Genomic DNA, 57468 nt, shown 5'->3' with positions numbered 1-57468 from the left:
CTAAACAAACCTTGTTTTGCATACAATACATATCTATGACATGTCATGGAAATGCTTCGAGCGGCGAAAAGGTGCCTCTGGGGCGTTTCCCACTGAGAGAGGAGTGAAAATGACCTTCAGGAACGTTCTAGTCGCGTATAACGGTGGACCAGGCTCTCGGTCTGCGCGCAAATTTGACATGGCCAATGCCAATGCAGGGACCGCTGTTGTCGCTTTGGACGGCGGGCGCCGCGCCGCACGTGCTGTCTTCGACGCGATGCCAATCCTGAAGCGCAGCAAGCGGGTGATTTTTGCTACGATTGATGAAGCGCGAACCCGTGGAAGGGCGACGACTGGCGCGGACAATTTGGAAGCGGTTTTCGGTCGCTATGGCCTTAATATAGAGCACCGCATTGTTCAACCTGCCGTTTCGACAGCAGCAAGCTTGCTTCAACTTTGCCAGGAAGTGCATGCCGCGCCGTTGGTCATGGGCGCTTATGTATACTCACTCTGGTCCGAAGATCTGATGGGTGGGGTAACGCATAAGTTGGCACAGACACTGAATGTCGCGATCCTAATGTCACACTAAACAGGTTCATTATGCCCAAGAAAATCCTATTCATCATGTGCGACCAGCTTCGTTACGATTACCTAGGTTGTACAGGACACCCCCACATCCGCACCCCCAACATTGATGCACTGGCGGCGCGCGGTGTTCGATTTGACCGGACCTATGTGCAATCCCCAATTTGCGGGCCAAGCCGCATGAGCTTCTATACTGGGCGCTATACCCGCTCGCACGGGGCGCTCTGGAACGAGCATCCTTTGCGCGTCGGTGAGATGACGATCAGCGATCATCTGCGCCCGTTGGGGGTTCGCACTGTGCTTTGCGGCAAAACTCATATGACGGCGGATGCCGAGGGGATGAAGCGGCTTGGTATTGATGCATCGAAAGGGATCGGTGCGCTGGTGGCCGAATGCGGTTTTGAAATTTGGGATCGCAACGACGGTGTTGTTCCCGATGGAGCGAAGAAGCAGCCTTCACATTACAACAAACACCTGAAGGAATTGGGTTATGGCGGCCCCAACCCCTGGCACCAATGGGCCAATTCGGGGCGTGGAGACGATGGTGAGATCCTGTCGGGTTGGCTGTTGAAACACGCCTCCGAACCGGCCGCGGTAGCGGAAGAGGACTCCGAGACTCCGTATACCACCACTCGGGCGATCGAATTTATGGAGCAGGCAAAGGAGGACAGCTGGTGCTTGCATCTGTCCTATATCAAACCCCATTGGCCCTATGTCGTCCCCGCTCCCTATCATGACATGTACGGCAAGGACGACATCATCCCTGTCAATCGGAGCGACGCAGAAAGGGAAGACCCTCACCCGCTGCTTGCAGGCTATTATAGCCACCGCTACAGCCAAGCCTTCTGCCGCGACGACGTGCGTGAGGCTGTTATTCCGGCTTATATGGGCCTCATTACCCAAATCGACGACCAGATCGGACGTATCGTCAAATACCTGGAGGACAGCGGTCAGGCGGACGAAACACTGATCGTTTTCACATCGGATCATGGCGACTATCTGGGCGATCACTGGCTGGGCGAGAAAGAACTGTTCCACGATGCCTCGGCACGCGTCCCGCTAATCGTGGTCGATCCGAGCTCGGCGGCAGATAGTACACGCGGGCAGGTCAACACCGGCCTTACCGAAGCCATCGACCTTGTTCCGACCTTCGTGGACTTCATGGGCGGAAAAGTACCCGACCATATTCTCGAAGGGTACTCGCTGCTTCCCGCGCTGCATGGCCACAACCACAAGATCCGCGAATTCGCGGTTTCGGAGTACGACTATTCCGCGCGCCCGCATCTACGTCACCTCAGCCCCAACGCAAAAAGCTGCATGTTGACAATGGTATTCGACGGACGGTGGAAATTGGTCTGTGTCGAAGGGCACCGCCCGATGCTCTACGATCTCGACACCGACCCACAGGAGCTGACCGATCTCGGCGACTCTCCGGATCATGCCGACCAGATCTCGCGCATGCGGGACATGTTGTTCGACTGGTCCAGACGCCAGCACAACCGCATCACGATCTCGGATCAGACCATCGATGAAAAGCTCTGCCGGGAAGAAGCCCTAGACGGCGTCTATCTGGGGTTCTGGGATGAGAAGGAACTGGAGGACTGGAAAGTCAGAAATGGCGGCACATAAAGTGGGCAAGCAGTCAGGAGCAAAGCAGGCACTAAGGGAACTCGGCTCCCAGCTGACCCCGATCCGCCCTTGGTTCGGGCAGATCACAAAGGGAACGCTCAGGGCCGATGCAGCAGCGGGATTAACCAATGCGGCTATTGTGCTGCCGCAAGGGGTCGCCTTTGCCATCATCGCAGGTCTGCCGCCGGAGTACGGCCTGTTTACCGCTATGGTGGTAACCGTCGTCGCCGGGTTCTGGGGCTCATCCATGATCATGGTGTCCGGCCCAACCACAGCGATATCAGCAGTGCTTTTCGCAACACTTTCCGAGGTCGCCTCGCCAGGTACAGCCCTGTTCACCAGCCTGGCAATCACACTAACCCTGATGGTCGGCGCACTGCAATTTGCGGCCGGACTGCTGAGGCTGGGCGGGTTGATTTCCTTCATCTCCCATTCCGTTCTCACCGGCTTCACCGCCGCCGCCGCTTTGCTGATCGCAGCCTCGCAGCTTGGCGGCGTCCTGGGGGTTGAAACCGAACGCGGCGGCGGCGTTCTGGAACGGCTATACCGGGTTTGGCAACAAGCCGAACACACCAACTGGACGGCGGTCACCATCTCGGCGACCACACTGGCGGCGCTGTTGATCACGCTGCGTTTCAACAAGCGCCTGCCCGCTTATATCATCGCTCTGGCGGTTGGATCGGTGGTTGGTTTTCTGGTGGGCGCGCCGGAACGAGGTGTAGCGATGTTCGATCCCTTGTCATCGGTCCTGCCCTCGTTTCAAGCACCGCAATTGGACCTGGGAGTCTTGCGCGACCTGCTGCCGAGTGCCTCCGCCCTCGCCTTTGTTGGATTGCTCGAAGCCATTTCCATCGGGAAAGGGTTCGCCATGCGCCGGAGTGAAGACTACAGTTCGAACCAAGAGATCATCGGCCAGGGTTTGGGCAACATGGTCGGCTCTTTTTTTCAATCCTATGCGGGGTCTGGATCGTTCACCAGATCCGGGCTGAACGCGGATAGCGGCGCTAAGACACCCCTCTCTGCCATCTTCGCAGCTGGTTTTCTAGCTGTTCTACTGTTCTTAGTGGCCCCCTTCGTTCATCTCGTTCCGGTACCCGCGATGGCGGCGCTAATAATATACGTAGCCTGGCGGTTAATCGATTTCGTCGAAATCCACCACATCTTTCGTGACAGCCGCAGTGAAACATTCATTCTGAGCGCCACCTTTGCCACCGGTATTCTGACTGAGCTAGATTTCGCCATCCTCGTAGGTGTTCTGGTCTCGTTCTCAGTGTTTCTGCGAAACAGCTCTAATCCAATCGTATCGGTGGGCGCCCCAGCGACTGTTGAAGGTAGACGAGTGTTTATGAATGCACATGCCTATGAACTGGACCAATGCCCGCAGATCGTGGCCACACGGCTTGATGGGCCACTGTTTTTTGCCTCGGTAGAGCATGTGGATGCGGAGTTACAACGACTGGAACCCTTGAACGGTCAGCACCGAACCCGTCTGATCAATCTGGTTGGTGTCGGCAAGATTGACCTATCCGGCGCGGCCTTTCTACTGAAAGAAATCCGAAAGTCCCGAGCACAAGGCAAAGACACATTCATTCTTGTTGCCAATCCGCAAGTCATTCGGATTCTGGACCGGTTTCATGTACTCGAAGAGCTTGGCGAGCAGAACCTGTTTCCTCACAAAGGCGAAGCAATTGCAGCTGCAGTACGCAACGCCGACGACGCAATCTGCGCCACTTGTCAATCGAGGGTTTTCAAGGAATGCGCTGGCAAGGCTGCAGCTGTTGATCAGATGTTGGTCAAACTGGAATGAGTTGTCATTGTAATTAGCCGCAACAGCAGAGCAAGCACCTGCTCATGATACTGAAATGTCAAAAGACAAAGGTCAGAAAATACGCTGAGTGCAACGGATTAGGCGAATCTATCCCGTAACAGCCCTCTCAGAGCGCCTTTTTCCAATCCCACAGAGCACGCCCTGCGCGCAGGTGTAAATCGGGGCTATATGGGCAAACTCGAAAACGCCAAGTATGCAGTCTCGGTCGATATCCTCGAGAAGATAGCAAAAGCGCTTTCGGTGGACCCGTCCGAGCTGGTGGCTCCGCGTCACTGATCCTCTCAACTTATTTCAAATCCAACCTTCAGATAGTTCGTTGAACCATTCACGGGAGTTAAGCCGATGTCCTCTCTTCGCCCCAAAGCACAACCTATATCAGTTCAACGGACCAGCACGGCGATTTTGCAAGCTACGTGATTAAGTATGCCGTTTAGGACTGGGCGGCCGGTGAAGAAGACACCGTCCTTCCAAGTCAAGAAGGTCTTCACTTCGCATGGCGAGCGGAATTCGATACTTCCTGCACCGAAGATGAACGTGCTCTTCGGTCGCTCGTTTGCCATTTGTTTCCTCCGTTTCCCCAAACAGAGCGGAGGACCACTTCTATGGGGGAAGATCAGGCTTAAATGGCTGTCGGTCTCGGCGAATATCTTGAAGACAAAGACATGCATCGCGTTCGTGGTGCGCCACGTCACCCCAAAATCCAGGGCAAGATCGAAAGATGGCATCGGACCATAAAGAACCGGGTTCTCCTGGAAAACTACGCCCTGCCCGCCGATCTGGAACGCCAGATCGGCGCATTGGTCAATCACTATAACAACCGCAATTATCACTAGAGCTGTGACCGCCTGGCGCCCGCCCACGTCTATCACGATCGAGGCCCAGAGATCCAGAAACAGGCAATCAGAAAACGCCGGTTGCAGCACCACGCCGCTGCCGCATAAATATAGATCGAACCAGAGTCTCCGTTACGAAGCAGAAAACCGTCTGACGAGCGACGTCTAGAAAACTTGAGTGAAGGCGTCCCCATGGCCACAAATACGAAGCTACACCCTCGCAATCAACACACAGAAGGCTATGACTTCGCGCGCCTAGAGGCACAAACACCTGAGCTAAAGGCCTTCACGATCAGCAATCCAAGCGGTCAAGCGACGATCGACTTTCGAGACGTCGACGCCGTCCGAATGTTGAACCGCGCATTGCTAGAGGCACATTACGATATTGATTTTTGGGATATTCCCGCAGGTTACTTATGCCCTCCCATTCCAGGTCGGGTCGACTATATCCATTATCTCGCGGATTTGCTTGCTGGCAGCAACAAGCGAGAAATCCCGCGCGGCCCTCAAATCAAGGCGCTGGACATCGGCACCGGTGCAAGTTTGGTCTACCCACTCACAGGTCAACATGAATACGGCTGGCACTTCACAGGCGTCGACATCGACGCAGGCGCGCTTAAATCGGCCAAGAAAATTATCGAATTCAACAAGTTACCAATATCAGTTCGGCAACAAAACCAACAAGAAAATGTCTTTCGCGGTGTGATCAAACCCAGGGATCGCTTTCATCTGACCATGTGCAATCCGCCCTTCCATGGCTCAATTGAGAAAGCGAGCAAGGGAACCCAACGCAAATGGGTAAACCTTGGCAAAGGGCGTTCAACCAAGCTCAACTTTGGCGGTCAAAACGCCGAGCTTTGGTGCCCCGGCGGCGAGATTAAGTTCATTGCACGCATGATTGAGCAGAGCTTAGAATTCTCAAATCAGTGCTTATGGTTTACCTCGCTAGTGTCGAAAAAAGACAATCTGCAACCTCTTTCGCGGATTTTAAAACGCGCCAGGGCAGTTGACTATAAAGTTGTCGACATGGCGCAGGGGCAAAAAACAAGTCGTTTCATTGCTTGGACTTACATGAACAGAAAACAACAATCCTCGTTTTTTAGAAGAGACTGATCCCTGAAGGCTTTGGCGCTGCAGCGTAGATTTCGATGGGACGGCATGACAATCGTTACGCCCCCCTATGATGTCCGATCAGGGCTGTGAGCCACGATCTTTTCGAAGGTCACGGATCGGAATTCCAGGCTGCCTAAAACGGCAGCTCGACGCCGAAATTGCTCTCTAAAACTGCTTCGAAGGGTCGGTAGACTAGCGTGTTCGTATGGCTTGCGAATACAGCAAATCGGATTGTTTGCGTTTGGACGGGCCAGGCAACAATGCCGCTTCATGGCACTTTTGCAATGTCCCCTCCCCGCCAAGCACACCAAGATCTTCCAGATATTGCGGCAACCGTCCCGACAGGATCAGGCTCTGCCGCAGGGGCAGGTCCGACTTCTGATTACGAGCCACCCCATAGACCACCGTTGTGCAATTGGCTGTAATCGTGTTGCAAAATTGCGGCTTGCGTTCAAGATCCTGAGCCAGGCCCACATAGGACATGAACATGGCGCGGCGCTGGTCTGCGGTTAAATTGACAGGTAACATGCGCACTTCTTCACCGCAATAATCAGTGCGAAGCTTGACGGTATCTCGTTCGGTCGCAGCAATCAGCACCAGCTCTAACTGCCGGAAGAAGCCTCCAATTTCGCTAAACCTTTCTCCTTCTTCGCGGCGAATTTCTACAGAGAACACCACCCTTTTGCCATCGGCGAACCCAAAACTTACCAACAGATGCGCAATGTAGGGATTGCCCCAGACCGAGGTCAGCATGTCGACGCTTTCCAGCTGTTCCAAGTCGTAATCCTGCGTAATCCAGCGTTCGGTGGCCGTGATAGTGTTTTGCCAATCAAAATCACGCACATTGGCAATTTCACGGTCATATTACGCGATCGCTGTCTTGCAAACCCTGCGCTCCGCCTTAAGTGCAGCAATGGCCGAGGCAGCCTCCATCGCCAGGTCTTCACGGTCTTTTTGCAAGGCGTCCAGCGCGCGAACTTCCAGATCCGCAAGTTGCTTTTCAACTTTAGCCGCTGATTGTCTCTCCCGTTTGGCATGGGCCATAACAATGGCCTCTGCCCGTTTCGATTGCGCCAGACCCTATGCGGCATCGCGCATTTTCTGTTGCAGGATTGGCTGAGCGTTGGCGTCAATGATGGCCTGCGCCATGTCGTGACTGCGTCCGCGGATCAATGTGGTCGTTATCTTGAACATGCAGGTGCTTGCCGCGCGCTATGTTGATTTCGCCCGTAACAATCGACTGTTATGGATTTCGCTATTTGAACACCGCCCAACAGAGGCGCAAAGCATCCCCGACTGGCACCGACAGGAACATGCCGTTTTGATCATGGGGATCATGGCTCCGCTGAAACGACTGCGCCCAGATCTGGACGAACCCGGCCTCGCCCTTAAGGCACGCACGACATTTGCCGCCGTGCATGGTGTTGTCCTCCTTGCGCTTCAAGGGCGGTTCGTCGGGGTGCCAATGGCGTCTCTTCATCAAGAGGTCAGTGCCCTCGTCGCCGCTATGACCCGCGGCGCCCATTTGGCAGACGAGGAACAACCTCCGAAGCTTGACTGACGCATCAATGAAGCCTCCAAACTTGCCAAACACGTGAATTGGCCGAGAGGTGTAAATGCTGCAACCTCTCCAATGACCGCAACGAGCCCATCCCAATCATTCTATACAAGCTGTAGCGAGACTGAGAGGGACAAGGATCACGCCACAGACAAAGCCATCATAAGACCGCTCAACACCTTGGAGTGCTAGAACGGCGATCACGGCTGATAGGATGCCTCAAACCAATCTCAACACGCTTAAAAAGATTTACTGAGGACTTGTGAACAGAGCGAACAGTGTTTGTTGGTCAGGAATACCGGTAATTTCGATCTCGCGCGCGCTTTGAAATCCCTCAAGCGCTTTTCGACTCTGCTCATCATAAACACCGTCAACCTTACCAGGGTTATAGCCCAATGAGGTGAGCCTTTGTTCGATCTGCGCTATCGTTTCTGTATAGAGCACCAGCGCAGATGATCCATTGCTCAGCCCAGTCGCGTTCGATTTTGTGGTGAGCCGCAGTGGCAAGAGATCACGCATCAAATCATTGAACACATTCATAAACTTCTCATTTCCGTCGCGGTTGCGGCAGAGTTCACGCGACAGCCCTAAAAGCGTCTGAGGTGTTTGCCAGGGCGCCGCATCGAACGTGTCATCAAAATGCTGGTTCATGCCCGTCAGATACCCGTCTATCCAACCTGCATACAGTGCCAGATCGTTGGTTTTGTTATCCCAGGAATGCAAGAGCGCACTACAGGTCTGCAACCCCGCTCCCTTAATTGCGAATTGGCCGTTCGAATCCGCAGCATATGCCGGGCAGGCCAAACAAAGAACCAGCACCCATCGCAGCCAGAGCATCTAATTTCCATCCACTAAAAATGAGGAAAAGGCGGCCTTAGCAAGCCGCCTGATCAAGAGGTTTTTTCGTTACTTCGTAGATTTCCGCCGACGCATGAGGCCGAACCCACCAAGCGCACCAACAAGCAACAGACCCGTTGCAGGCAATGGAACCTGAGAGGGAACACCACCGCCAACATCCAGGGTGATCGGCGTGATCGATACCGATCCATCGCTCACTGCAGACACAAAGCTCACCCCAAGAGGAAATGCCAGAGCATTCGCGGGGTCCAGGCCAAGATCCGGGTCAATTCCCAAGAGTTTGAACGTTGTCGGCGTCTCGCCGAACAAGCTCTGAAAATCAAGGGTCGCACCCGCAGCAAGTAGATGCTGAACTCCGCCGACTTCAACGATATATCCATCGAGATCAGCAACAGTAGCAAGCGATGGTGCGGTGATGCTCGCAAATTGATCCGTTCCGGCATCATAGGTGAACCCAACAGATACAGGTGGGTCAATCCATACGGTTTCCCCGGCAGGCACTTCAGGCAATGCAATCACAAATTCACCCGTTTCCGGATCCGGCGGGTTGGACGGCAAAACCGGATTAAATTCTGTTGTACCAGTGCCAGTGGTGGGCGTTCCGCCAGTATCACCTGGGTTACCCTGCGCGATAAAGCTGCTGAGATAAATCGTTGTGTCCAGGCTGGTATCGCCGGAATCACCAACAATGATCTGGAACTGATTTACCTCGCCTGGGTTCACCGGAACGTCGAAACGCAGCACGGGGTTGCCGTTTGGCGCCAATACCGCGTTCAGTTCAGTTCCTGTTATCGACGCGTCAAAATCTGGATGGTTCACGTTCAGCGGCAAGTTCGGTCCGCCGTCGGCTGGCTGTACGCCCGCGACATTGGTTCCATTCACAAAAAGCCCAAACCCGTCGACGAATTCGCTGCCTACAAATCGAGGGAATTCTTCCGACCCGAACGTACCGAAAAAGCTGACCTGTGAAACATCCGCATCAACATTGAATGAAATATCGAGCAAGGCCACATCGAAATGAAAGGGTTGCCCTGAAATCGGCCCGAGCAACGCTTGCTCTTCTGGAGTGGCTCCGTTGAATGCTTCGTCAACTTCTCCGCCAAATCCAAATTCGTCAAATTCGGTTGTAAATGCGGTCTCAGTATTCGGCCCGTCAGCATAGTCGCTGACATGACCGCTTGACAACACGATGCCGCTGTTGGGCAAGCCGTATGTGCCACTTTCATTTGTAAACGTTCCCGTTTGACCAAATGCACCATCAAGCGTTGCATCAGTAATCTGCAAACCGGGTAAGTTTAAGAACAGAGTATTCGCAAGCCCTGTTGCATCCGAAGTTGGTGAAATAGAAATCGCATGCGCAGGAGCAGAAAGAACGCTACCCAACAAAATCGCCGTTAGAGATAGTTTTTTCAACTGACACTCTCCCAAAATTATCCAATAAACTATGACGTGTGTTTGTTAAAATTTTATCCAATTTGCACCTACTCCAACTCGGGCTTTTTTTCAACGGATTTTGTCGAAATTAACCCTGTCAAATGACCGCATCGGAAAAAATCACTGTGCCACCGGCAATGCGCCTCCACAACCCTGCGGACATGCTCACGTAAGCAACGGTGGAAAACTCAAGGTTGCTTTTGCTCGCATAGTCAGCCGTAGCGGAACACCGGTATCCAGCGCGATTGTGCTTAAAGGCGTTTGGTCTTTTATCGCCCACAGCTGACATTGATCGGCCCCATTCGTGTAGCCCATCTCGTTTTTTGACTAGCAGGGCCATCAACTATGGTGAACTCTCTCAACCAAAACCAATACTCTGCAATCAAAGATTGAAAAATAGAAATTCAAGCTGTTCCACCGCGGCACCGATTGTCGGGATGATCCATGAATAAGAGGCTGGCATGCCAACGGCGTCAAAGTTTGATCTGTGGGGAATGTGTATTCAAACACTAAAAGCGGATTCATTGCGCAAACAATGTGTGAAACTCACCGCAAAACCCAGCGTGATGTGCCCCCCTGCCGCAGCTCTCTCTATGTAGGTCGGATCTTTAGCTGAAACAATTCGCCCGCCACCGACCTACGCACGGCTGTCCATAGCAACAGCACCGCGCATTTGCGCGCCGTCCCGCCCTGGCGGCACCCCAAACATGCGGCTGTACTCCCGGCTGAACTGCGACGGGCTTTCATAGCCAATGGCGAACCCAACCTGCGCCACATCCACCCCATCTGCCAGCAGCATACGCCGCGCCGCCTGCAGGCGCAGGCTCTTTTGAAACTGCACCGGTGTCATTGCCGTTGCCGCCTTAAACTGCCGATGAAACGTTGCCGGGCTCATCCCAGCAAGCCTCGCCAGATGCGGCACGCTCAAAGTCTGGGTGAAATTCTCCCGCACCCAGGCAATTGATTTGCCAATACGCGCAACGCGACTGTCGGCAAGGCCAATCTGGCGCAAGGCCCCCGCCTGCCCCCCATTCAAAAGCTGCCAGGTGATTTCACGCTGCACCATCGGCGCAAGCACCGGGATATCATGGGGGCGATGGGCCAGGTTCAACAGTCGCTCCAGCGGGTCAATCAGATCCGCAGACAGCGGCTGCACTGCAAGCGCCTCGGGACAGCTTTCCCCATTCTGACCCGTAATGGGATGATCCAGCAGCAGCTCGGCGACCACCGCCGGGTCGATATTGACCACCAAGGCCACATAAGGCTCTGCCGCGGACGCCGTGATAATCTCTGCCCGCACCGGCACATCCAATGAGGCAATCAGGCACTTCCCCGCATCATAGTGATAGCTGCGCTGCCCCACCCGACTGATCTTTGCCCCCTGCAGCACAATGCAAAGCGACGGCTGATAGACCCCGTGAATGGGCCCCATCGGCTGCTCGGATACCGCAAGAATAACGCCCGGAAGCGGGGTCTCGCGCCCATGCGCCTGCCACAGGTCCAATGCGCGGGTGGTCAATGTTTCAAGATGCGGTTTTGCCATGATCCCACCTTAGCCAGCAGGCGATCGCTTGCCAGCGCAATTCCACCCCTTTGAGAGGATCGTGCAAGCTTTCGCGAGGATCAGCGTGGCGCGCGACCACAATCCACCCGCATATCTACCACAGCTCAGGCTGCACCAGCTTGGACATTTCAGCAAAGGATATACATCATGCGATACAATCGCCTTGGTCACAGCGGTCTTTTTGTTTCTGAACTTTGCTTCGGCACTATGACGTTTGGCGGATCTGACGACATGTGGGGACAGATCGGCAAACTCCAGCAAGATGACGCAGACGGGCTGCTCAAAACAGCGCTCGATGCGGGTATCAACTTTATTGATACCGCCAATATTTACGCCACCGGTAAAAGCGAAGAGATCCTGGGACAGTCGCTCAAAAACCTTGGCGTCGCCCGCGAAGACGTGGTGATCGCCACCAAAGTGGTCGGCCCGATGGGCGAAGGCCCCAACGCACGCGGCGCATCCCGCGGACATATTATGGATCAGGCCAAAGCAAGCCTGAAACGTCTGCAACTGGATCATATTGACCTCTATCAGATCCACGGCTTTGACGCGGCCACACCAATTGTCGAAACCCTCGAGGCATTGGATACATTGGTGCGACAGGGCCACGTGCGGTATCTGGGCCTGTCCAACTGGGCCGCCTGGCAGGTGGTCAAAGCGGTGGGGATCACCGAGGCACGACGCCTGGCCCCCATTTCATCGCTGCAGGCCTATTACAGTGTGGGCGGGCGCGATCTGGAACGCGACGTGGTGCCAATGTTGCAGTCAGAACAAATTGGCCTGATGGTCTGGAGCCCGCTTGCCGGTGGCTTTCTCTCCGGCAAATTCGACCGCGACGGCAAAACCACAGAAGGCCGCCGCCTGACCTTCGACTTCCCCCCGATTGACAAAGACCGCGCCTATGACGCCATCGACGTGATGCGCAGCATCGCCGCTCAAAAAGACTGCTCGGTTGCGCAGGTCGCGCTGGCCTGGCTGCTGCACCAAAACGTTGTCACCAGCGTCATCATTGGCGCCAAACGTCAGGAGCAGCTGGTTGAAAACATTGGATCTACCAAGATCAGCCTAACCGCAGAAGAGCTTTCAGCGCTTGATAAGGTGACGCAGTTGCCTGCGGAATATCCGGGCTGGATGCTAAAACGGCAGGGCGAATACCGCGCCCATATGGCACAGCCGGAATAACCACCTGTGCGGGCTGCTTTGGCGGCCCGCAACCCTAGCCGAAAATAGACAGGTTCAGATCCTGCTTATCCCCCAACCAGAACGTATTGTCGGTGTGATCTTTCAGATGATCGCCGCTCGTTGCGTGGCAGAACACCGTCAATTCACCGCGATTGCTGATCAGCCAGGGCAGCAGCTTGCCAAACTGCTCGACATTACAGTCAAGCTGGCACGAGGGTGCCGGATGCGGGCCAATGGCCTGCGGATGCATATGGCCCAGATCCACGCCAAACCGCGCAGCCGCCTCTTCACACAGCTGACGCGCAGCCTCATATGAGCTTTCATCAAAATAGACATGGGCGTGAAAGCCGGTAATCTCGGCTGTTGTCATTGTGGTCTCTCCTTTTGGGGTCATTTTATGGGGCACGGTCATCTGCTGCTGATCGGCCAGAATACGCAGCCTTGGTGCATGCCGCCTGCGATACAAAAACCGCGCCCATGCCGCAAAGACTGGCGTCAAAATTCCAGCATCAATCTCGATCTGCTCCTCAATCCGGCAGCCAGCACCATCAGGCACAACACGCAGCGCGTGACGCCAGGATTTCACCCCTGCCCCAACCTCATGCGATTGAAACGTCATCGCCGCCGGATCAAGGCTGACAACGCGCATCTCATAGGGTTGATAGGGCAGTTTTCCAAACACCGAGACCTCTACACAAAGGTGCTGACCCTGAAAAATTGTCCCGGACGGGAGATTGCGAAACTTTAACACCCCGCCAGTCACGGTTTTCAGATGATCCAGATCCGTTGCCACAGCCCAGACCGCAGGCGCGGGATAAGGATAATCATGGGACAAGGTTACAGAGGCCGTCATGCAAACACCCCGAAAAACATGGTGAAATCCTGTTGTTGAGAGCCGCACCCGGGCGCGGCCCACTCTGTTTATCCGGTTTCCGACCTGTGCTGATCCAACAATCGCGTGAACCGCAAAGGTCCGGTTTTACTGGCGCAATGCTTCCAGGTCGATTTCCACGTCGATTTTGGGGCCAAGGCCAAAGGCGACCAATTTATCCATGCCAAAGTCGGTTCCATCAATCGTTGCAGAGGCCGAAAACCCGGTTTTGACGGTGGAACTGTCCCAGGGCAGCGGCATTTCATTGTTCCACTGCACATCCAGCGCGACCTCTTTGCTGACACCAATCATGGTCAGATCGCCGTAGACAAGCGCGGTGCGCTCGCCGGTCTGTTCGATCCGGGTGCTGTTAAAGGTGATCTCTGGAAATGCCGCCACATTCAGGAAGTTCTCCCCACCCATATCACGATCACGCACCTCGGAATTGGTGTCGAGGCTGTCTGACGCAATGCTCACAGAGACCGAGCTTTTGGTAACATCGTCCTTGTCAAAGCTGATCTCACCCGAGACCGCGCGAAACAACCCGCGGGCATTGGCCCAACCAGCGTGGCTGATGCTGAAGGTCACCCAGGTGTGATCCTCATGCACGGTATAGCGATCTGCGGCCTGAACCATTGGCGCAAGCGCCATCACAAAAGCAGCAGCAACAGCAGAACGGGAAAAAAGAGACATATTTGATCCTTTCCTAAAACAAGCGTTTTTACGTCCAGAAACATTTCTGCCCCTGAACGATATGGGTCACTGCACAAGGATGTATCACTGATGATTTTGTTGATTAATGTGACTGTTATTTAATTACTATCGCCACTACGTTTATAATTATGGATCGACTAGAACTAATGAAAACCTTTCTGAAGGTCGCGGACACCGGCTCTTTCACCGCCGCGGCTGACCGGTTGGATATGACCCCGCAACTGGCCAGCAAATACATCCGCGCCCTCGAAGAGGAGCTTGGCGCGCAGCTGTTTCACCGTTCGACCCGACGTGTCACCCTGTCTGAAACCGGCACCGCCTTTTATGCCCGCTGTCAGCGTCTTGTTCTGGATTATGAAGAACTCAGAGCCGATGTGCGGCAGGATCGTTGCGCGCCGCGCGGAGAGCTGCGCATCACCGCACCCCATTGTTTTGGCGAAAAATATCTGATCGACGCGCTTGCGGATTTCTCAGAGCTTTACCCAGGCATTCACGCAACGCTTGAACTCACCGATCGATATGTCGACCTGCTCGAAGAGGGGCTAGATCTGGCCATTCGGGTTGGCAGCCTTGCGGATTCCTCATTGATCGCGCGCAAACTCGGGGTGACCTCAGTGGTGCTTTGCGCAAGCCCCGATTACCTGGCGCAGGCACCGGATCTCACAGCTCCCGAAGATCTGAAACAGCAGGCCTGCATCGTGGATACAAACTTCAAGCTGCGCAACAAATGGACCTTCCAGGTTGATGGCTCCCCAAAAACCTTTGAAGTCGACAGTCGCATCAAGATCAACAACGCCAGCGGCGCGCGCGCGCTGGCCTTAAAAGGGCGCGGTATCATTTTGACGCCCCGCTACATGGTCGACGATGACATTGCGGCTGGTAGGTTGGTTGCGGTGCTAAAAGACCATCTGATCACAGAGCTGGCCATACACGCGGTCTACCCGTCGACGCGTCACCTCACCGCGCGGGTGCGCCGCTTCATTGATTTTGTCGCAGATCGGGTTTCAGGCCAGGTCACCGGCCTGCGCTGATCACCACCTCACCGCAAAAACGCAGCCCTAAACCGCCAAATCATAGCCAAACAGCTGCCCGAACTGCGGGTTTTTGTCTTTGATCCCGGCCAGGCGCAGCATGTGCCACGCAAGCGCCAGATTGCTGGAAATCACCGGCTTTCCGATCTTGGCTTCGGCCTGCGCAATCACATCAAGACAGCGCAAATTCGTGCAGGACACAAAGACCGCATCACAGGCATCCTGCTCAGCCACAGCCACAATCGCCTGCAGGATCGACGCTTCGCTGATCCGCGCGACCACCCTGTCATTGCCCTCTTCAAAGGATCCAAACCCGGCGATCTCAAACCCGGCATCTTCTAGCCTTTGCCTCATTTTCATCGATACTTCAGGCACATATGGCGTAACAAACCCAAACCGTTTGATCCCCATCGCCCGCCCCGCAGCGATCACCGCCGCCAGCGGATCTGTGACCTGCGCGCTGGGGCACAGCGTCTGAACCGCCGCCGCCACACGTTGTGAGCCAATCACTGTTGATGCCGACGTGCAGCCAAAACCAATGGCATCAAACTGCAAGGCTGGCGGCAACAACCGGGCCGAGGCAGGCAGATCCTGCTCCATCCGCAACAGCGTCTCCGGGCGAATTTCCGGCACCATCGCAATACGGCTGTGATACAGCGCAACCCCAGCGCACCGGATGATCCGGCAAAACTCAGCTTCCAGCGTCTCATCGGTTTCCAGCACAATAACACCAAGATTGGCCCGCGTGCCGATCCCCGCGTCGGTTTCAAATGAAAGCTTCATCTTCCCCCTCCTGATCACCGCCCTTCAGAGTACTGGCAGCTCCGCCGCCGCACGCTGGCTCAACAGTTGCGCCCCTTCTGCGCGCACCACGATGTTTTCTTCATGCACCATAATGCGCCCGTCGCCATAGCTCAGCGAAGGCTCAAGCGTCAGAACCATATTCTCGCAAATCACCGTCTCGTCCCAGGCGCAGTGCGACGGCCATTCCGTCAGCTGCATTCCCAGCCCATGGCCAAGCCGCCCCACATCTCCACCCTGATCATCCAGTTCCGCGATCACGGATTGCATCGCCTGAAACAGATCGCTGCAACGCGCACCCGGACGCGCGGCTTCAATCCCCGCTTCTGTTGAGCGCCACAACACGTCATAGGCCCGCCGCGACGCATCATCGGCCTGACCAATGGCCCAGTTGCGATCAAAATCACAGAAATACCCATCCCAGCTCGCGCCCGTGTCCATCATCAAAATATCACCACGCGCCAAGGGCCTGCGCGAGGGCGGCGAGATCACATCGTGATAGCCCCCCTGATCCGCGCTCCCAACCAGATAGGGCACATCATCCGCCCCCTGCGTGAGCGCCGCACAGCGAAACGCGCGAAACACCTCTTCCAGCGGCTGCCCCTCAGAGGCGAACTCGGGCACCTGGGCAAAACTGCGCGACCCAATAGCGCAGATATGGGCAAGCTTTGCGATCTCGGCCTCAGATTTCACCATGCGCAAGGCGCGGATAATCTCAGTGCAATCAACCACTTTGATCCCCGAAAGCCCGGCCATCAGCCGTTCATAATCCCCCAGCGGCATCCGCAGATGGGTCTCATGACCTTTCATCAGACCAATCACAGCCCCGCGCGCCTCATACTCTGACAGCAGCTCGCGCAGCAGGCTGATGCCGTCGTCTTTGGGATCCGGCGCGCTCCAAGTTCGGATATCGCTGATCCAGCTACGCCGCATCAGATCCGCACCAATTTCGGGAATAATGGCGATGGGTTTGCCCTCAGCCGGAACAAACAGAAACCACGGCCGCGTCGGGCTTTGCCAGAACAGCGTGTGATAGCCGCTGAAATAGCGCACCTCAGGCTCGGTGGTCAGCAACATGCCTGCAAGACCAGCCGCTGCCATTTTCTCCTGCGCGGCGGCAGTGCGGCGGGCAAATTCTTCTACCTCAAAGCCACGTGTGGGAAGGGTCATGCCTCCTGCTCCTTCTGCTGCGGCAGCCGATCCTGCACCAACCTCACCCAGAACTCTGCGCCAATCGGCAACAAGGCATCGTTGAAATCATAATCCGAGGCATGCAGCGGACGGCCGTGCGCGCCGCTTTCGCCATTGCCAAGCAGCAAAAAACACCCCGGCACCGCAGCCGCGAAATGCGCAAAATCTTCCGAAAAACTCATCGGCGCGCGGTCGCGCAGCAGCGTGCAGCCCTCGGCGATCTCGGCGGCCCGATACACCGCCTCAGCAGGGGTTTGTGCATTGATGGTTTCCACAAACTGGGTGTCAAAATCCACGCTGGCAGAAATACCATGCGCCGCAGCAATGCCCGCAACGATCTGGCGCATAAACTGTTCAATACTCACGCGATCTTCGGGGGAGCGGGCGCGAAAATCACCTTTCAGCGTGACATTGCCCGGCAATACATTGCGCTGCCCGTCCGACAGGAATTCTGTCACCGAAACCACCGCACCCGACGCCGGAGCAAGCTTGCGCGCCACAACAGTCTGCAGCGCCAGCACAATCTCTGCGCCCACCGTGATCGCATCCACACCCGCCTGCGGCATCGAGGCATGACCACCCCGGCCCTTCACAGTGATCTCAAACAGGGTTTCGCTGTTGCAGATAATACCCGCGCGGGTCGAAACCTGCCCTAACGGCGCCCCCGGCAAATTGTGGATGGCGTAGATTTCTTCAACCGGGAACCGCTGCAACACCCCTTCGTCGAGCATCGCCTGCGCGCCCAGACCGTGTTCTTCGTTTGGCTGAAACAGCAACACTACGGTGCCATCAAACCCTTGTTCCTGCGCCAGACGCTCGGCCGCGCCCAGCAACATTGTGGTGTGGCCATCATGGCCGCAGGCATGCATCACCCCTGCATTCAGCGACACATAGTCATGCTCAGAGGTTTCACTGATCGGCAGCGCATCCATATCCGCGCGCAGGGCAATCGCCCGATTGCCGCTGCCACAGCGCAGCACACCAACCACACCGGCCCCTTGGTGCACCTCGATCCCAAGCGCGCGCAGCCGATCCGCAACACAGGCTTTGGTCCGCTCCTCCTGAAACCCCAATTCAGGATTTCGGTGAAGATCGTGACGCAGCTCGGTCAGTCGTGTGGCTAGGTCGTTCATGTTATATTCCGCTGTTGATTTTCTTCATTGTTACAAAGAGACGATGCGCGATTTGCATCAATTATCCTGGCATCTGGCAGAATTTCTTGCACCAAAGCGCCATTTTGAGATCATTTCACTCAGCGCCAGCCAGACCGCCGTGCCGATTCACGCAGCGCCCGGTGCCTGCCTCAGATCGGCAGCGACAGGCCAACCTTGGTGCGATCCATCACCACCGAGGTGCGAAATCGGCGCACATTGGAGTTTTCAAAAAACAAACGATGCGTCAGCGCTTCAAAATCCGCCATATCCTGCGCGGCACAGACCAGAATGAAATCCGCTTCGCCGGTCACATAATAACATTGCTGCACTTGTGGTTCGCTGCGTACCCGTTTGCGAAACAGGTCCAGTTGCTGCAGCGTTTCTCGATCCAGTTCAACAGATACCACAAAAGTCATCTTATAGTCGAACTTACTGGCATCAAGCAGCGCCACTTCCCTTAGGATCAGCCCGCTTTCCCGCAGCCGTTTCAGCCGCCTTTGCACCGAGGGAACTGACAGGCTGCAGGCCTGTGCCAGCTGTTCCAGCCCGATTCGACAATCCTGCTGCAGCGTTCTCAGGATTGTAAGATCCGTATCATCAAGTTCGACACCCATGAAAAATCCTCGCGCTCATAGTGGTTCATGCGAAATTTAATTACGAGATTAAAGCGTATAATGAAAATAACACACAGTCGAATTGGCAAATACTTTTAGCTCAAACACAAGCGGATGGACCCGATATGACCAGCACCAACTCTCTTGGCTTCGCTCCCGACTTTGCCCGCGCGCTCGAATTTTTTCAGACGCAAGACAACTACGATGTGTCTCCGCTCACAACGATCGATGGCCCGCAGGGCATCAGCGTCTTTGCCAAGGATGAAACCCAGCGCATGGGGCTTGGCGCGTTCAAGGCCCTTGGCGCACCCTATGCGGTGGCTCGCCTGCTGGATCAGGCCTGGCAGGAAAAAACCGGCGAACAGCTGACGCCCGCGCGCTTGCAAGACGCCGATATCCGCGACTTTGCCGCGCAACATACCTTTGTCTGCGCCAGCGCGGGCAACCACGGCATTGGCGTGGCAGCGGGCGCACGCGCCATGGGGGCCTCGGCCCGTATTCACCTAGCCAAAACCGTGCCCGAAGACTTTACCACCCGCCTTGAGACACTCGGGGCTCAAGTGGTGCGCTCGGGCGATGTCTACGATGAAAGCGTCGCCGCCGCGATTGCCGATGCGGACAACAGCGGCGCGATCCTGCTCGCCGATGGCACCTGGCCCGGCTACACCGACATCCCCAAATGGGTGATGGAAGGCTACTGCGTCATCGCCGAAGAAATGCGCCAGTCCTTTGAAGCCACGGGCATCTGGCCTACCCATGTCTATTTGCAGGCGGGTGTTGGCGGGCTCGCCGCTGCCATGGCCCATATGATCCGACACAATTGGGCCGAACAGCCCGAACTGATCGTTGTTGAACCCAAAGCCGCCGCCTGTCTGAAATCCAGCCATCTCGCAGGGGAACCCACCCGCGGCGACGGGCCAGATTCCGAGATGGGCCGCCTTGACTGCAAAGAGCCCTCAATCGTTGCCTGGAACGTGCTGGAGCGCTGCAATGTGACCTATGAAACACTCACCGAAGCCGAAGGCAAAGCCGCCGCAGAGGCGGTTACGGCATTGGGCCTCGCCACCACCCCCTCGGGCGCAGCGGGCTACGCCGCCCTGTGCAAAAGCGCCGCCGCACACAGCAACCCGCAACACATGCGGCCTCTTGTGATCATCTCAGAAGGGCTGGGCTGATCACCCAGCCACCAGCTGTGGCGCACCTGCGATATTAGCGTTCAGCAAATGCGAAAAAACAGGGATACCTGCAACGTTCGCGCACGGCCTTGGTCGGCATGCGCGAACACATTTGCCACGATCCAAAGAGATAAGGCCAAGGGCAAAACTCTATTCAGCCAAGGGATCAATGGCCCTTGCAATGCCAATTCAATACGCTATCTAAACTGCTCAGTTCACATTGCCTAAAAAGGCTTTACCGCTTCGTGACCGACAGTAAGATCAACTCCAAGTGCCGCACATAATTATTGCCTGCGCGGGGCACCCTTTGATCACTGCTCGATTGACAAAGCCCAGGACAGCACCCGCGGAATTGGAGCTCGAAAATGACATTCAAACACCTGCTTTTGCCACTGCTGTGCAGCCTCGCGCTGACACCCGGCGCGCTCAGCGCCCAGTCAAACTCCCAGTCCAACAACCCGCCCAGCACCGATATTCTGAAACCGGTCAAGCTGATGAAAATTCAAAGCGGCCCTCAACAGGTAGAACGACGCTTCTTTGGTCAGGTGGCTGCAAAAGAAACTGTGGATCTCGCCTTTCAGGTCGCCGGTCAGGTGTTCAAAATGCCCGTAGCCGAGGGAGAGACCATTCCCCAAGGCACCATGATTGCCCAGTTGGACCTGGAACGTTTCGAGCTCCAGCTGGAGCAGGCGCAACTGCGCAAAGAACAGGCCGATCGCACCAAGGCGCGCAATGAACGTTTGTCCGGCACCGTCAGCCAGGTGATCATCGAAGACACCGAAACCGAGGCAAAGCTTGCAGATGTCTCCCTGCGCAACGCCCGCACCGATCTGCGCCACGCCACCCTGCTTGCCCCCTTTGATGCGCTGATCGCGCGGCGCGAAGTTGCGCTTTATACAACTGTGGCGGCTGGTGCCCCGATCGCACGCATCCACGACATGTCCGAGCTGCACATCGAAATCAATGTGCCCGAAGTGCTGTTTCAGAACTCCAACGAAAGCGACACACTCACGCTCAACGCGCAGTTCCCCGGCTCTGACATCCGCTACCCCGTTGAAATCCTGGAATATGCTGCCGAAGCCTCAGCCGTGGGTCAGACCTTCCGCGTCACTCTCAAGATGAAACCACCCAGCGACCGTCAGATCCTGCCCGGTGCCTCCACCACGGTAAACGTTGTGGTAAAAACCGGCGAAGAGCGCATCACCCTGCCCACCACCGCCATTGTGCCTGACGCCAGCGGCAACCCCGGTGTGCTGGTGTTCAACGCCGAAGGCGACACCGATCAAGGCAGCCTGCGCTGGAGCGCGGTGACAATTGAACCCAGCCAGTTTGGCGAAATCTACGTGACAAGCGGCCTTGAAGGCGGGCAGGAAATTGTGGCCACCGGCGGCGGCGCGCTTGCAGACGGCGCGCAGGTGCGCCGTTTCACCGGCTTTGCAAACTGAGGTCTGAGCGATGGATATTGCACGCACCTCAATCGACCGGCCACTGTATACTTGGCTGATCATGCTCATTGCCCTTCTGGGTGGGATCTGGGGCTTCATGTCGCTGGGTCGGCTGGAAGACCCGGCCTTTACCATCAAAGAAGTGGTTGTTTTCACCCCCTACCCCGGCGCCAGCGCCGAACAGGTCGCGCTTGAGGTTTCAGAACCGCTGGAATCCGCGATCCAGAAGATGGAGGAAGTGAAAGAGATCACCTCCACCAACCGCCCCGGCATGTCCCGCATCGGTGTGGAATTCAAAGACACCTACGCAGGCGATGAGCTGCCACAGATCTGGACCAGCCTGCGCGCCGAAGTGCGCGATGCTGCCCGCGCCCTGCCCGAAGGCGCGGGCCAGCCGCAGGTCAACGACCGTTTTGGCGATGTTTATGGGATCTTTTACGCGGTGACGACGCCCGGGTTCTCAGACGCGGAAATCTACGAGCTCTCCACCTATCTGCGGCGCGAACTGCTCACGGTGGACGGGGTCGCCGATGTGGAAATCGCAGGCATCCGCGACGAGGCGATCTATGTTGAACCCCGCATGTCAATTGCAACCAACCTGGGCATCTCGTCCCAGGCAATTGCCAATGCAATCTCCACCTCGAACTCAGTAACACCTGCGGGTGATTTTGAACCGGGCGATGCCAAGATCCGCATCACCACACCCGAAGGCAGCGATTCCGTGTCGGAAATTGCAGGCCTCACCGTGGGCTCGCAGGGCGAAACCATCAAAATCACCGATATCGCCCATGTCTGGCGCGGCCGCACGGATGATCCCTCGCTGCTTATTCGCCACAATGGCACCGAAGCCTTTACCATCGGGATTTCAGGCATTGCGGATGAAAACATCGTTGATGTGGGCAACCGGGTCGACGCCAAACTTGCCGCGCTCGACAGCGTGCTGCCCTACGGCGTTGAGCTGCAGCCAATCTACCAGCAACATGTGGTGGTGGATGAATCCTCAAATGCCTTCCTGGTAAACCTCGCCATGTCGGTCTCTATTGTAGTGGTGGTACTGGCGCTCTTTATGGGCTGGCGCGCCGCTGTTGTTGTGGGCACCACGCTGCTCCTTACCGTTGTCGGCACGCTTTTGTTCATGGCGCTGTTTTCCATTGAAATGGAACGGATCTCGCTGGGCGCGCTGATCATCGCCATGGGGATGCTGGTTGATAACGCCATTGTGGTTGCCGAAGGCATGCAGATCGCCATGCATCGGGGCAAAACCTCGCGCGAGGCCGCCACTGAAGCTTCCGCAAAAAGCCAGATCCCGCTTTTGGGGGCAACCGTCATTGGCATCATGGCCTTTGCTGGTATTGGTCTCAGCCCGGATTCCACCGGTGAATTCCTGTTCTCGCTGTTTGCGGTGATTGCCATGTCGCTGCTGCTCAGCTGGGTACTGGCGCTGACGGCAACGCCGCTGCTGGGGCATTACTTCTTTAAACAGGGCAGTGGCGATGCAGATGACGCCTATGGCTCACTGCTGTTTCGCGCATACGCCAATATCCTGCGCGCAGCGCTCAGATTGCGCTGGCTGGTGGTCGCGGCCCTTGTGGGCGTGACTGCGCTGTCGTTTGTTGGCTTTGGCCAGCTGCGTCAGCAGTTCTTCCCGGATTCAAACACGCCGATCTTCTTCCTGCATTATAAACTGCCGCAGGGAACATCGATTGAAACCACCTCCCGCCATCTGGAGACCTTTGAAAACTGGCTGCAAACCCGCGAAGAAGTGGTGGATGTCTCAGCCTTTGCCGGACGTGGCGCAACCCGCTTCCTGCTGACATACGGAGCCCAGCAGGGCAATCCCAGCTACGGGCATCTGATCATCCGCACTCGCACGCTTGCAGACATCCCTGCGCTGCGCGCCGACTTTGATGCCTTTGGCAAAGCCGCCTACCCCGAAGGTGAGTTTCGCACCGAACGGCTGGTGTTTGGCCCCGGTGGTGGTGCCCAGATCGAGGTCCGTTTTTCAGGCCCCGATCCCAAGGTGCTGCGCGCGCTGGCGGATCAGGCCATGACCGAGCTCGCGGCCTCATCGGACAAGCTGCGCAACCTGCGTCATGACTGGCGCGAACAGGAACTTGTGCTCAAACCGATCTACGCCACCGACCGCGCCCAAACCGCGGGTGTCACCCGCGAAGACATCGCAGGCGCGTTCACCTTTGGCACCACCGGCGTTACCACCGGCCAGTTCCGCGAACGCGAACGCCAGATCCCGATTGTGCTGCGCCAGGCCCCGGAAGAGCCCGACAACCTGATGAATCAGGTGGTCTTCTCCAGCGCCGCAGGGGATTGGGTCCCGGTTGAGCAGATGCTCGACGGCCTGTCTTATGAGGTGGAAAACACCCAGGTTCAGCGCCGCAACCGGGTCTATACGCTGACGGTTGGTGCCGACATCACCCCCGATGTGACCGCCGCAACCGTGTGGAATGCGGTGCATAAAAACGTCGAAGCCATCGAACTGCCCCCCGGCTATCTGATGGAATGGGGCGGTGAGCATGAAAACTCCTCCGACGCCAACGCATCCCTTGGCAAACAGCTGCCGCTGTCGCTTTTGGTGATGGTGTTGATCTCGGTGGTGCTCTTTAACGCGCTGCGCCAGCCGATCATCATCTGGCTGCTGGTCCCGATGAGCGTAAACGGCGTGGTTCTTGCACTGATGGGAACCGGGCTGCCGTTCACCTTTACCGCGCTCTTGGGGCTTCTCAGCCTCTCGGGCATGCTGATCAAAAACGGCATTGTTCTGGTTGAGGAAATCGACATCCAGCGCGGCGAAAGCACGGACGATCTGCGCGATGCCATTGTCACGGCCTCGGTCTCCCGTCTGCGCCCGGTAATGCTGGCAGCGTTGACCACGATCCTTGGCATGGCCCCGCTGATCAGTGATGCGTTCTTTGTGTCGATGGCGGCCACCATCATGGGTGGTCTGGCCTTTGCCACCATCCTCACGATGATTGCAGCGCCGGTGTTTTACATGATCTTCTTTGCCCGCGAAGACCGCAGGCAACGCGCTGCTGCACAAGCTGCATAAAATCAAAAAAGGGCGCCGCAACGGGCGCCCTTTTTACATCAACAGATCTCGCTTTATTGGTAGTTTTTTCTGCGCGACATCTTCCCGATCCCTGGGTTGATGCTGTTGGTGGGATCAACCGATTTATAGAACTCCGCCAGATCCGGCTTGGCTGCATAAAGATGACCCACGTTATGTTCCGACGGGTATTCCGCCCCGCGCTGGTCCATGATCTCAAGCATCATCGCTTTGACCTTTTTGGGGTCTGAACCTTTTTTGACCACATAATCCTGATGCATCACATGGCACATGAAATGGCCATAAAGAATGCTGTGCACCAGATGATCGCTGATCTCAGAGGGCAGGTTTTCAAACCAATCCTCATCATTGCGTCTGAGGGCAATATCCAGCGCCAGAATGTCTTCGACCTCACTGCGATGCACCGCCATATAGCGCGCACCCGCCCCCGCCGCCGCAAACCGGTGCAGCCCCGCCAGTTTTGCTTCGCGCGGAGTGCATTCAAAGAACTCAATCCCACCTGTCGCCTGCATTTCCTTGAGCATGGCACGGGTTTCATCAATGCCGCCGTCATGGGCTTTGATGATCAGATGATGCGGATATTTGGCGCGATAATCGCGCATCTTGGCAGGCAGCATATCGGGCCAGAGCCTGCCGAGGAACTGCATAAACCGATCGGTGAAATTGCCCATAAACGGAACTTTTGCCAGCCGCGCATCCACCGCGCCTTTTAGGGCAAACAGCGCAGGCAGCCGATCAGTGCCAAGCTTGTCGATCAGGATCAGCGTATCCTTGCCGTATTTATCTGCAATATCAAACGCTTCTTCATGCAGATATTCCGCGCTCACCGGCAGGGTTTCAAACTCACCCAGAATGCGGTGACGGATCTTTGTAAGCTCTGTGGTGTCTTTGGTGCCCACATAAAACGTGCCGGTGGATTTATAGTCTTCAAACGTATCCAGGCGCACCGCAAAGACAATCAGCTTGCCGCCACAGCCCGAGACCTCATAGAGACGGTTTTTATCCGCATTATAGCGCGAGGGCGTATCGGCCTTAAAATCACGCACCAGCTCAACATAGTTGCTGTCAGAGGCCTTGCGCTCATCATTGATGATCTCGCCCAGACGCCCCTCTTGCAGGTTGGTCAGGATCTCTTCCGGGCTGTCACCCAGCTCAATGCCAAGGTGGTTCACCAGCTCCAGCTCACCCTCAGCGTTGATCTGACCAAACAGCGCAAGCTCAGTATAGGCCGGGCCACGTTCCACCAGCGAGCCGCCGGAATTGTTGCACACGCCACCCACCACGGTGGATCCAATGCTGGTACTGCCAATCACCGAATGTGGCAGGCGTTTCAATGGTGCCAGCAGTTTTTCCAGCGAAAACAACGTCGCCCCCGGAAAGCTGATCACCTGCGCGCCGTCATTGATCAGCTGCAGCCCATCCAGACGCCGGGTGTTGATCAAAACCACACCGCGATCATAGGTGCCCTTTGGGGTGGATCCTTCGGTAAGGCCCGTGTTGGCCGCCTGCATGATCACGATCTTATCGGCGGCAACGCAGGCTTTCACCACCTGCCATTGCTCCAACAGGGTGCCCGGCTGCACCACCGCCAGCGCATCCCCCTCGCCTGAGCGAAAGCCCAGACGAAACGGGCGGGTTGCGCTTTCATGGGTCAACACATTGCGGCGGCCGACAATCCTTTGAAAGTCCTGGATAAGATCTTGATCAGTCATAGCGCCCTCTTGTTAGCGAAACCGCAGATTTTCTGGTGTCAGCTGGTCGACCCGCTTCACACCCATCAGCTTCATGCCACGCTCAATCTCCGCACGCATCAACCCCAAGGCCCGTTCCACGCCGGGCTGACCTGCCGCCGCCAGCGGATAGAGGTAGAACCGCCCACCGCCCACAGCTTTGGCGCCCAGCGACAGCGCCTTGAGCACATGGGTGCCGCGCTGAATGCCACTGTCCATGATCACATCAATCTCATCGCCCACTTCGTCGACGATCTCTTTCAACTGATCAAACGGCGTGCGCGACCCGTCGAGCTGCCGCCCACCGTGGTTTGACAGCACAATACCGGTGCAACCAATGTCGACGGCGCGGCGCGCATCCTCGGCGGTCATCACACCCTTCAGGCAGAACTGCCCATCCCAGTCGCGCACCATCTCAGCCACATCATCCCAATTCATCGACGGATCCAGCATCTCGCTGAAATAGCCGCCGATGGAACTGGCGCCGCCGCTCATATCCACAAACTCATCCAGCTGCGGCAATGAGAACTTCTCATGGGTCACATAGTTGATGCCCCACATCGGCCGGATGGCAAATTGGATCATACCGCCAAGCGTCAGCTTGAACGGAATGGAAAAGCCGGTGCGCAGATCCCGTTCCCGGTTGCCGCCGGTGATGCTGTCGACCGTCAGCATCATCACATCCACCCCCGCCTCTTTGGCGCGCTGCATCATGGCTTTGTTGAGGCCACGATCCTTGTGGAAATAGAACTGATATACCTGCGGCGTCTTATGTTTCTTGCGCATCTCTTCCAGGCTGACAGTCCCCAAAGAGGACACGCCAAACATGGTGCCGAATTTTTCGGCCGCCGCCCCCACAGCGCGCTCCCCATCATGGTGGAACAGGCGCTGCAATGCAGTGGGCGAACAGTAGATCGGCATATCGAGCTTTTGCCCCATCACCGTCACCGACATATCCACCTCATTCACGCCCTGCAGCACCGATGGCAGCAGATCGCAGCGATCAAAGGAGGCCGTGTTTTCGCGGTAAGTCACCTCATCGTCTGCTGCCCCATCGATATAGTTAAAGATGGGGCCAGGCAGGCGCTTCTGCGCCAGTTTGCGAAAATCCTGGAAATTATGGCAATCGCTCAGTCTCATTGATGGAACTCCAGCTTAATAAGCAACAGATGGCAGCCAGGTCGCCAACGCGGGCCACAGGAACACCATGGCAAGACCGGTCAGCTGCAGGAGCACAAACGGGATGATACCTTTGTAGATATCCATCAGCTTGATTTCCGGCGGGCACACACCTTTGAGATAGAACAGCGCAAATCCAACCGGCGGCGTCAAGAAGCTCGTCTGCAACGTTACGGCAACAAGGATGACAAACCACAGCAGCGACGGCTCATCGATGGCTTCAAAGCCAGGAATATCCAGACCCAGACCATTGATGATCGGACGCATCAGCGGCAGCACGATCAGGGTGATTTCGATCCAATCGAGCACAAAGCCCAGCAGGAACACCAACAGCAGGATGGCAATCACGGTACCATTGGGGCCAAGGCCGGTGCTCTGGATCATGTGTTCGATCAGCTCATCCCCACCCAGTTCACGCAGAACATAGGAAAACACCGTCGCACCCAGGAAGATCGCAAAGATATAGGCCGTGGTGTTAAAGGTGGATTTCAGCACGTTCACCAGTTTGGAGAAACTCAGCTTACGATAGCCAAGCGCCAGCAGGGTTGCCCCCAATGCGCCCACGCCAGAGGCCTCGGTAGGGGTGGTCAGACCGGCAAAGATCGAACCCAGCACCGCCAGGATCAGCGCAAGCGTTGGCAAAACCGCAATCAGCACGTCTTTGACCGCAGCCCAATCCGGCGCTTTTGCCCCTTCTGGCAGCGGGGCCAGATCCTTTTTGACCTGCGCCATCACAAAGATATAGGTCAGATACAGGCCCCCGATCAGAACACCGGGGAAGACAGCCGCCATAAACAGATCACCAACCGACAGCGCCATTTGATCCGCCATGATCACCAGCATGATCGACGGCGGGATCAAAATACCCAGCGTGCCCGAAGCAGAGACCACACCCGCGGCCAGCGAAGGGTTGTATTTCTGCTCCATCATGGTGGGCAGCGACAGCACACCCAGCAACACAACAGACGCGCCAATAATCCCGGTCGAGGCCGCAAGGATAATCCCAATCAGCGTCACTGTGATCGCAAGGCCACCGCGCACGGTGCCAAACAGACGCTGCATCGATGTCATCAGACGTTCGGCCACACCGGATTCATCCAGCATCAGACCCATAAAGATAAACATCGGCAGCGCCACCAGAACCGCATTCGACATGGTGGCATAAACCCGGTTCACCACCGCGCCCAGCGTCAGATAATCAAGCCCGGTAAAGGTGCTTTCCAGCCCGGTCCACAGCATCAGGTCATTGTCAAAAAGATAGGCAAGCCCGCAGTACAGAACCCCGATCCCCGCCAGCGTCCAGGCCACCGGAAAGCCGGTGAACAGCAGCGCGATAAACGACAGGAACATGGCAATAACCAGCTTCTCCTCGGTGGTTTCCACCAGGAAGGTCAGCGCGGTTGCCACCAGCGCAAAGGCAAACAGCGCCCAGAACACCACCCGCAGGTTCTTGCCCACGCGCTCCCCTTCGGCATTGGAAAACAATGCATGCAGGTCATGGATCAATCGGGCCAGCGCAGCCAGACCCAGCAAGACAAAGGAGAACGGAATAACCGCTTTCAGCGCCCAACGTGCAGGCAGGCCGGTGGGGCTGTCGGAACGTTCATTCACCCGCCAGCTTTCATAGAAATAGTCATAGCCCTGATCCACCATCAGATAGATGAACGGAACCAGCAGCGCCAGAATACCAATGATTTCAATCACTCGCTGACTGCGGCGGTTCAGCTGCATATGCAAAAGATCCACCCGCACATGGCTGTCAGTAACCAGCGCAAAGGACACGCCAATCATGGTCACCAGACCATAGAAATGCCACTGCAGCTCGTCGAGCTTGGGATAGTTTTCATTAAACAGATAGCGCATCGCCACCTGGCTCACGATAGCGAGAACCAGCAGAAGGTTTGCCCACATAACCACTTTGCCAACGCCTTTGACAAAGCCGTCAAGTGCAAGGGCTATGGGCTGTCGATCCCGATCTTCATGTTCCTGGATCTGCTCATAGACATCTACGATGTCATCATTTTGCTGTTGTGGTGTGGTCATTGGTTCCTCCGTCGGTGGTCTGCCCGATGATCTTGCCGGTGGTGCGGCGCATGTGCGTTGCATCTTTTGGTGCAAGCTTCAGGCCGGTGGTGGGGCGCATCATCTCCTGCGCAGGCCACGGTCCGCGGTCAATTCGAGTGGAATTCAAGGAATTGCAAAAGGGGGAAGCAAACCCGCTCCCCCCTCAAAGAGCTGTGTTCGTTGCCGCTTACTTGCGCGGCAGGAACGCGTTTTCTTTCCAGATCGCGTAGCCGTCGCGGAACGCGGTCAGATCAGCCAGAACTTCAGCAAAATAAGCGTCATTTGCCGCTTCTTCTGCTGCAACTTCTTCCCAGGTGGTGCGGAAGGTGTTCAGCATGTCTTCGTTCCACTGTTTGATCTCAACACCGTTGTTTTCAACGTTGTCGATCAAAGCCGCGTGCTGGATCGCTTCGCCTTCGGCAAAGCTGTCCGCCATCGACGCCTTACAGGTGGTTTCGATGATCGCTTTGTGCTGATCAGAAGCTTCGTTCCAGACGTCTTTGTTCACAAGCAGTTCAAACACGGTCGCCTGCTGGTGCCAGCCGGGGAAGTAGTTGAATTTTACCAGCTTGTGGAAGCCAAGACGCGCATCAATCGCAGGCATGGAGAACTCGGTTGCGTCGATCGCACCTTTTTCCAGCGCCGGGAAGATTTCACCACCCGGCAGCAGCGAGGTTGCAACGCCCAGTTTCTGCATCACTTTGCCACCCAGGCCAAAGAAGCGCATTTTCAGACCATCAAGATCTTCGGGGGCGTTGATTTCTTCTGCAAACCAGCCAGAGGTTTCCGGCGCGATGATGGCACAGGGCAGAACTTTGACGTTGTAGCCCGCCTGATCATACATGTTCTGGTACAGATCCATGCCGTTGCCGTAATACAGCCACGCCATGTATTCACCCGCTTCCGGGCCAAACGGAACCGCGGAGAACAGCGGCGCAGCCGGGATTTTACCCGCCCAATAGCCAGCGGTGGTGTAGCCCGAGTTGATCTTACCGGAGGATACCGCATCCAGGATCTCAAACGGGGGCACCAGCTTGCCCGGCTCGTACACTTTCATCTTCAGCGTGCCGCCCGACAATGTGGTCAGCTGCTCGGCCACGCGCGGGATCGGCGAGCCCAGACCCGGCAGCGCAGTCGAGAACGCAATCGGGGTTTTCAGCAGCAGTTTGTCAGCAGCTTCCACGGCAGGTGCCGCAAGTACGGTTGTTGCAATGGCAACAGAGGCCAGCGTCTTTTTCATGATGTCTCCTCCAGAAGTTCAGCGCAGGTTTTGAAGCCCATGCCAGTGGTAAATATTCTTTACCTAAGTACTGGTAATTATTATTTACCAATTACGATGGTCAATCATTAATTTTTCAGACGCCGCCAATCGGGAGGTGAAAACGGCCATTTCGGGATGCCATTGCATACAGAAAAGTGCGGGAAATTTTTCCGAACCGTTAGGTTTCAATCGCTTAGGTGAAACCCGCAAATCGGTATTTCTGGGTATACAGCCCTTGCCCTACACCACCACGTGATTATGGTATGCAAAGCCTGTCTTGAACCAAAAAGAAGCCGTCTGATGGACCACACCAGTGAATTGACCAGCCCATTTGAGCCCGTTTTCAACGAATCGATTCCCAATGCGGTGGTGGAACAGATCGAAACCATGATCATTGATGGCATCCTCAAAGAGGGGATGAAACTGCCCTCCGAACGGGAGCTCGCCGAAACAATGAACGTCTCGCGCCCCAAGCTGCGCGAAGCGTTGCAGATGCTCGAAGACCGCGATCTGGTCACCGTGCGCCGGGGCGAAGGCACCTTTATTGCGCCCCTGATCGGCCGCGCCATGTCGCCTGCCCTGCTGGCGCTTTATTCCCGTCACAACCGCGCGTTTTATGATTATCTCGAATATCGCCGCGCCCAGGAAACCTTTGCTGCCCGCCTCGCGGCAGAACGCGCCACCCAATCCGATCGCGACCGGCTGCGTGATATTCTGGCCCGGATGCAAACCGCCTGGGAAGCAGATGATTTTGAGGCCTCGCAGGCCGCCGACATCAATTTCCACGCCGCCATTGTTGATGCCAGCCAGAACACCACCCTGATTCATATGATGGCCTCGATCTACGATCTGACCAAACAGGGGCTGTTTTATAATCGCAAGTTCCTGCGCACCCTCGATGGCACCGGCCGCGCCCTGCTCAGCCAGCACGAAAGCATCGCAGACGCCATTTTCAGAGGCAATTCAGAAGAGGCGGAACAGGCCGCACTGTTCCATCTGGACTATGTGGAGCAATGTTTCCGCAAAGGTCAGGCGCAAGAGCAGCGGGAACGGCTCGCCGCCAAACGGCGCACTTTTGACCTGCGCTAATCGCGCCGCGCAACCAACAGTTAAGATCAGGCGAAATCCGCAGTCGCGCCGAAACCGGTCATAAATCCAAACCGCACCAAACGGCGCTTGGGGCGGATCTGATCCGGGGTACGCAGATGTAAAGGCACCGCCTGCAAGGTCGCGCGGCACCGTTGCGCCATATAGTTTTTACGCGCCAGATCATCGCCCGCCAGCAACAGCAACAGCCGCTCTTCCGAGACACACAGCCACATCGCATCATAGTCTTCATCACAACAAGGCGGCACGCTTGCTTTGAAAAAAGCAAATAGCACCGGCAGCGCCACGGCGATCGGATCGTCGCGCAGCAACTGGCTGAGATTATACTCTGATTGCTCTACTGTTGTGCCAAACCGCCGCCAGTCGCGATAAATCGACACCAGCAGCTGTTCATCCTCGCTCAGATTTTCAAAGCGGATCGCTGTAGTTTTTTGAAATCGAACCATCCCAGTATTTTCCAAGGTATTTATGTCTGCAGAGAGTGGGTGGCGGCTGCGACCTTGTAGGTTCCAACGTGTAAAAGTTTTGCGACAATTTCAAGACACTCTTACAAATAACGACGTTCCGCCCCACTGCTAGGCGCACACTGGGGACTAAGACTACACAGGGGAGAGCGGGATCGGGCGCTGTTCCTCAATCGCTTCCATTGCAAAGAATGAGGTCACCGTCTCCAGCTCAACCCCATCGATCAGCAATTTGTAGCAGCGGTCATAGTCCGCCATATCGCGCGCCACGATCTTCAGCATGTAATCATACTCGCCCCCAATACGGAAAAAATCGATCACATTGGGAATGGTACGCACATGGCGGCGGAACGCGGTCAGCCACTGGGCCGAATGATGCCGCGTTTTCACCATCACAAACACCACCAGATCCGCGCCCAGCTGCGCCCGATCCAGCACCACGGTGCGCCCCTCGATCACCCCAGCCTCTTCCAGCGCCCGCAATCTGCGCCAGCAGGCGTTTTGCGACAGCCCCACCTTATCCGCCAATGCCCGCTGCGACAGGCTGGCATCCTGTTGCAGCGCTTCCAGCAGGTGACAATCTATTTGATCTATCTTCACTGCAATTTCCGATCATATGACACGCAGATGGGATGTATCATGCGTCAAAGAGTAATGAAATCACACCCCTTAGGTGTCAGAATTCCCTCAACACCTTAGGAGATAGCAATGACCCAGACCGCCCTCACCCGTTTTCAGGCCACGCTTGACCGTCCTGATCTGCTGCAGGCCCTGCGTGCGGGCGTCATTGGCGATGGGGTCATGATTGAAACCCCGTTTGGGGAGAAACCGCTGGTCTATGCCGATTATGTCGCCTCGGGCCGCGCCCTGACGCAGATCGAAGATTTCATCCGCAACGACGTGCTGCCCTATTACGCCAACAGCCACACCGAGGCGTCTTTTTGCGGCGCAACCATGACCCGCATGCGCGAAGAGGCCCGCAGCCGTATTGGCGATCTGGTTGGCGCAGATGCGGGTTGTGATGTGGTGTTCACCGGCTCCGGGGCCACCGCCGGGCTGAACCGGCTGGTTGCGCTCTTGGATATCCCGGCGCGGCGCGCACGCGGTGAACAGGTGGTGGTGCTCATCGGCCCTTATGAACATCACTCCAACATTCTGCCCTGGCGTGAGAGCGGCGCGCAGGTGGTGGAAATTCGCGAATGCCCCAAGGGTGGCCCCGATATGGACGACCTTAAAACCCAGCTTGAGGCCGCAAAAAGCGCGGATCTGCTGGTGGGCAGCTTTTCGGCCGCCTCCAATGTCACCGGCATTCTGACCGATAGTGATGCAGTCACCCGCGTGTTGAAACAGGCCGGTGCGCTGGCGATCTGGGATTTTGCCGGCGGTGGTCCCTATGTTGAGATGAACATGCAATCAGGCAGTGACTGCGCCAAAGACGCCATTGTGTTTTCCGCCCATAAATTCCCCGGCGGCCCCGGTGCCTCTGGTGTGATGGTGCTGCGCACAGACATCGCCCAGCGCCAAACCCCCAGCCTGCCCGGCGGCGGCACTGTCAGCTTTGTGTCGCCCTGGCGGCATAAATACAGTGCAAGCCTTTCGACCCGCGAAGAGGCGGGCACCCCCAATGTGGTGGGTGACATTCGCGCAGCCCTTGTGCTGATGGTGAAATCCGCGCTGGGGCAGAACTGGCTGGACACACGGCAGCAAAACCTACGCCAACGCGCGCTCAAACGTTGGCAGGCGCATCCCGCAATTGAACTCCTTGGCAATCCAGAGGCGCCGTCGCTGCCGATCTTTGCCTTCCGCATCCGGGCCAACGATGGCGACTATGTGCATCACCAGCTGTTCACCCGCATGCTCAGCGATTTTTATGGCATTCAGGCCCGTGGCGGCTGTGCCTGTGCGGGCCCCTATGCGCATCGTCTTTTGGGCATTGAAAGACCCCAGTCCGAGGCGCTGTTTGCGGCACTTGAAGCCGGGCAGGAATTGGAAAAACCCGGCTGGGTGCGGCTCAATCTTTCGGCGCTGATGAGCGATGAAAAAATCGACTATATCCTCCAAAGCGTCGAAGGCATCGCCCATCAGGCAGAGCTGCACGCAACCCACTACAAGGCCGACAGCACCACGGCCCGCTTTGCCCCCAAAGCTGCCTGACTTACCGAGCAATCAAGACATGATCGGGCAGGTCATCCCTGTAACGATGACCTGCCCCTTGTGTCCTATCCCACGCCTTTGCGCCGCCTGTTTCAGCGCGCGTCGGCGGTACATACGCTTCCCTCCGCCGCCCCGAGACGCGCCACAACCGCCGCAAAACCCTGCCTTCGCCAGAATCTGCGCAGCACTCGCCCGCATTTAGCCGCTACCACCGCCACCCCACCCCCTTAGCCCTTCCATTGAAACGATAAATCACTGCCACTCCCGGCCAAAGGGCGGATATTTTTACGCCTCACGCTCTGCTCACGGTCGCACTAACATGAATAATTATTCAGATTATTGGAAATTTGTGCCATCGCACATCAGCCAGGCCATTGGCCAAGCCCTCTCATCCGATCTTTATCTGTAAATCGCGCGTCCACCCATGCGGGTCACGTCGCCGTTTGTCATGCTTCGTTCAGGAGGCCAATTTGACACGCATTCATGCCTTTTCCCTGTCAGCCGCGCTGATGGCATCCACCGCCCTCTCTTCCACCTCTGCCAATGCGCAGGAATACATACCCGAAGAGAACGTGATCTCGCTTGCCACCATCATGGTGCGTGCGCTCAACGACGGGGACGCCAATGTCACCACAACTGAGGCCGCCAATACCGCAGGCTCGCGCGTGCCGGTTGATCCGCAGCTGCTGCCCCGCGCGCTGAGCGTTGTGCCGCGCGAGTTCTTTGAAGCCCAGGGCGCGCGCACCCTCAAAGAAACCGTGGCCCCACCCCGGATCTTTATGGCGCAAACCAGCCCGGTGGTCTGATCAACGGTGTCAGCAAACGCCCTTTTGACCGGTGCGGTGCCCGGCCATCTGCCCAACCGTCGTGAAACCGATATTGTACAGCTTGGCATCTATGCCAGCGGCCATGCAGAAATTGGTGACAGCTGGCCGCGCGCAACCTCGCCGACAAGGAATACCTCGGCTATTGCGGCCCATCCTTCCTGTCGCTGGGCGCCTTTGACCCATCCGGCACGCTGGACGCGGCCTCTGGCACATGTGTCTATGGCGCGGGCCGCGAAGTCACCTTTACCGCGCGACGTCGTTTCTAACACCCGCCAATGGGGATCGGCTCCATATATCTGATTACACTGTTGATTTTAGCAGTCTAACTGGTTCCGCCCGCCTGGGCGGAGCCACGTGTGCTACACCACAGCTTTGGCACCACCTTGATCGAGGGCACCCCAAAACGGGTAGTCTCGCTGTCGTTTGTGGGCCATGATTTCCTGCTGTCGCTGGGGGTTGTGCCCATTGCGCTGCGCTATTGGTACGGCGGCCACGAACATGGCGTTTTCCCCTGGGGCGAACAGCTGCTGGGTGATGCGGAACCGGTGGTGCGCTGGCAATTCTTGGCCCCGGTGGCGAAACTGTGTTGCAGCAGCAAGAGCTGATCCTATGTGGGGATGAAACCGCCTATCCGGCAATGATGCGGATGCTCAAGGCGCTGCCTGACGGGGCGCGGGTTCAGGTGCTCGCCCACAGCACAACCGGCGCGCGCGACTACCCGTTTGATCTGCCCGAAGGGGTCGCATTCAGCTGGATTGGCGATGAATTTGTTGCACAGGCAGCGGCGCTGTTTGACGCAACCCCCGGCACCTATATCTGGGCCGCGACGGAAAACGAGCAGATCCGCACCCTGCGCGCACATCTTAACGGGCGCGAAAAAGGTCACAGCACCCTCACCGCATATTGGCATAGATCTGCCACAACCGGCTGAATTAGCATTATAAAACATCGCCCTTAGGGATAGAAACCCCTGAGGGAAACATGAATTTTACATGCCAGAGCGTTCTCAGATGAAAAAGCCCCAGCTGTCCCCCCGCCCCAGGCGCAACAGCAGCGCTCTCGGTTAAAGGTGGAAAAAATCCTTGAGGTGACGCGCGCCATGTTGGCAGCGGGCCCGGCGCATCAGATCACCACAATCCACATCGCAGAGCGGGCCGTGATCAGCATTGGCTCGCTTTATCGGTTTTTTCCCAACAAGGAAGCGATTTTCTATGAGCTGTTTCGGCTGTGGCTGGAGCAGACGCTGGAAACCTTGGACAGCGTGCAGGAAAACCTGTCTGAGGATGCCACCCAGCAAGATTGCGTTGAGGCGTTTTTGACCGCGCTCACCCAGCCGGGGCTCAATTCGTTGCAGAACTGGAAGCTGCGGCTGGCGATGGGCACCACGCCCGAGCTGGTAGAGCTGGAAGAAAAGCATCTGCGCGAGGTGTTGGTGCGGGTCAATGCGCTGCAGCAGCGTTTTGGCACCCCACCACCGCCGGATATGGCACCCGAGGTGATGGTGATGCAAAATGAGATCACGGTGCGCTGCCTGTACACCATGGCCTATCTGGAGCAGTCCCCCAACCGCGACCACATGTTCCAGCTTGCCAAAAAACTGCTGCTGTTGATCTATGATTTCCCACGTTGGGACGGGCTAGAGCCGCATTAGCGCCATTTGATCGAACATCCGATGCTGGGGTATTGCGCTGCCGGGCCTGTGCCGGTTTTGGCAATCTGGCGCATGGCATCGACCAATTCACGATTGCGCTGCCCCGCACCCATGCGGCCCGCATCATCCAGACGGCCGCGATAGTGCAGATGGCCCTCAGCGTTAAAGCCAAAGAAATCCGGGGTGCAGACCGCGCCATAGTTGCGCGCAACGCTTTGATCTTCGTCGACCAGATAGGGAAAGCCAAAGCCGTAGAAATCAGCAAAGCGTTTCATATTCTCGGGGCTGTCGGCGGGCACGCTGTGGTAGTCATTCGACATCACGGCAAGCACTTTGATGCCCTCGCCGCGCAGGGTATCTGCGTCTTCGGCCAGCCGCGCCGCAATCGCCTGCACATAGGGGCAATGGTTGCAGATAAAGGCGATGAGCAAGGGCGATTTGCCCAGCATATCCGCCAGACGGTAGCGGCTGCCATCGGGATCGGGCAGCGTGAAATCCGCCGCTTGCCAGCCGATTTCACCGGGGGGTGTTTGCAACAACATGACAGGATCCTCCTGTGTCAAAACGGGCAGTGCCCCCTGCCCGGAAGGTGGATCTTCGCACCAAAGTACGAAGATCCAGAGTGTACCATATCCCGGCTGGGATCAGTCTTTGTTCCAGACGTTTGGTTCAAAGGCCGCATCCAGCGGCGTGTGCGCCAGATGGTTGGTGTAGTTTGACAGCACTTTCAGGCTGGTGCCGACGAGGATTTCCAACAGGTTCTGCTTGGTAAAGCCCGCTTCAAGGAAGGCCGAGATCTGCGCATCCGTTGGATAGCCGCGGGTTTCATTGATCACGATGGAAAACTGACGCAGCGCTTCCAGACGGGCATCCGCAATTGGGGTGCCTGCGCGCAGAGCTTCGATCACATCATCGGCCACGCCGCCCATCTGCGAAAGGGTTGTGTGCGCCGCCATGCAATAGGTGCAGCCGTTAAGCCGGTTGTTGGTCATCAGCACGATCTGGCGCTCGGTCTCGGTGAAGCTGGTGGTGTTGAAGATTTTCGACAGGGTCAGATAGCCTTCGAGCAGCGCCGGAGCTTCGGACATATTGCGATAGAGGTTGGGCAGGAAACCGTAGGCCTTTTCGGAATCCGTCAGCATCTGTTTCGAGGCTTCGGGGGCAGATTCAATCGTGTGCAGTTCAAATACAGACATGGTGTGGGTCCATCTGGTGAGGTCAAAAATATGGGTGACCTGGGTGCAGTTCTCATTTGTACCGATCGGTCAAAAATGCAGATAGGTATGATGAACCGATCAGTCAACATTGGCGTCGAAGAAATTATAACGATCGGTCAAAAACAATATCAAACGCCCATAAAAGGGAGATACCCCCGGCAAATAAATACACTATTTATTATTAAATATTAGGACCTTAATCCCGAACCAGCCGCTGTGCCTGATGGCGGATCGCCTGCAGTTTTTTTTCGCTATACATGCCGCGCGCCATCACCTGCAGGCCAGTTTCCAACGCCATGAGCGCGCTTGCGGCCTCGTCCACGTCAAAGGTGTCACTCAGACGGCCCTGGGATTTGGCGGCAGTGAGTTTTTCAGCAAAGAAACCTTCATATTCCGCAAGCCCCCGGCGGGTCATATCCTGCACCTCAGCGCTGTGGAGTTGCAGATCAAGCGCTGTATTGACCAGAAAACAGCCCTTGCGATCGGTGTCAGCAAGACTTTGGCGGATCATCTGCGCAAAAAGATCATCAATCGCGGCAATAGGATCGGGGTTTTGCCCCACACGTTGCAGCGTCGCGCGCATACATTCGATACTGTAGCGCAAAAGCACCCGCATAAAGAGGTCATGCTTGCTGCCAAAGGAATGATAAAGGCTGCCTTTGTTGATGCCCATCGCAGTGGTGAGATCGGTGATGGAGGTGGCCTCATAGCCGTTGCGCCAGAACAGTTGCATGGCGCGATCAACGGCGGTTTCTTCGTCAAAAACTCTGCTGCGGGCCATGGCGCGGCACATCCCATCCGGATTGCAATGAAAGACTGATGACTGCCCCGCCTGGGGCAGCACTGGATTCGGGCACTTTGCATCTGCAAACGCGCGGCGTCCATATCAGATGCGTATCAACACGCAGAGGTGAGCGCAGCCCGTTGCCGCCGCCGCAGGCAGCGCTGCGCGGTGGGTGGGGGTGATCTATGTCTGCCCCGCTTATTTGGGGCTGTTTGCGTCGTTGATAAGGTGGCGGCGCCGCCAAATCGGATGCGGGTGGGAAACCCACAGAACAGACGTCTCTTCTCTCCCCGGGGTGTAAGGCCGGGGGCCAATTCCGCGTGATCCGGTGTGCTAGGCCGGATCGGTGATCGATCCAGCACAGAATCACACAGGCGTTTTAACAAGCTACAACCGGGGCGTACGGTGGTTAGGCAACACCCCCGAGACAGGCACGAATGACCTGCGATTGGCGCATAAGCATTCAGCCGGTTTTTCAAAGATATCCGAGGGTGAGAAATTCTCATCCACCCCCTGAACAAATCGATTTTGCGCCGTTTTGACGTGCCTCCTAATCTGCAGCCACGCTCAGCTGACCGATCTGAGCCCCTGTTTTGACATTGGAGACGCGCCATGAAAACGATTTTGAAAACCGCCGCACTTCTGGCCACGCTGGCCACCGCTGCTGTTGCCCATGAACCCCCATCCGAGCACAAAGGTGTTTCGGTTTTTGGCAAGGCCGCTTTGGAGCTTGGCACCCAGATCCCTGCGATGGAAGGCTATAAGGTTCAGATCCGCTCGGTTGTGGTTGAGACCGGTGGCATTGTGAAATTCCACACCCATGACACCCGTCCCGGCGCATTTTATGTGGCCAAAGGCGATGGCGTGCGTGAATTTCAGGGCGCCGATGACAAGGTTGGCCGCATCATCAAAGCAGGCGAAGCGGTGCTGGAAGACCACGACACCGATCACTGGCTGAAGAACGAAGGCGGTGAGGCGCTGTTCTTTGTGTTTGATATTGTTCCAAGCAAGTAATCGGCGTTTCCACCGCGCCTACCACACGTGTTTATGATCATTGCGGCGGTTTTCCGGCTTGGGATGCCGCCGCAGCTGCGTTTACGCTGTGTCCAGCCGACATTCCCTGCCCACCCTCATTCGGGCGCATTTTTCTGACAGGATCTTTTGATGTTTCAACGCTTTGCTCTGATTGCGGCCGCCACCTGGGCGATGAGTACAACCGTCGCGCACGCCTGTGGCAGCGACAGTGATTGTATGATCGGTGAGCGCAGCTACCGCATTCGCCTGCCGGATAATGTGCCGGATGGTAAACTGGGCGCGATTGTGTTTTCCCACGGCTATAAAGGCACCGCCAAAGGGGTGATGAACAACCCGCGTTTTACAGCATTGGCCAATGAGCTGGGGGTGGCGATTATTGCCACCAAATCAGCCAAGAACGACTGGTCGATCCCCGGCGCCCCGTCAAGCGAGACAGATCCAACGGTGGATGAGCTGGCCTATTATGATGCGGTACTGGCGGATGTCTCTGCGCGGTTTCCGATTGATTCCAATCGGTTGATGGCCAGCGGGTTTTCGGCCGGGGCCATGATGGTGTGGAACCTTGCCTGCCATCGCAGCAGCCAGTTTGCGGGGTTTGCGCCCATTGCAGGCACGTTCTGGCAGCCCGCACCCACCCATTGTGATGCGCCGCCAACCAGTGTGATCCATATGCATGGCACATCTGACAAGATCGTGCCGCTGGAAGGGCGCAAGGTGCTGGATACCCATCAGGGCAGCGTGCCGGATGTTTTGGCAATGTATGGCCAATACGGTGGGTTTTCGCAGGCCGAGGCGCGCAAGCTTGGCGGGCTCAGCTGTGATATTCAGAGCAATGAGGCGGCGGATGTGCTGGCGTTTTGTGCCTTTGAAGGTGGGCATTCGTTTCAGATGGAGTATCTGAAATCCGCCTGGAGCCTGCTGGAAGAACGCGGCAAACTTTGATCCCGAGGCTAACCCGGAACCTGATCCTGTGCCCTATCCCCGGTGAAAACGGGCTTTGCGCCGCCCTGCCCTGGCTTTAGAACAGGTTGGGGAGGCATGTCATGCAACTGGATTGGGACGACATCCGAATATTTCTGGAAGTGGAACGCACCGGGCGGATGAACCATGCGGCCAAACGTATGGGGGTGAGCCACACCACGGTGGCGCGTCGCCTGCGCCAGATGGAGGAACGCGCGGGCTGTCATCTGTTTGAACCAACCGATGCGGGGCTGGTGCTGACAGGTGCGGGGCGGGCAATCTTGCAGACCGCGCAGGATATGGAAGGCGCGGCGGGGATGCTTTCGGACACGCTGGACCGTCACAACAGCGCCATGAGCGGGCGCGTGCGCATTGGCGCGCCGGATGGGTTTGGCAATGCGGTGCTGTCGCAGTTTCTGCCGCAGCTGCCGCTACAGGAACCCGGTTTTGAGATCGAGCTGGTGCCAGTGCCATCGCGCCACAAACTGTGGCGGCGTGATGTGGATATTGCGATCAGCCTTGAGCGGCCGGAAACTGGCCGATTGGTGATGCGCAAGCTGATTGATTATGATCTGCGCCTCTATGCGAGCCCTGCCCTGATTGATCGGCTGGGGCTGCCAGACAGCCGCGACGCGCTTAGCCATTATCCGTTTGTCGGCTATATCGACGAGCTGCTGTATACATCAGAGCTTGATTTCAACCACCTGCTGCTGGCTGAGCCCAAGGTGGTCTATAAGGCAACAACGGTCAAAGCGCAGATGGATGCGGTGTTGCAGGGTGCGGGGCTTGGCGTTTTGCCCTGTTTTATGGCGCGGGGGCAGGATCTGGTGGCGGTGCTGCCCGATGACATTGGTTTTAGCCGCACCTATTGGTTGCTGTTTCCAGAAGATTACAAACAGATCAGCCGCATTCGCCGGGTCAGCGATTTCATCTATGAGCGCACCCATGCGATGGCGGATGTGTTTCGCTTTGCCCCACAGGACCGGCAAAAATAAAGGCGGCTGCAACGCTTCACCCGTTGCAACCACCTGCTTCAAAATGCGCGTATTAGTGGGTACGCATTTTGTAACTGCACTACCCTAAAATGAGTACTGAATGAAAGCCCCAACTGTCAGTGGTTCACCTGCCTTGGCCAAAATGGTTGAGGTGCCGTTGTTCAGAAGGCGGGTGGTGGCGTAGTCCTCTTCCAGCAGGTTGCGCACAAACAGGCCCGCGCTCATCGGGCCGCGTTCATAGTTGATCTGCGCATTCACCAAAAGCGCCTTGTCGGTCTGGCGGGTGTTTTCCGCATCCGTGAAGCTGGAGCCTGTATAGGTCGCATCCACACCAAGCGAGACACCATTGGCAAAGGCATATTCTGCGCCAACCGCGGCAGTGATTTCTGGCGCATTGGGCAGACGGTTGCCGCGCAGATTGTCACCGTTGAAGGGGAAATCTTCGAACTCGGCGTGCAGGTAGCCCACATTGCCAAAAAGAACCAGGCTGGGGGTGGCTTCATATTCTACCGAGATCTCGGTGCCATAAAGTTCAGAACGGCCTGCGTTGACGATCTGGGTGTCGTTCAGCGCGCTTGAAAGCTGTGTTTCAACCTGCTGGTCTTTCCAGCGGGTGTAAAACAGGTTGGCATTGGTCAGAATACGCCCATCCATGAAGCTGCCGCGGAAGGCCAGTTCAAGATTGTCGGTGAACTCGGGGTCAAACTCGCTGCTGGTGCCGGTAAAGAAATTCCGGCTCGCGCCACCTGCACGATAGCCGCGCTGATAGGTCAGGCTGGTTGAGACCGCATCGCTCCAGTCATAGGTCAGACCGATCTTGGGCAGGAAGGCATCAAACTCTGCTTCAAAGGTGGTGTTGCTGGGCGCGGGCAGAATGCCGGGTGGCAGCGGGATCACCGGATCGGTTGAAATGTTGGTATCAGGGTTCACTGTCACCTTCTCGCGGTCATAGCGCGCGCCAAGGGTCAGCGCGAGATTGTGGCGCAGATCCATTTCGACCTCACCAAAGATGGCAAAGTTTTCCGACTGGGTGCGGGTGCCGCCGTCAGAAACCACAATCAGGCTTGGTGGTACTGGCAGGCCCGACGGCAGCCCCGGAACCGCACCAATTGGAATACGGGTCAGGCTGCGGCGTTCAAAATCGGTGTCATTGTAAAACACCCCGGCCACACCACGAAAACCGCTGCCTTCGAATTTCAGACGCAGATCCTGTTCAAAGACTTCTGCCTCCCCGCTGCCACGCGTAAAGCCAATATCAGCAGCGGCGCGATCATTGTCGATCAGCTCGTTCAGATCATCAGTGTAATAGGTGGTTTCCGCCTCAAGCTTGAGATTGGGCGAAAAGCTATAGCTGGCGCGCAGACCGATGGTTTCGGACGACAGCTCATTTACTGTGTCCTCGTTGGAGGTGTTCACAATCTCGGCTGGGAAACGCGCGTTTTCAATCCGGGTTTCACCGTTGAGCGAATCCTGATTGGCATAGGAAAACACCAGTTCCAGATCATCGGTGGGGTTCAGGCGCAGTTTGGCGCGGTAGTTGTCGACTTCGTTTCGGCCAAAATCATCCCGGCCCAGGGTTGGGTTATCGACCCAGCCATCATCATTGAGGGTCTGTGCCGAGAAGCGGAAGGCGGCGCGATCCTGCACTAGAACCTTATTGATCGAAACAGCGGTTTCATAGGCGTTGCGATTGCCGAAGCCGAGCCGGGCCCGGTATTCATCTTCGTAGATCGGGTCGCGGGTGCGCACAATCACCGCCCCGCCCAGCGCATTGCGCCCCTGTTGGGTGGATTGCGGCCCGCGCAGGATTTCCACCTGTTCCACATCCCAAACCGGGATGCTTCCGCGCTGAATGGCGCTCAGATCTGGCAGGGCAATACCGTCCACTTGGGTAGAGATCAGCGGGCTGGAGGAGCCACGCCCCACACCAAACTGGCCAACGCCCCGAATGGCAACCCGTTCTTCACCACCGGTTTGAATCACATTGGCGGCGCGTTCAACGGTGTCATAGATATTGCGATCACCGCGCTTTTCGACGGTCTCGCCCGATGAAATCACAACCGAGGTGGGGCTGTCTTGCAGGTTGCGCTCCAACAGTTCGCCGCGGACGATGATTTTTTCAAGCAGCAGCGGGCCAGAACTGTCGTCGGTCAGGTTCAACACTGCGGTGTCTTCATCGAGGAACTGAAACGGCACGCTGGCGCCAGAGATCAGCTGACGCAGCGCTTCGCGGGCGGGCATACGACCGGAGACGCCGGGTGAATACTGATCTGCGGCAACCGAAGAGGCCGCTGAAACCTGCAGGCCGGATTGCAGTCCGAACTGGGTCAGCGCATCGGCCAGCGGCTGCGGTTCAATGGATACATCAATGATCTGGGTGCCCAGCGCCGCAGAGGGATCAGCGGTTGCAGGCGCTGCCCAAGCGGTCAGCGCAGTTGCCGCCAGTAACATGGTTTTGCCGACACTGCGGCCACGACGAATATTCAATGCGGGCCCACCCATCATTGTTCCTCCGGAAAATAATCTAATGATTTTGGGTGAGCCTGTGGCGTGAGTGTGCCTTGGCTGCTGCCTATAAGAACAGACGTATGGCGCGGATGATTTTCCGGTAAAAATGAGTCTTTTCTTAGTTTTTTATTTTTATATAATTAAATCAGCTATCTAGCGTGAAATAATCATCACCCAGGGAGAGGCCATACGCACAGTACCACCAAAGGGCTGCACCAATGCGCGCGCCGCCTCAAGCGGGGTGGTGGTGTTGTAAACACCGGTGACACGCTCTTGTTTCAGCCCCGGTGACATTACCACGATCTTGCCGGGGAAATGGCGCTGCAGCTCGTTCAGTGCATCGCCAAGCGGCCGGTTTTGCGCAACCATCCGGTGCTGTCTGAACGCGGTGGCCTGTTCCGGTGCGCCGTGGCCCTGCTCAAGGCCCGCCTCTGAAGAGATGCGCAGCCAGTCGCCTGCTTCCAGCGCGATCCGGGTGTCATCTTCAACCGCGACCTGGCCCGATTGCACCTGCACGGCGGTACTGTCGCCCGCATGGCGCACCATAAAGGCGGTGCCCAGCACACGGGTGGTGATATTGCCGCTGTGAACCTCAAACGGGCGCTGCGGCTTGTGGCTGACCTCAAAGAAGGCTTCGCCTTCCAGCAGCTTGACCGCGCGCGTCGAAGGGGTGAAGGCCAGCGCAATGGCGCTGTCGGCACCAAGATGCACAATGGAGCCATCCTCAAGCGTGATCTGGCGCAGCTCGGCGCGGGCGGTGGTGTAATCGGCCAGAAACTGACGCCGCAGATTCGGACCAAAGGCCAGCGACAGCGCAACCGAGGCCGCAATGGCCCAACCACGCCAACTGCGGCGCGGCGCAAATGCAACCACGTGATCGCGGCGGGCGATATAGCGCGTGGGATGCGGCAGCTGGCCCAACTGATCATGCAGATCGGCAATATCGGCCCAGGCTTCAACATGGCGCGGATCGGCGGCGCACCAGTTTTCAAACTCTGTGCGCAATGCATCATCGTCGGGATCATCCAAAAGCAGCACCTGCCAGCGGGCGGCCTGCTGTGAAAGAGAAAGCTGTTTTGCCTCGGTCGTTGTCATTGGCGCGTGACCCGTTTGTGCATCATTGCTCTTCCCCGTTCACCCGATCGCGGCAATGGGCCAGCCCTTCGGAAACCAATTCATGCGCCCGTGATGTAGAGATCTCCATACGATCCGCAATTTCGCGCAGTTTCAAGCCGCCAAAACGATGCAACTCCAGCGCTTTGCGGGTGCGGGCGGGGAGTTCTTCGATCGCCTCCATCAACACCCTGAGGTCATCACGCGCCACAACCACCGTTTCGCTGGTGAGCCTATTGCTGAGGCCCGCCTCGTCAATGTGATGTGGATCCATCGGCAGGGGTGCCCGGCTGCTATGACGCCGCGCATCAAGGGCCAGATTGCGCACGATACGATAGAGATAGCTGATCGGCTCGTTTGGGTGCTCCTGTTGGTTGCTTTTGGTGAAACGCAACCAGGCTTCCTGCACCAGATCTTCGGCATGGCTGGAATCACCGGTGATCTGTGCCGCATAGCGGCGCAGGCCCCGCTGGTGAGCCATAAACATCGTCAGCATTTTGTGATCGTTTTGCAACGTCACGTCGCCATCACCATTTACCAGATCAAGATTTCAACACCCGCGGATGTGCCCCAGTAGAGGAACATGGCGCGCATAGCAAATACGCTGAGACCTGCCCAGCGCAACTTGTATCAACAGCCTGTTATCTGATTAGAGCGTGTGACTGGTGGATCTGAGGCGGCACGTCATCGGCGCGACACCACGTTTGTAGTCTTAGCAGGTGATGATCTGACAGCCCGCCGCATCACAGCGGCGGCGCAGATCCGCGCTGAGTTTTGCCCCCGTTACCACCACGTCATAGTCCCAGATCCTGCCCTGTGCGACCGTCAGCGTTTGGTTGAATTTGCTGCTGTCGATCACCAGAATGCTTTGCTGGGCGGCCTCAACCACCGCAAGACGCGCCTGGGTTTCATGGGTGTTGAAATCAAGCACATCGCCGTCAGGGGAAATGCCGCCGCAGCTGAGAATGGCAAACTCCACCGGGTGGCGGGCAAAAAACGCGCCGTTCTGCCCCCCGATCATATCCAGATCACGCAGGCGCACGGTGCCGCCAGACAGTTGGATTTGTACATCTTTTGCCTGTTGCAGCGCCAGAACCGCATGGATGCTATTGGTGGCGACAAACAGATCGGATTTTTCGGCCAGCAGGCCTGCGCATTGCTCAATCGTGGTGCCGGTGCCCAGCGCAATCCGCGCCCCATCCGGGATCAGTTTCGCCACCTGTACAGCGATTTTCTGTTTTTCACCCTGCGCCAGACCGCTGCGCGGCTGATAGCCGATGTTTTCCCCCTGGGGCCGTAGCCGTGCGCGCCCGTTGCGCCGATGCACCAGCGCCGCCTCATCCAGATCGCGCAGATCGCTGCGGATGGTCTGCACCGAGACCTTGAGCCGCTGCGAAAGATTGGCCGCTGAAAGCTCTTCGTGCTTTTGCAGCAGGGAGACAATTTTATCGCGCCTTTGGGTCAGGTCCATAGGGTCAAATCCGGTAGGTCAGTGGCTTAAATGAACAAAATCACCACTGTGCTAGGGGCAATGACCGCGTCTGACAATACGGCAATAAATTTTTTACATTCATAATCTTGTTGCAAATCATCGACATAAGCGCAGTGGCGCAAGCTTTCGAACGAAAGCCGGTCACGGAGTCGATATGGCAGCCTTTTCCCCACCCAAAACCGCAGAGCAGCAGCTGCTCATGCTGATCCTATTTGTGGCGATTGCGCTGACGCTATCGCCGGTGCTGCGCCTGTTTGTGGAAGGGGTCAGCGATGACGGCGGGCTGGAGCTGTTTTTAGAGGTGCTTGGCGAAAAATCCACCCAGCGGGCGTTGAAACATTCGCTGATTACCGCAGGGCTTGGCACGTTGGTATCGCTGCTGATTGGTGGCGCTTTTGCGTTTCTGGTGGCGCTGAGCGATCTGCGCGCCAAAGCGGCCTTGGTGTTTTGTCTGATGATCCCAATGATGATCCCGCCGCAGATCACCGCGCTGTCGTGGACGCAGATCATGGGGCCCTCATCAGTATTGCTGAAAACGCTGGGGATTGCGCCGCCTTTGGGCGCGCCGCAGCCGCTCTATTCGCCAGAAGGCATCATTTTGCTGCTGGGTATTCAGCACACATCGATCATTTTTCTGACCCTGCGCGCGGGGCTGCGCGCCATCCCGCAGGACGTGGTTGAGGCGGCGCGGATCAGCGGGGCCAAGGGCGTGCGCATCTGGTGGCAGATCGTGCTGCCGCTGACCCTGCCAAGCCTTGTGGCCGGGGTGGCGATCACCTTTGTCACCGCGCTTGGCAATTTTGGCATTCCGGCGATGCTGGGGATTCCCGCGGGCTATTCCACCCTGCCAACGCTTATTTATCAAAAGCTTGCGGGGCTTGGCACCTCGGTGCTGGCCGAAGTTTCGGTGCTGGCGATCCTGATTGGCTGCGTCGCGGTTGCGGGTATCTTGGTGCAGCGGTTTTTCCAGTCGCGCCAGGTGGTGCATCTGGTGGGATCAAGCGCAAGGCCGCTGGCGCTGCCGCTGGGACGCGCGCGTCTTCCGGTTGAAATCACCCTGTGGCTGATTGTGGTGGCCATTCTGGTGCTGCCGATGATGGGGCTTTTGGCGACATCACTGGTGCCTGCCTATGGGGTGAGCCTGAGCTTTGACACGATTTCATTTGCGGGCTGGCATGAGGCGCTGTTTCGCCAGCCGGTGACGGCGCGGGCGTTTTTCAACTCATTCGCCTTGGCCACGGGCGCGGCAGTGATGCTGATGGTGATCTGCCTGCCGCTGGCCTGGTTGATGCAGCGCAATCCCACCCGGTTGGGGCGGCTATTTGATAGCCTGTTGGATCTGCCCTATGCGCTGCCCGGTGTGGTGCTGGCGATTGCGATGATCCTGCTGCTGATCAAGCTGCCGTTCACCGAAATGACGCTTTATGGCACCATCTGGATCATCTTTTTGGCCTATCTGGCGCGGTTCTTTTCGGTGATGTTTCGCCCGGTGCAGGCCAGTCTCAGCCAGCTGGATCCTGCCATGAATGAGGCGGCGCAATCGGTTGGGGCCTCGCTGTTTCAGCGCCTGCGCGATGTGATCTTGCCCCTGTCTGCGCCCGCCGCCGCCACCGGTGCCATCCTTGTTTTTCTGACCGCCTTCAATGAGCTGACGGTATCGGCGCTCTTGTGGTCATCTGGGACCGAGACCCTGGGCGTGGTGATTTTTAATCTTGATGACAGCGGTGAAACCGTCATGGCCTCGGCCGTGGCGATGAGCATCGTTTTGGTGGTGATGGTGTTGATGGGGGTTATCCAGCTCAGCGCGCGCCACCTGCCCAAAGGAGTTGTGCCATGGCAGACATAGAGCTGCAGAACCTCAGCAAGGATTTTGGCGAAAGCCGCGCGCTGAGCGCCGTATCTACCCGTATTGAAGATGGGGAATTTGTCGCGCTGCTGGGCCCGTCGGGCTGTGGCAAAACCACCTTACTGCGCCTTTTGGCAGGGTTTGAAACCCCCAGCAGCGGCAGCATCCGCATTGGCCGTGATGAAGTAGCAAACGCGCGTCAGATGGTGCCGCCGGAAGCGCGCAATATCGGCTTTGTGTTTCAGTCTTATGCGCTGTGGCCGCATATGAGCGTGCGTCGCAATGTAAGCTATCCGCTGGAGGTTCGCGGCCTGTCGAAACAGGCACGCGCGCAGGCGGTGGATCTGGCGCTTGAAACCACCGGGCTGCTGCATCTGGGCGATCGCATGCCATCAGAGCTGTCGGGCGGGCAACGCCAGCGGGTGGCGCTGGCGCGGTGTCTGGTGCTCAACCCCGGCGCGGTTTTGCTGGATGAGCCGCTGGCAAATTTGGATGTGGCGCTGCGCGCGTCGATGCAGATGGTGTTTTCTGACTTCCACAGCCGCACCGGGGCAACGATGGTCTATGTCACCCATGATCAATCCGAGGCGATGGCAATGGCCGATCGCATTGCGGTGATGTCTGAGGGGCAGATCCAGCAGTTTGACACCCCTGAGATGCTGTATGCGCGGCCCCGCAATCGTTTTGTCGCAGAGTTTGTCGGCGCGGGCAGCGTGGTGCCGGCGCAGCACCTGCAGTCAGATAAGGTGCAGGCATTGGGGGCTGAAATTGCGGTTGAAAGCAGCTGTAATGCGCCCAATCAGATCTGCGTCAGGCCTGAAAACATCACGCTGGGTGAAACCGGGGATCTGCGCGCCAAAGTGCGCCGCGCGACTTACCTTGGCGGGCGCTATCGCATTGATCTGCAAAGCAGCTGCGGCACCGCGCTTTTGGCCGAAAGCCGCGTGCGCCTTCTGGAAGGGGCGCAGGTGGGGATCACAATCAGCCGCCCCTGGGCATTTCACGAGGCTGAGTGATGGCAAAGGTTCAGATCTTATCCGGCATGGGCTGCAAGGGCCCGGCCTGTATACGTGTTGAGACCGGCCAGAAACGCTGGCTGTTGGATTGTGGGTTTGGTCCCGAGCTGGACGCGCCGTTTGATCCGGCCTGGCTTGAGGGGGTCGACGCGGTATTTATCAGCCATGATCACATCGATCACATCGGCGGTGCAGATCATGTGGTGGCCGCAGGTCTGCCGATTTATGCCACCGCACAGACGGCGAAATCCCTGCCCCAAGGCGCGGATGTCACCCTGCTGCACGCGCGTCAGGTGATTGATGATGTGCCAATTGTGACCGGGCGCAATGGTCATGCGATGGGTGGGGTGTGGATGCATTTTAGCCTCGGTCAGGGCCTGTTTTATTCAGGCGACTGGAGCGAGGAATCGCAGTGGTTCCCATTTGACCAGCCGCCAATGGCCGCAACTGCCATTCTGGATTGTTCCTATGGGCTGACACGCGTGTCGCAAGGCGCCTGCCTCAGCGCGATCTTTGATCTGGTGGCGCGCTGCCCCGGTCAGGTCCTGTTTCCGGTGCCGCCGTCGGGGCGCGCCGGAGAGCTGGCGCTGTTGCTGATGCGGCGTTTCCCCGGTGAGGCGCTGTATCTGGATGCAACCTGCAAGGCTGCTGTGGCGCAGGCATTGGCAGAAGCTGGCGCGCCCAAGCTGCGTCAGGAACTGCGCGACGCGCTGCAGTATCACAATGCGCAGGATGCGCGGTTTCTGATCTGTGACACCCCCAATCTGGAAGCGGGAGAAGCGCGGGCCACCTGGCTGGAATGGCATAAATCGGACCGTTTGGGGCGCGATGCCCATGTGGTATTTACCGGCCATGTCATCGAAGACGCCAAAGCGGTGCGCGATGGGCCGGGGGGGCATTTTTGCCGTTGGAATGTGCACCCGCCGCTGCAAGATCAGCTGGCGCTTTTGCACCACCTCGAGGCCACGCGTTTTGCCCCGGCGTTTTGCCCGGATCCCACGGCCTATGCGGCGTTGCCCGAGCTGCGCGCCGATTTGTTTTTCAAAGAAAGTATCACGTTATGAGCAATCACCAGCTGCCCGACCGCAGTTTCTGTCTGATCCGCCATGGGCAAACCACTGCCAATGAGGCCGAGATCATGGCGGGGGCCACCGAGGTGCCGCTGAGCCCATTGGGCGAAGAACAGGCGCTGGGGTTGCGCGGCTTTGACTGGCCCGCTGAGATCCAGCTGTTTTCCAGCCCAATGGGGCGCGCGCAAACAACCTGCCAATTGGGGTTTCCGGGACAGGCCTTTGCGCTGCACGCCGGGCTGCGTGAACGTCATTGGGGGATATATGAAGGCGCGCACCTAAGCACCGCCCCACCCCGCCACGGACGCCCCGAGGGCGGCGAAGACTGGGAGGAGATGATTTTGCGGGTGGCAGAGGCTATCACTGAGTGCTGCGCCAAAACGCCCAACGCAGTGCTGCCGGTGATGATCTGCCATTCCGGTGTGATCCGGGCTGCGCGCGCAACCCTAAGCGATACCCCCAGCACCACACGCCCGGCCAATGGGCAGCCGGTGCTGTTTCGCTGGGATGGCACCACCCACCATGAAGAGCCGTTTAACGCTCGTTGAACGCGCGCTCCATCGTCAGCTGCACCGGTTTGAGCATATAGGCCAATAGGGTCTGCTCTCCGGTGGTCATTTCGGCCACCACGGTCATACCGGCCTGCAGCGGGCGGCGGAAATGCCCCTCGCCGACCACCGCATTTTCAAGCGCGACGGACGCACGGAAATAGGTTTCGCCGGTGCGTTCATCCACCAAAGGCATGGGTGAAATGGATTGCAGCTGGCCTTCGACCTTGCCAAAGCGGCGCACATCAAAGGTGTCGATGCTGATGGCAACGGGGAGATCGGTATTCACATGACCCACATCAGAGTTTGGAATGCGCGCTTCGACCACAAGCGCCTCGCGGGTGGGCAGCAGTTCATAAAGGGTCTCTCCCGGCTCGATGACTTCGCCCGGATTTGGGTAGGCGACGGATTGCACCACACCACGCGCTGGTGCCACAAGACGCAGCCCTGCCAGTTTTTTCGACACGTTGTCATATGAAACCATCAGCTGCGCGCGCTCTTTTTCCAGCTCAACCAGCTGGGTCAGCATCTCTTCGCGCAGGGCAAGGGTTTCTTCGGCGCGGGCAGATGTGGCCTGACGCAGGGCGTTTTGCGCTTCTGCGAGACGGACCTGCGCATCAGAGGCAGCGGCACGCAGGCTATCGAGACTGTCTTCCTCGTCGAGCACATCGTTGAGCGGCTTTAGCCCCTGTTTATAAAGCTTTGTGATCCGTTCAAGGTTGGCATCTTTGCGGCTGACACGCTCTTGCGCAAAGCTGAGCGCATTGCGCAGGATCGACAGGGTTTCCTGCTGCTGGGCGATCGACAAAGACTGGATGCGCTGGCTTTCGCTGTAAAGTTCAAGCGAGGCAGCGGCGCTATCAAAGCTCTTTTCTTTCAAGGCGTTCACCTGTGCGGGTGAAACCGGCGCGCCGCTGTCGAGCACCGCAAGCACCGCTTCAACGTTGGTCAGTTCGCGCCCATTGGACATCAGCTGGCCCAACAGCACCTCTTGTTCTTCGCTGAGATCCGGGTGGCGCAGCTCAACCAGCACATCCCCTGCTTCAACGGTCTGACCATCAACCACATGCACCGCCTTCACAATACCGCCGCTGAGCGTCTCAATCGCGGGGTAGTCTCCGGTTGGCACAATGGTGCCCGGCGCGCGGGTGATCTGGGGCACATCGGTTTGCCCCGCAAGAGCAACAAGGCTGGCAACCATGGCCGAAAACGTGATCGCCAGAAAGGCCGCAAACCGGGGCTGTCGCGCGCGTTCTTTCAGTTTGGCACGCTGGATCGGGCCTGATTTCGGAGAATGAGATCGCATAGTTAGCCTCCCAGAGCTTTGAATACGGCCTGAACCTTTTTGCGTCCGGCGTCGCCGGTGTCATGCACCGCCACACGTTCGCCGTTAAGGAACACAAAGCGGTCCGCAAGGTGCAGGAATGAGCGGTCCGCAGTGGCAATGACCACGGTGCGCTGGCCTTTTTGGTGTTGCAGCCAGTCTTTGAAACAGCTGCGTCGTGCATCACTAAGCCCGTTTGTGGGCTCGGAAAACAATGTGAGTGACGAAGGGCGCGCCATTGCCCGTGCAAGGGTCAGCGCTTTGATCGCTTCCTCTGGCAGGCGGGCAAGGAGCTGGTCATTCAGGCGGGTATCAGCCCCGTCAGGCAAGAGATCGTGATCCGCGCTGAGCCCCATATCATCCAGCGCCTGTGCAATCGCCGCATCGCTGAGCGAAGGTGCTGCAAGCCGGAAGTTTTGCGCAACGGTGCCGTAAAACAGCGATTTTTCATAGGTGGCATAGGTGATCGATTTGCGCAGCTCATCGGTGGCGATCTGGCGAATGTCGATCTCATCATGTTCGATGGTGCCCGCAAGCGGCGGAAACAGCCCGTCGATCAGATCAAGCACCGCTGTGCGCGCGGCGGCGTCGCTGCCCATGACAACCACCAGTTCACCCGGCTCACATTTGAAGCTTGCCTGGGCCAGCAACGGCGCATTCAACGGATCCGGACGGTAAGTCACCCCCGAAAACGTCACCGCACCGGTGAGCGTTTTCTGGTGCGATTGTTCGAGCCCCAGCTCCATCTCTTCGGGCAGGCTGAGCACCCGGTCGGCCTGCACCCGGCTTGAGCGGAACGACAGGATCTGGGGAAAGCTGGAGTAAAGCGCCTGCAGCGGGGCCAGCACTTTGGATACCAGCGCAATCGAGGCAATCAGCGCGCCAAAGCTCATCTCTCCCGAGAGGGCACCATAGGCGCTGATCACCACCGCCCCCACGCTGGCAAGCGCGGTGATGGTCTGGGCAACGGATTGCACCAGGGATTGAAACTGGCGCGCGGTTCGATTTGCACTTTCGGCGGCTTCGGCCAGAGGCAGGCTGCGATCAATCCAATGCTGCTGAATACCCAGATCCGCAATCGCACGCTGATGTAATATGGCGTCATGCATGGCGGCCTGGCTTGCGGCGCTGGCCGCGGCGGCTTCTTTGTCGAGCCGTTGCTGATAGGGGATGGTCACAAAGCCCAGCACCACCAGCAGCGCCACCAGACAGAGGGTAAACACCCCAACCGCAGGCGCAAGATAGGTCAGCACCGCAAAGAAAATCAGCGCAAACGGCAGATCCAGCAGCGTGGTCATCACCTGCCCTGTGAACATTTCGCGCAGGGCTTCGAACTGGCGAAACCGCGACAGCTGCTGGTTGATGTCAGATTTCTGCAATTGCGCCAGCGGCAGGCTCATCAGTTTGCGAAACAACGAGACCGTCAGTTCACGTTCGCCGCGCCAGCCCACATAGGCAAGCGCCTTGGTGCGCGCATAGCGAAAGCTGAAATCCGTGGCACCAATAATCACCACCCCAATCGCCAGCGACACCAGCATATTGACTGAACCTGACGGGATCACCCGATCATAGATTGCCATGATCAACAGCGGTGCAAGCAGCCCCAACACATTGGTCAAAAGCGACGATGCCAGCAGCCAGGGCATCATCGGGCGCAGCGCCGCAAACGATGCGCGCACAGTTCCGTAATCCGCATCTGCCTGTTGGTTGCTAAAGCGATCAATACGCACCACATCGCAGGTGAGATCACGGGCCGGACGATGGGTGGTTTCGCTGCCGCTGCAGATCTCCAACCGGTCTGCCTGCACGGATAGCAGCACAAAACAGCCGCCATCCTGGCCAATCACCAGCGCCGGGCATTCCGCATCGGTAATTTCGCTTTCGCGGCAGCTGATGCGGGTGTGCGGCACCTTGAGATTGGCCAGCGTCTGGATGATCTCTTCGGGGTGCAGCTGTTCCGACATATGCGGGAAAGCTTCGAGGATGGTTTCCTCGCTGTTGCGCCAACCGCCCACTTTGAGCAGCTGTTGCAACAGAAGGCTGGCGTTTGTGGTGGTCAGCGTGTTCATGCGGCCCCCTGTTTCAATTTGAGAGCCATAGCCGCATCCGCAGCGGCATCCTGATGCCACGCGTCTTCGGACAGTTCGAGCGTGACAGTCTGATCCGCAAGCCGTTTCATCCGGGGATCCGGGCTTGCCATCACGATGGTCGGACGCGGCGACAGCGCAGCAAGGCAACGCGACAATGCCTCACGTTCGGTTGTATCCAGCACGGCGGTGGGTTCATTCATCACCAGGATACGCGGCTCAAGCGCAAGCGCGCGGGTCAAAGCAATGAGCTGCCGGTTCACCGGGTCTTTTTCAAATGTGGTGCCAGTGTTGAGCTTGGTACTATAGCCCATCGGCAAGCGGTGAATGCGCTTTTCAAGACCAAGCAGTGCGGCAAAATATTTGGCGCGTTCCACCTGCTCTGCATCACCAAAGGCTGCGAGGTTTTCCAGCAGGCTGCCGCTCAGGATTGCGGGTTCATTTTCCAACACCACCAACGCGTTACGCCCGCGTTGCGTCACCCGGTCTGCTGCGTCACGGCCGTCAATGGAGATGCTGCCCGACGTGGGGGCGCGCTGGCCTGCAACACCTTCGATAAAGGCGCGCACCATCCAGGCATTTTTGGCCGCGATCAATACGGTGGCGCCGGGGTCTGCCACAAATTCCGCACCCTCAAACGCCATGCCAGAGCCGTTGAGCCGCGCCATGGAGACATCAGACAATACAACGCGGCCCTCAATCGGGTCTAGCGGTGTTTCTGGGGTTTTGGTGCTTTCAAGGGCTTCCATCTCATCCAGTTTGGCACGCGACACCGCGACATTTTCGGATTGCACCCACAGCGTCATCAATTTGGTCAAAGGTTGAATAATGCGCCCATTGAGCAGCATGCAGGCGGCAAGTTCAGCAATGCCAATGGAGCCCTTGATCACCAAAAACGCCCCCAAAAGCCCCATAGAGGCCACGGTCAACTGCGAAAACACCGCGCCAAAGTTCTGCGAAAGGCCGGAAAACTGGATCAGTCGCTGGCTGATACCCACAGTCTGTTCTTCCAACATTTCAAATCTACGGGCCATCTGGCGTTCCATCCGATTTGATTTGATGGTGGCCATATTTGACAGCAATTCTGCCAAAAAAGCGTATCTGCGGGTGTCCACGGTTTTTCGGGCGGAAAACAACGACCACTGCGCCCGCTTCATAAAGAAGGTGAAAATCAAAACCGCACAAAACGCGCCAAGCGGCACCAGGGCCAGCCAGCCGCCAATCAGGCCAATCATCACCGCAAAAAGCAGTGTAAACGGCAGATCAATCGCTAGGGTCTGGTTTTGCCCCGAATGATGATCACGCAACTGTGATACCGCAACAAAACGTTCGAAATAGGCGCTTCCCGGCGCGCTTGAAAACTGAACCGTATTGGCATGGAGCACTTTGCCCATGAAATGCTTGTAGTTTGAAACCGCCGCTTCCTCGGCAGAAACATTCAACAAAACAGAGCGAGACCAACGCAAAACCAATTCCATCGTCGCGCTCACCAGCAAGACAAGCGTCAGCATGCGAAGGGTTTCAGCGGATTGAAACGGAATCACCCGATCAAAAATCAACAGGATGGAAATTGGCATCAACAATGAAAGAATATTGAGCGAAAAAGACGCGGCCCCCAAAGGGATATCCCTTCGCATTGTCGTGACGCGACCAATAAATTCACGCGTTTCCATACCCATCACCCCGCAGGTTTGTATCAGCAGCGATAGAATATGATCTGCTAACGAGAGATGAATCGCGCACCAGATAGCCGGTAAATTTTCTGGCGTATTCTAGGTATTTTGGGGAGTTATTTAACAAGGAAAACGCTCTATTTAAGGTGGTATTGGCCCCTGAATAGATTTGGTTTTTTCAAATTATGAACACTTCAAAATCCACCTCGCATCCAGCCGCCACTTCACCAGGATCGGAGAATGCGGAAAAAGATGACTTCTCAACACATCTTTCGCACAACACGCAAAATATCACGGATGATCCAAGCCGCAGCACCTTGCACACGGGCTCCGATCATGAGGGGGATGCCAAGTCACGCACAATCGCAGAGGGCGCTCCGCACGGCCGATTCGATCTCAGCTCAACGCAGGAATTGCCTACAAGCGCAGGCTCTGGAATTACCCTTGAGGGCGGACCTGTCGCGGAAAACATCAGCGGTGCCGCCATCGGAACGCTCTCGATTGTGGATCCAGACGCGGGCGACAGCCATGAGATCACGCTGTCGGATGATCGGTTTGAGGTGGTGGGTAATGAAATCCACCTGAAAGAGGGTGTCAGCCTCAACCATGAAGAGGCCGCCGAGATCGATCTGGAGGTCACCGTGACGGATGCGGGCGGGCTCTCAACCTCCGAGAGCTTCACCATCGCGGTGGAGGATGTGAATGAGGCCCCGGCTGAGGTC

The 57468-nt window shown here is 57.1% G+C and carries 55 protein-coding genes and 1 pseudogene (1 of these 56 only partly in view); 27 read left to right on the top strand and 29 right to left on the bottom strand.

Features of this window, described 5'->3' with window-relative positions:
- Window positions 1-22, bottom strand: partial view of a MarR family winged helix-turn-helix transcriptional regulator gene (locus GG681_RS15010; protein ID WP_194287196.1) — the beginning only. Its footprint begins 572 nt before the window's first position; 22 of the gene's 594 nt are visible here — the first part of the coding sequence; the start codon lies at window positions 20-22; its stop codon lies beyond the left edge, outside the window.
- 156 nt (window positions 23-178) lie between these two features.
- On the opposite strand from GG681_RS15010, the gene GG681_RS15005 reads away from it, so the two are divergent.
- From GG681_RS15005 to rlmF, 6 genes and pseudogenes are all read left to right on the top strand, one after another.
- Entirely contained in the window at window positions 179-568 is a 390-nt protein-coding gene (locus GG681_RS15005) for a universal stress protein (RefSeq protein WP_153548848.1), read from the top strand.
- 11 nt (window positions 569-579) lie between these two features.
- Window positions 580-2193 (top strand): sulfatase-like hydrolase/transferase, encoded by a 1614-nt coding sequence (locus GG681_RS15000; protein ID WP_153548847.1) that lies wholly within the window; start codon window positions 580-582, stop codon window positions 2191-2193.
- Window positions 2180-4000: a SulP family inorganic anion transporter gene (locus tag GG681_RS14995; RefSeq protein WP_153548846.1), complete on the top strand. Its 1821-nt coding sequence runs from the start codon at window positions 2180-2182 to the stop codon at window positions 3998-4000. The genes GG681_RS15000 and GG681_RS14995 overlap by 14 nt, the downstream gene beginning before the upstream one ends.
- A 162-nt stretch (window positions 4001-4162) precedes the next feature.
- Window positions 4163-4297, top strand: coding sequence for a helix-turn-helix domain-containing protein (locus GG681_RS14990; RefSeq protein WP_268969010.1), 135 nt, complete (start codon window positions 4163-4165; stop codon window positions 4295-4297).
- Between the two features lie 386 nt (window positions 4298-4683).
- Window positions 4684-4851, top strand: a pseudogene (locus GG681_RS14985) (integrase core domain-containing protein); the annotation flags it as partial.
- Window positions 4852-5046: 195 nt separating this feature from the next.
- Window positions 5047-5967 carry a 23S rRNA (adenine(1618)-N(6))-methyltransferase RlmF gene (gene rlmF / locus GG681_RS14980; RefSeq protein WP_153548843.1) on the top strand — a complete coding sequence of 307 codons (921 nt, stop codon included), beginning with the start codon at window positions 5047-5049 and terminating at the stop codon, window positions 5965-5967.
- Between the two features lie 192 nt (window positions 5968-6159).
- Here the strand turns inward: rlmF and GG681_RS14975 are convergent, their stop codons facing one another.
- Entirely contained in the window at window positions 6160-6810 is a 651-nt protein-coding gene (locus tag GG681_RS14975) for an Lnb N-terminal periplasmic domain-containing protein (RefSeq protein ID WP_328593410.1), read from the bottom strand.
- Between the two features lie 21 nt (window positions 6811-6831).
- On the bottom strand, window positions 6832-7011 hold the full coding sequence (locus tag GG681_RS14970) for a hypothetical protein (protein ID WP_153548842.1): 180 nt from the start codon (window positions 7009-7011) through the stop codon (window positions 6832-6834).
- Between the two features lie 148 nt (window positions 7012-7159).
- On the opposite strand from GG681_RS14970, the gene GG681_RS14965 reads away from it, so the two are divergent.
- Window positions 7160-7528, top strand: coding sequence for a TetR-like C-terminal domain-containing protein (locus GG681_RS14965; RefSeq protein ID WP_153548911.1), 369 nt, complete (start codon window positions 7160-7162; stop codon window positions 7526-7528).
- Window positions 7529-7774: 246 nt separating this feature from the next.
- Here GG681_RS14965 and GG681_RS14960 read toward each other — a convergent pair whose 3' ends face one another.
- From GG681_RS14960 to GG681_RS14950, 3 genes are all read right to left on the bottom strand, one after another.
- A complete protein-coding gene (locus GG681_RS14960) occupies window positions 7775-8362 on the bottom strand; it encodes a peptidoglycan-binding domain-containing protein (RefSeq protein ID WP_153548841.1) in 588 nt (195 codons plus the stop codon).
- A gap of 69 nt (window positions 8363-8431) precedes the next feature.
- The gene (locus GG681_RS17955; RefSeq protein ID WP_194287195.1) at window positions 8432-9796 is read right to left on the bottom strand and encodes a choice-of-anchor L domain-containing protein; all 1365 of its coding nucleotides are present in this window, start codon (window positions 9794-9796) and stop codon (window positions 8432-8434) included.
- 658 nt (window positions 9797-10454) lie between these two features.
- Window positions 10455-11360: an AraC family transcriptional regulator gene (locus tag GG681_RS14950; protein ID WP_153548839.1), complete on the bottom strand. Its 906-nt coding sequence runs from the start codon at window positions 11358-11360 to the stop codon at window positions 10455-10457.
- 168 nt (window positions 11361-11528) lie between these two features.
- Between GG681_RS14950 and GG681_RS14945 the strand changes: the two genes are divergently transcribed.
- Window positions 11529-12563, top strand: coding sequence for an aldo/keto reductase (locus tag GG681_RS14945; protein ID WP_153548838.1), 1035 nt, complete (start codon window positions 11529-11531; stop codon window positions 12561-12563).
- Window positions 12564-12597: 34 nt separating this feature from the next.
- Here GG681_RS14945 and GG681_RS18075 read toward each other — a convergent pair whose 3' ends face one another.
- Window positions 12598-13416, bottom strand: a complete 819-nt coding sequence (locus GG681_RS18075; RefSeq protein ID WP_153548837.1) for a DOPA 4,5-dioxygenase family protein — start codon at window positions 13414-13416, stop codon at window positions 12598-12600.
- Between the two features lie 126 nt (window positions 13417-13542).
- On the bottom strand, window positions 13543-14127 hold the full coding sequence (locus GG681_RS14935; RefSeq protein ID WP_214645149.1) for a YceI family protein: 585 nt from the start codon (window positions 14125-14127) through the stop codon (window positions 13543-13545).
- A 167-nt stretch (window positions 14128-14294) separates the two neighbouring features.
- Between GG681_RS14935 and GG681_RS14930 the strand changes: the two genes are divergently transcribed.
- Window positions 14295-15179, top strand: a complete 885-nt coding sequence (locus GG681_RS14930; RefSeq protein WP_194287194.1) for a LysR family transcriptional regulator — start codon at window positions 14295-14297, stop codon at window positions 15177-15179.
- A 27-nt stretch (window positions 15180-15206) separates the two neighbouring features.
- Here GG681_RS14930 and GG681_RS14925 read toward each other — a convergent pair whose 3' ends face one another.
- The 4 genes from GG681_RS14925 to GG681_RS14910 all read right to left on the bottom strand — a co-directional run bounded on the left by GG681_RS14925 (window position 15207) and on the right by GG681_RS14910 (window position 18939).
- Complete coding sequence (locus tag GG681_RS14925) at window positions 15207-15962, bottom strand: maleate cis-trans isomerase family protein (protein WP_153548835.1); 756 nt, start codon at window positions 15960-15962, stop codon at window positions 15207-15209.
- Window positions 15963-15986: 24 nt separating this feature from the next.
- On the bottom strand, window positions 15987-17150 hold the full coding sequence (locus GG681_RS14920) for a M24 family metallopeptidase (protein ID WP_153548834.1): 1164 nt from the start codon (window positions 17148-17150) through the stop codon (window positions 15987-15989).
- Window positions 17147-18304, bottom strand: a complete 1158-nt coding sequence (locus GG681_RS14915) for an amidohydrolase (protein ID WP_153548833.1) — start codon at window positions 18302-18304, stop codon at window positions 17147-17149. The genes GG681_RS14920 and GG681_RS14915 overlap by 4 nt, the downstream gene beginning before the upstream one ends.
- Window positions 18305-18474: 170 nt before the next feature.
- The gene (locus GG681_RS14910) at window positions 18475-18939 is read right to left on the bottom strand and encodes an Lrp/AsnC family transcriptional regulator (protein WP_153548832.1); all 465 of its coding nucleotides are present in this window, start codon (window positions 18937-18939) and stop codon (window positions 18475-18477) included.
- A 125-nt stretch (window positions 18940-19064) separates the two neighbouring features.
- On the opposite strand from GG681_RS14910, the gene GG681_RS14905 reads away from it, so the two are divergent.
- From GG681_RS14905 to GG681_RS14895, 3 genes are all read left to right on the top strand, one after another.
- Window positions 19065-20114: a diaminopropionate ammonia-lyase gene (locus tag GG681_RS14905; protein WP_153548831.1), complete on the top strand. Its 1050-nt coding sequence runs from the start codon at window positions 19065-19067 to the stop codon at window positions 20112-20114.
- Between the two features lie 365 nt (window positions 20115-20479).
- The gene (locus tag GG681_RS14900) at window positions 20480-21559 is read left to right on the top strand and encodes an efflux RND transporter periplasmic adaptor subunit (RefSeq protein WP_153548830.1); all 1080 of its coding nucleotides are present in this window, start codon (window positions 20480-20482) and stop codon (window positions 21557-21559) included.
- Window positions 21560-21569: 10 nt separating this feature from the next.
- Window positions 21570-24623, top strand: a complete 3054-nt coding sequence (locus GG681_RS14895; protein ID WP_153548829.1) for an efflux RND transporter permease subunit — start codon at window positions 21570-21572, stop codon at window positions 24621-24623.
- Window positions 24624-24676: 53 nt separating this feature from the next.
- Here GG681_RS14895 and dld read toward each other — a convergent pair whose 3' ends face one another.
- From dld to GG681_RS14875, 5 genes are all read right to left on the bottom strand, one after another.
- A complete protein-coding gene (gene dld / locus GG681_RS14890) occupies window positions 24677-26353 on the bottom strand; it encodes a D-lactate dehydrogenase (RefSeq protein WP_153548828.1) in 1677 nt (558 codons plus the stop codon).
- A 12-nt stretch (window positions 26354-26365) separates the two neighbouring features.
- On the bottom strand, window positions 26366-27511 hold the full coding sequence (locus tag GG681_RS14885; protein WP_153548827.1) for an alpha-hydroxy acid oxidase: 1146 nt from the start codon (window positions 27509-27511) through the stop codon (window positions 26366-26368).
- A gap of 15 nt (window positions 27512-27526) precedes the next feature.
- Window positions 27527-29593 carry a TRAP transporter large permease subunit gene (locus GG681_RS14880; RefSeq protein WP_153548826.1) on the bottom strand — a complete coding sequence of 689 codons (2067 nt, stop codon included), beginning with the start codon at window positions 29591-29593 and terminating at the stop codon, window positions 27527-27529.
- Window positions 29568-29696: a hypothetical protein gene (locus GG681_RS18030; protein WP_268969009.1), complete on the bottom strand. Its 129-nt coding sequence runs from the start codon at window positions 29694-29696 to the stop codon at window positions 29568-29570. The genes GG681_RS14880 and GG681_RS18030 overlap by 26 nt, the downstream gene beginning before the upstream one ends.
- A gap of 105 nt (window positions 29697-29801) precedes the next feature.
- Window positions 29802-30854 (bottom strand): TRAP transporter substrate-binding protein, encoded by a 1053-nt coding sequence (locus tag GG681_RS14875; protein ID WP_153548825.1) that lies wholly within the window; start codon window positions 30852-30854, stop codon window positions 29802-29804.
- A 321-nt stretch (window positions 30855-31175) separates the two neighbouring features.
- Between GG681_RS14875 and GG681_RS14870 the strand changes: the two genes are divergently transcribed.
- Window positions 31176-31964, top strand: a complete 789-nt coding sequence (locus GG681_RS14870; protein WP_153548824.1) for a FadR/GntR family transcriptional regulator — start codon at window positions 31176-31178, stop codon at window positions 31962-31964.
- Between the two features lie 26 nt (window positions 31965-31990).
- Here the strand turns inward: GG681_RS14870 and GG681_RS14865 are convergent, their stop codons facing one another.
- On the bottom strand, window positions 31991-32428 hold the full coding sequence (locus tag GG681_RS14865) for a hypothetical protein (RefSeq protein ID WP_153548823.1): 438 nt from the start codon (window positions 32426-32428) through the stop codon (window positions 31991-31993).
- 153 nt (window positions 32429-32581) lie between these two features.
- Entirely contained in the window at window positions 32582-33052 is a 471-nt protein-coding gene (locus GG681_RS14860; RefSeq protein ID WP_328593412.1) for an Lrp/AsnC family transcriptional regulator, read from the bottom strand.
- Between the two features lie 102 nt (window positions 33053-33154).
- On the opposite strand from GG681_RS14860, the gene GG681_RS14855 reads away from it, so the two are divergent.
- The 6 genes from GG681_RS14855 to GG681_RS14830 all read left to right on the top strand — a co-directional run bounded on the left by GG681_RS14855 (window position 33155) and on the right by GG681_RS14830 (window position 37078).
- A complete protein-coding gene (locus GG681_RS14855) occupies window positions 33155-34600 on the top strand; it encodes an aminotransferase class V-fold PLP-dependent enzyme (protein WP_153548822.1) in 1446 nt (481 codons plus the stop codon).
- Between the two features lie 470 nt (window positions 34601-35070).
- Window positions 35071-35406, top strand: a complete 336-nt coding sequence (locus tag GG681_RS14850) for a hypothetical protein (RefSeq protein ID WP_153548821.1) — start codon at window positions 35071-35073, stop codon at window positions 35404-35406.
- Between the two features lie 6 nt (window positions 35407-35412).
- Window positions 35413-35727 (top strand): hypothetical protein, encoded by a 315-nt coding sequence (locus tag GG681_RS14845; protein WP_153548820.1) that lies wholly within the window; start codon window positions 35413-35415, stop codon window positions 35725-35727.
- Window positions 35728-35783: 56 nt separating this feature from the next.
- Window positions 35784-36032: a hypothetical protein gene (locus GG681_RS14840; protein WP_153548819.1), complete on the top strand. Its 249-nt coding sequence runs from the start codon at window positions 35784-35786 to the stop codon at window positions 36030-36032.
- A complete protein-coding gene (locus tag GG681_RS14835; protein ID WP_153548818.1) occupies window positions 36011-36358 on the top strand; it encodes a siderophore-interacting protein in 348 nt (115 codons plus the stop codon). The genes GG681_RS14840 and GG681_RS14835 overlap by 22 nt, the downstream gene beginning before the upstream one ends.
- Window positions 36359-36496: 138 nt before the next feature.
- Window positions 36497-37078, top strand: coding sequence for a TetR/AcrR family transcriptional regulator (locus GG681_RS14830; RefSeq protein ID WP_328593409.1), 582 nt, complete (start codon window positions 36497-36499; stop codon window positions 37076-37078).
- Here GG681_RS14830 and GG681_RS14825 read toward each other — a convergent pair.
- The 3 genes from GG681_RS14825 to GG681_RS14815 all read right to left on the bottom strand — a co-directional run bounded on the left by GG681_RS14825 (window position 37075) and on the right by GG681_RS14815 (window position 39076).
- Window positions 37075-37620: a thioredoxin family protein gene (locus tag GG681_RS14825; RefSeq protein WP_153548816.1), complete on the bottom strand. Its 546-nt coding sequence runs from the start codon at window positions 37618-37620 to the stop codon at window positions 37075-37077. The two genes, GG681_RS14830 and GG681_RS14825, sit on opposite strands and share 4 nt — an antisense overlap.
- Before the next feature lie 102 nt (window positions 37621-37722).
- Entirely contained in the window at window positions 37723-38274 is a 552-nt protein-coding gene (locus tag GG681_RS14820; protein ID WP_153548815.1) for a carboxymuconolactone decarboxylase family protein, read from the bottom strand.
- 217 nt (window positions 38275-38491) lie between these two features.
- A complete protein-coding gene (locus GG681_RS14815; protein ID WP_194287193.1) occupies window positions 38492-39076 on the bottom strand; it encodes a TetR/AcrR family transcriptional regulator in 585 nt (194 codons plus the stop codon).
- Between the two features lie 615 nt (window positions 39077-39691).
- Between GG681_RS14815 and GG681_RS14810 the strand changes: the two genes are divergently transcribed.
- From GG681_RS14810 to GG681_RS14800, 3 genes are all read left to right on the top strand, one after another.
- Window positions 39692-40093, top strand: coding sequence for a cupin domain-containing protein (locus GG681_RS14810; RefSeq protein ID WP_153548813.1), 402 nt, complete (start codon window positions 39692-39694; stop codon window positions 40091-40093).
- Window positions 40094-40243: 150 nt separating this feature from the next.
- On the top strand, window positions 40244-41056 hold the full coding sequence (locus tag GG681_RS14805; protein ID WP_235899996.1) for an alpha/beta hydrolase family esterase: 813 nt from the start codon (window positions 40244-40246) through the stop codon (window positions 41054-41056).
- Between the two features lie 101 nt (window positions 41057-41157).
- A complete protein-coding gene (locus tag GG681_RS14800) occupies window positions 41158-42069 on the top strand; it encodes a LysR family transcriptional regulator (protein ID WP_153548812.1) in 912 nt (303 codons plus the stop codon).
- An 84-nt stretch (window positions 42070-42153) separates the two neighbouring features.
- Here the strand turns inward: GG681_RS14800 and GG681_RS14795 are convergent, their stop codons facing one another.
- From GG681_RS14795 to GG681_RS14780, 4 genes are all read right to left on the bottom strand, one after another.
- Window positions 42154-44571: a TonB-dependent receptor gene (locus tag GG681_RS14795; protein ID WP_194287192.1), complete on the bottom strand. Its 2418-nt coding sequence runs from the start codon at window positions 44569-44571 to the stop codon at window positions 42154-42156.
- Between the two features lie 159 nt (window positions 44572-44730).
- Window positions 44731-45672: a FecR family protein gene (locus tag GG681_RS14790; RefSeq protein WP_153548810.1), complete on the bottom strand. Its 942-nt coding sequence runs from the start codon at window positions 45670-45672 to the stop codon at window positions 44731-44733.
- A gap of 22 nt (window positions 45673-45694) precedes the next feature.
- On the bottom strand, window positions 45695-46186 hold the full coding sequence (locus tag GG681_RS14785; RefSeq protein ID WP_153548809.1) for a sigma-70 family RNA polymerase sigma factor: 492 nt from the start codon (window positions 46184-46186) through the stop codon (window positions 45695-45697).
- Window positions 46187-46402: 216 nt separating this feature from the next.
- Complete coding sequence (locus GG681_RS14780; RefSeq protein ID WP_153548808.1) at window positions 46403-47161, bottom strand: DeoR/GlpR family DNA-binding transcription regulator; 759 nt, start codon at window positions 47159-47161, stop codon at window positions 46403-46405.
- A gap of 175 nt (window positions 47162-47336) precedes the next feature.
- On the opposite strand from GG681_RS14780, the gene GG681_RS14775 reads away from it, so the two are divergent.
- Genes GG681_RS14775 through GG681_RS14760 form a run of 4 tightly spaced genes read left to right on the top strand, consistent with a single transcriptional unit; the run spans window position 47337 to window position 51662 of the window.
- The gene (locus GG681_RS14775) at window positions 47337-49028 is read left to right on the top strand and encodes an ABC transporter permease (protein ID WP_153548807.1); all 1692 of its coding nucleotides are present in this window, start codon (window positions 47337-47339) and stop codon (window positions 49026-49028) included.
- Window positions 49016-50044, top strand: a complete 1029-nt coding sequence (locus GG681_RS14770) for an ABC transporter ATP-binding protein (protein WP_153548806.1) — start codon at window positions 49016-49018, stop codon at window positions 50042-50044. Before GG681_RS14775 ends, GG681_RS14770 begins: the two co-directional genes overlap by 13 nt.
- Window positions 50044-51108 (top strand): MBL fold metallo-hydrolase, encoded by a 1065-nt coding sequence (locus GG681_RS14765; protein WP_153548805.1) that lies wholly within the window; start codon window positions 50044-50046, stop codon window positions 51106-51108. Before GG681_RS14770 ends, GG681_RS14765 begins: the two co-directional genes overlap by 1 nt.
- Window positions 51105-51662 carry a histidine phosphatase family protein gene (locus tag GG681_RS14760; protein ID WP_153548804.1) on the top strand — a complete coding sequence of 186 codons (558 nt, stop codon included), beginning with the start codon at window positions 51105-51107 and terminating at the stop codon, window positions 51660-51662. Before GG681_RS14765 ends, GG681_RS14760 begins: the two co-directional genes overlap by 4 nt.
- On the opposite strand, the gene GG681_RS14755 is transcribed toward GG681_RS14760, so the two are convergent.
- Genes GG681_RS14755 through GG681_RS14745 form a run of 3 tightly spaced genes read right to left on the bottom strand, consistent with a single transcriptional unit; the run spans window position 51649 to window position 56746 of the window.
- Complete coding sequence (locus GG681_RS14755; RefSeq protein ID WP_153548803.1) at window positions 51649-52968, bottom strand: HlyD family type I secretion periplasmic adaptor subunit; 1320 nt, start codon at window positions 52966-52968, stop codon at window positions 51649-51651. The two genes, GG681_RS14760 and GG681_RS14755, sit on opposite strands and share 14 nt — an antisense overlap.
- A 2-nt stretch (window positions 52969-52970) precedes the next feature.
- Complete coding sequence (locus GG681_RS14750) at window positions 52971-55055, bottom strand: ABC transporter transmembrane domain-containing protein (RefSeq protein WP_153548802.1); 2085 nt, start codon at window positions 55053-55055, stop codon at window positions 52971-52973.
- A complete protein-coding gene (locus GG681_RS14745; RefSeq protein WP_194287191.1) occupies window positions 55052-56746 on the bottom strand; it encodes an ABC transporter transmembrane domain-containing protein in 1695 nt (564 codons plus the stop codon). Before GG681_RS14745 ends, GG681_RS14750 begins: the two co-directional genes overlap by 4 nt.
- A gap of 185 nt (window positions 56747-56931) precedes the next feature.
- Here GG681_RS14745 and GG681_RS14740 point away from each other — a divergent pair.
- The coding region (locus GG681_RS14740; protein WP_194287190.1) for a cadherin repeat domain-containing protein at window positions 56932-57468 on the top strand (537 nt) is incomplete at its 3' end.

It is taken from the genome of Tritonibacter aquimaris (assembly GCF_009617595.1).
Taxonomy (GTDB): domain Bacteria; phylum Pseudomonadota; class Alphaproteobacteria; order Rhodobacterales; family Rhodobacteraceae; genus Epibacterium; species Epibacterium aquimaris.
This window is presented reverse-complemented; position numbering and strand designations above follow the sequence as displayed.

Coding starts and splice junctions, on each gene's coding strand:
- rlmF (WP_153548843.1), top strand. CDS start 5,047: ATGGCCACAAATACGAAGCTACACCCTCGCAATCAACACACAGAAGGC.
- GG681_RS14765 (WP_153548805.1), top strand. CDS start 50,044: ATGGCAAAGGTTCAGATCTTATCCGGCATGGGCTGCAAGGGCCCGGCC.
- GG681_RS14810 (WP_153548813.1), top strand. CDS start 39,692: ATGAAAACGATTTTGAAAACCGCCGCACTTCTGGCCACGCTGGCCACC.
- dld (WP_153548828.1), bottom strand. CDS start 26,353: ATGACTGATCAAGATCTTATCCAGGACTTTCAAAGGATTGTCGGCCGC.
- GG681_RS14755 (WP_153548803.1), bottom strand. CDS start 52,968: ATGCGATCTCATTCTCCGAAATCAGGCCCGATCCAGCGTGCCAAACTG.
- GG681_RS14970 (WP_153548842.1), bottom strand. CDS start 7,011: ATGGCCCATGCCAAACGGGAGAGACAATCAGCGGCTAAAGTTGAAAAG.
- GG681_RS15005 (WP_153548848.1), top strand. CDS start 179: ATGGCCAATGCCAATGCAGGGACCGCTGTTGTCGCTTTGGACGGCGGG.
- GG681_RS14995 (WP_153548846.1), top strand. CDS start 2,180: ATGGCGGCACATAAAGTGGGCAAGCAGTCAGGAGCAAAGCAGGCACTA.
- GG681_RS14780 (WP_153548808.1), bottom strand. CDS start 47,161: ATGGACCTGACCCAAAGGCGCGATAAAATTGTCTCCCTGCTGCAAAAG.
- GG681_RS18030 (WP_268969009.1), bottom strand. CDS start 29,696: ATGATGCGCCCCACCACCGGCCTGAAGCTTGCACCAAAAGATGCAACG.
- GG681_RS14875 (WP_153548825.1), bottom strand. CDS start 30,854: ATGAAAAAGACGCTGGCCTCTGTTGCCATTGCAACAACCGTACTTGCG.
- GG681_RS14775 (WP_153548807.1), top strand. CDS start 47,337: ATGGCAGCCTTTTCCCCACCCAAAACCGCAGAGCAGCAGCTGCTCATG.
- GG681_RS14965 (WP_153548911.1), top strand. CDS start 7,160: ATGCAGGTGCTTGCCGCGCGCTATGTTGATTTCGCCCGTAACAATCGA.
- GG681_RS14790 (WP_153548810.1), bottom strand. CDS start 45,672: ATGACAACGACCGAGGCAAAACAGCTTTCTCTTTCACAGCAGGCCGCC.
- GG681_RS14820 (WP_153548815.1), bottom strand. CDS start 38,274: ATGTCTGTATTTGAACTGCACACGATTGAATCTGCCCCCGAAGCCTCG.
- GG681_RS14920 (WP_153548834.1), bottom strand. CDS start 17,150: ATGACCCTTCCCACACGTGGCTTTGAGGTAGAAGAATTTGCCCGCCGC.
- GG681_RS14935 (WP_214645149.1), bottom strand. CDS start 14,127: ATGTCTCTTTTTTCCCGTTCTGCTGTTGCTGCTGCTTTTGTGATGGCG.
- GG681_RS14960 (WP_153548841.1), bottom strand. CDS start 8,362: ATGCTCTGGCTGCGATGGGTGCTGGTTCTTTGTTTGGCCTGCCCGGCA.
- GG681_RS14870 (WP_153548824.1), top strand. CDS start 31,176: ATGGACCACACCAGTGAATTGACCAGCCCATTTGAGCCCGTTTTCAAC.
- GG681_RS14950 (WP_153548839.1), bottom strand. CDS start 11,360: ATGGCAAAACCGCATCTTGAAACATTGACCACCCGCGCATTGGACCTG.
- GG681_RS14815 (WP_194287193.1), bottom strand. CDS start 39,076: ATGGCCCGCAGCAGAGTTTTTGACGAAGAAACCGCCGTTGATCGCGCC.
- GG681_RS14795 (WP_194287192.1), bottom strand. CDS start 44,571: ATGGGTGGGCCCGCATTGAATATTCGTCGTGGCCGCAGTGTCGGCAAA.
- GG681_RS14750 (WP_153548802.1), bottom strand. CDS start 55,055: ATGAACACGCTGACCACCACAAACGCCAGCCTTCTGTTGCAACAGCTG.
- GG681_RS15000 (WP_153548847.1), top strand. CDS start 580: ATGCCCAAGAAAATCCTATTCATCATGTGCGACCAGCTTCGTTACGAT.
- GG681_RS14885 (WP_153548827.1), bottom strand. CDS start 27,511: ATGAGACTGAGCGATTGCCATAATTTCCAGGATTTTCGCAAACTGGCG.
- GG681_RS14770 (WP_153548806.1), top strand. CDS start 49,016: ATGGCAGACATAGAGCTGCAGAACCTCAGCAAGGATTTTGGCGAAAGC.
- GG681_RS14800 (WP_153548812.1), top strand. CDS start 41,158: ATGCAACTGGATTGGGACGACATCCGAATATTTCTGGAAGTGGAACGC.
- GG681_RS14945 (WP_153548838.1), top strand. CDS start 11,529: ATGCGATACAATCGCCTTGGTCACAGCGGTCTTTTTGTTTCTGAACTT.
- GG681_RS14785 (WP_153548809.1), bottom strand. CDS start 46,186: ATGCTGACGATGTTTATGGCTCACCAGCGGGGCCTGCGCCGCTATGCG.
- GG681_RS14855 (WP_153548822.1), top strand. CDS start 33,155: ATGACCCAGACCGCCCTCACCCGTTTTCAGGCCACGCTTGACCGTCCT.
- GG681_RS14910 (WP_153548832.1), bottom strand. CDS start 18,939: ATGGGTGTCGAACTTGATGATACGGATCTTACAATCCTGAGAACGCTG.
- GG681_RS14865 (WP_153548823.1), bottom strand. CDS start 32,428: ATGGTTCGATTTCAAAAAACTACAGCGATCCGCTTTGAAAATCTGAGC.
- GG681_RS14880 (WP_153548826.1), bottom strand. CDS start 29,593: ATGACCACACCACAACAGCAAAATGATGACATCGTAGATGTCTATGAG.
- GG681_RS14805 (WP_235899996.1), top strand. CDS start 40,244: ATGTTTCAACGCTTTGCTCTGATTGCGGCCGCCACCTGGGCGATGAGT.
- GG681_RS14905 (WP_153548831.1), top strand. CDS start 19,065: ATGACCAGCACCAACTCTCTTGGCTTCGCTCCCGACTTTGCCCGCGCG.
- GG681_RS14760 (WP_153548804.1), top strand. CDS start 51,105: ATGAGCAATCACCAGCTGCCCGACCGCAGTTTCTGTCTGATCCGCCAT.
- GG681_RS18075 (WP_153548837.1), bottom strand. CDS start 13,416: ATGACGGCCTCTGTAACCTTGTCCCATGATTATCCTTATCCCGCGCCT.
- GG681_RS14915 (WP_153548833.1), bottom strand. CDS start 18,304: ATGAACGACCTAGCCACACGACTGACCGAGCTGCGTCACGATCTTCAC.
- GG681_RS14930 (WP_194287194.1), top strand. CDS start 14,295: ATGAAAACCTTTCTGAAGGTCGCGGACACCGGCTCTTTCACCGCCGCG.
- GG681_RS14745 (WP_194287191.1), bottom strand. CDS start 56,746: ATGGAAACGCGTGAATTTATTGGTCGCGTCACGACAATGCGAAGGGAT.
- GG681_RS14925 (WP_153548835.1), bottom strand. CDS start 15,962: ATGAAGCTTTCATTTGAAACCGACGCGGGGATCGGCACGCGGGCCAAT.
- GG681_RS14895 (WP_153548829.1), top strand. CDS start 21,570: ATGGATATTGCACGCACCTCAATCGACCGGCCACTGTATACTTGGCTG.
- GG681_RS14825 (WP_153548816.1), bottom strand. CDS start 37,620: ATGTTGTTGCAAACACCCCCCGGTGAAATCGGCTGGCAAGCGGCGGAT.
- GG681_RS14900 (WP_153548830.1), top strand. CDS start 20,480: ATGACATTCAAACACCTGCTTTTGCCACTGCTGTGCAGCCTCGCGCTG.